This window comes from Chryseobacterium gambrini (genome assembly GCF_900156825.1).
Lineage (GTDB): Bacteria > Bacteroidota > Bacteroidia > Flavobacteriales > Weeksellaceae > Chryseobacterium > Chryseobacterium gambrini.
This window is the reverse complement of the sequence record NZ_FTOV01000017.1, coordinates 1-56414: the sequence shown is the minus strand read 5'-3', so window position 1 is coordinate 56414 and position 56414 is coordinate 1. Positions and strand designations below refer to the sequence as shown.

60 protein-coding genes, 2 tRNA genes and 1 other RNA gene (1 of these 63 running past the window's edge) are annotated in these 56414 nt (G+C 35.6%); 26 read left to right on the top strand and 37 right to left on the bottom strand.

Features of this window, described 5'->3' with window-relative positions; all coding sequences use genetic code 11:
- A protein-coding gene (locus BW951_RS20045; protein WP_076396073.1) for a TerD family protein crosses the window boundary here: on the top strand, positions 1–304 show its 3' portion. The gene continues 371 nt to the left of window position 1, outside the view; only the last 304 of its 675 coding nucleotides appear in the window; its start codon lies beyond the left edge, outside the window; the stop codon is at positions 302–304.
- A 30-nt stretch (positions 305–334) separates the two neighbouring features.
- Here BW951_RS20045 and BW951_RS20040 read toward each other — a convergent pair whose 3' ends face one another.
- The 4 genes from BW951_RS20040 to BW951_RS20025 all read right to left on the bottom strand — a co-directional run bounded on the left by BW951_RS20040 (position 335) and on the right by BW951_RS20025 (position 3496).
- Complete coding sequence (locus BW951_RS20040) at positions 335–997, bottom strand: hypothetical protein (RefSeq protein ID WP_076396071.1); 663 nt, start codon at positions 995–997, stop codon at positions 335–337.
- A 7-nt stretch (positions 998–1004) separates the two neighbouring features.
- The gene (locus BW951_RS20035) at positions 1005–1526 is read right to left on the bottom strand and encodes a 3'-5' exonuclease (RefSeq protein ID WP_076396069.1); all 522 of its coding nucleotides are present in this window, start codon (positions 1524–1526) and stop codon (positions 1005–1007) included.
- A gap of 63 nt (positions 1527–1589) precedes the next feature.
- Positions 1590–2789 (bottom strand): tyrosine--tRNA ligase, encoded by a 1200-nt coding sequence (gene tyrS / locus BW951_RS20030; protein ID WP_076396067.1) that lies wholly within the window; start codon positions 2787–2789, stop codon positions 1590–1592.
- 191 nt (positions 2790–2980) lie between these two features.
- Positions 2981–3496, bottom strand: coding sequence for a hypothetical protein (locus tag BW951_RS20025; RefSeq protein ID WP_076396065.1), 516 nt, complete (start codon positions 3494–3496; stop codon positions 2981–2983).
- A gap of 90 nt (positions 3497–3586) precedes the next feature.
- Between BW951_RS20025 and BW951_RS20020 the strand changes: the two genes are divergently transcribed.
- Positions 3587–4162 (top strand): Crp/Fnr family transcriptional regulator, encoded by a 576-nt coding sequence (locus BW951_RS20020; protein ID WP_076396063.1) that lies wholly within the window; start codon positions 3587–3589, stop codon positions 4160–4162.
- Between the two features lie 62 nt (positions 4163–4224).
- A complete protein-coding gene (locus tag BW951_RS20015) occupies positions 4225–5247 on the top strand; it encodes an NAD-dependent epimerase/dehydratase family protein (protein WP_076396061.1) in 1023 nt (340 codons plus the stop codon).
- Between the two features lie 17 nt (positions 5248–5264).
- On the opposite strand, the gene BW951_RS20010 is transcribed toward BW951_RS20015, so the two are convergent.
- The 10 genes from BW951_RS20010 to BW951_RS19965 all read right to left on the bottom strand — a co-directional run bounded on the left by BW951_RS20010 (position 5265) and on the right by BW951_RS19965 (position 12504).
- The gene (locus tag BW951_RS20010; RefSeq protein WP_076396059.1) at positions 5265–5870 is read right to left on the bottom strand and encodes a hypothetical protein; all 606 of its coding nucleotides are present in this window, start codon (positions 5868–5870) and stop codon (positions 5265–5267) included.
- 109 nt (positions 5871–5979) lie between these two features.
- Complete coding sequence (locus BW951_RS20005; protein ID WP_076396057.1) at positions 5980–6645, bottom strand: hypothetical protein; 666 nt, start codon at positions 6643–6645, stop codon at positions 5980–5982.
- 19 nt (positions 6646–6664) lie between these two features.
- A complete protein-coding gene (locus tag BW951_RS20000) occupies positions 6665–7219 on the bottom strand; it encodes a hypothetical protein (RefSeq protein ID WP_076396055.1) in 555 nt (184 codons plus the stop codon).
- 96 nt (positions 7220–7315) lie between these two features.
- Positions 7316–7699, bottom strand: a complete 384-nt coding sequence (locus BW951_RS19995) for a tetratricopeptide repeat protein (protein WP_139326221.1) — start codon at positions 7697–7699, stop codon at positions 7316–7318.
- Positions 7700–7704: 5 nt separating this feature from the next.
- Positions 7705–8019, bottom strand: a complete 315-nt coding sequence (locus BW951_RS19990; RefSeq protein ID WP_139326220.1) for a hypothetical protein — start codon at positions 8017–8019, stop codon at positions 7705–7707.
- A gap of 192 nt (positions 8020–8211) precedes the next feature.
- A tRNA-Lys gene (locus BW951_RS19985) sits at positions 8212–8284 on the bottom strand.
- A gap of 5 nt (positions 8285–8289) precedes the next feature.
- Positions 8290–8362, bottom strand: a tRNA-OTHER gene (locus BW951_RS19980).
- A gap of 1 nt (position 8363) precedes the next feature.
- Positions 8364–9680: a hypothetical protein gene (locus BW951_RS19975; RefSeq protein WP_076396049.1), complete on the bottom strand. Its 1317-nt coding sequence runs from the start codon at positions 9678–9680 to the stop codon at positions 8364–8366.
- A 40-nt stretch (positions 9681–9720) separates the two neighbouring features.
- Entirely contained in the window at positions 9721–10152 is a 432-nt protein-coding gene (locus BW951_RS19970; protein WP_076396047.1) for a hypothetical protein, read from the bottom strand.
- 294 nt (positions 10153–10446) lie between these two features.
- Positions 10447–12504: a M3 family metallopeptidase gene (locus BW951_RS19965; protein ID WP_076396045.1), complete on the bottom strand. Its 2058-nt coding sequence runs from the start codon at positions 12502–12504 to the stop codon at positions 10447–10449.
- A 211-nt stretch (positions 12505–12715) separates the two neighbouring features.
- Here BW951_RS19965 and BW951_RS19960 point away from each other — a divergent pair, with 211 nt between their 5' ends.
- Positions 12716–13249, top strand: a complete 534-nt coding sequence (locus tag BW951_RS19960; RefSeq protein WP_076396044.1) for an SRPBCC family protein — start codon at positions 12716–12718, stop codon at positions 13247–13249.
- A gap of 39 nt (positions 13250–13288) precedes the next feature.
- Here the strand turns inward: BW951_RS19960 and BW951_RS19955 are convergent, their stop codons facing one another.
- Positions 13289–13657, bottom strand: coding sequence for a DUF805 domain-containing protein (locus BW951_RS19955; RefSeq protein WP_175608854.1), 369 nt, complete (start codon positions 13655–13657; stop codon positions 13289–13291).
- Positions 13658–13797: 140 nt separating this feature from the next.
- Here BW951_RS19955 and BW951_RS19950 point away from each other — a divergent pair, with 140 nt between their 5' ends.
- A complete protein-coding gene (locus BW951_RS19950) occupies positions 13798–14247 on the top strand; it encodes a GreA/GreB family elongation factor (protein WP_076396041.1) in 450 nt (149 codons plus the stop codon).
- Positions 14248–14497: 250 nt separating this feature from the next.
- Positions 14498–15007, top strand: a complete 510-nt coding sequence (locus BW951_RS19945) for a nitroreductase family protein (RefSeq protein WP_076396039.1) — start codon at positions 14498–14500, stop codon at positions 15005–15007.
- A 2-nt stretch (positions 15008–15009) separates the two neighbouring features.
- On the opposite strand, the gene BW951_RS19940 is transcribed toward BW951_RS19945, so the two are convergent.
- Complete coding sequence (locus tag BW951_RS19940; protein ID WP_228427576.1) at positions 15010–16512, bottom strand: glycosyltransferase family protein; 1503 nt, start codon at positions 16510–16512, stop codon at positions 15010–15012.
- A 116-nt stretch (positions 16513–16628) separates the two neighbouring features.
- On the opposite strand from BW951_RS19940, the gene BW951_RS19935 reads away from it, so the two are divergent.
- Entirely contained in the window at positions 16629–17183 is a 555-nt protein-coding gene (locus BW951_RS19935; RefSeq protein WP_076396035.1) for a 30S ribosomal protein S16, read from the top strand.
- 12 nt (positions 17184–17195) lie between these two features.
- Positions 17196–17738 carry a ribosome maturation factor RimM gene (gene rimM, locus BW951_RS19930; protein WP_076396033.1) on the top strand — a complete coding sequence of 181 codons (543 nt, stop codon included), beginning with the start codon at positions 17196–17198 and terminating at the stop codon, positions 17736–17738.
- Between the two features lie 82 nt (positions 17739–17820).
- Here the strand turns inward: rimM and BW951_RS19925 are convergent, their stop codons facing one another.
- From BW951_RS19925 to BW951_RS19915, 3 genes are all read right to left on the bottom strand, one after another.
- Positions 17821–19458, bottom strand: a complete 1638-nt coding sequence (locus BW951_RS19925) for a serine hydrolase domain-containing protein (protein WP_076396031.1) — start codon at positions 19456–19458, stop codon at positions 17821–17823.
- A gap of 182 nt (positions 19459–19640) precedes the next feature.
- A complete protein-coding gene (locus BW951_RS19920) occupies positions 19641–20441 on the bottom strand; it encodes a helix-turn-helix domain-containing protein (protein ID WP_076396029.1) in 801 nt (266 codons plus the stop codon).
- 1 nt (position 20442) lies between these two features.
- Positions 20443–21369: a helix-turn-helix domain-containing protein gene (locus BW951_RS19915; RefSeq protein ID WP_076396027.1), complete on the bottom strand. Its 927-nt coding sequence runs from the start codon at positions 21367–21369 to the stop codon at positions 20443–20445.
- Between the two features lie 107 nt (positions 21370–21476).
- Between BW951_RS19915 and BW951_RS19910 the strand changes: the two genes are divergently transcribed.
- The 3 genes from BW951_RS19910 to BW951_RS19900 are packed head-to-tail and all read left to right on the top strand — an operon-like array spanning position 21477 to position 23094.
- Positions 21477–22025 carry a hypothetical protein gene (locus tag BW951_RS19910; RefSeq protein WP_076396025.1) on the top strand — a complete coding sequence of 183 codons (549 nt, stop codon included), beginning with the start codon at positions 21477–21479 and terminating at the stop codon, positions 22023–22025.
- 3 nt (positions 22026–22028) lie between these two features.
- Positions 22029–22481, top strand: coding sequence for a hypothetical protein (locus tag BW951_RS19905; RefSeq protein WP_139326219.1), 453 nt, complete (start codon positions 22029–22031; stop codon positions 22479–22481).
- Positions 22482–22494: 13 nt separating this feature from the next.
- Positions 22495–23094: a CDP-alcohol phosphatidyltransferase family protein gene (locus BW951_RS19900; protein WP_076396021.1), complete on the top strand. Its 600-nt coding sequence runs from the start codon at positions 22495–22497 to the stop codon at positions 23092–23094.
- Positions 23095–23289: 195 nt separating this feature from the next.
- Here BW951_RS19900 and BW951_RS19895 read toward each other — a convergent pair whose 3' ends face one another.
- The 3 genes from BW951_RS19895 to BW951_RS19885 all read right to left on the bottom strand — a co-directional run bounded on the left by BW951_RS19895 (position 23290) and on the right by BW951_RS19885 (position 25207).
- Positions 23290–23910 (bottom strand): DUF2306 domain-containing protein, encoded by a 621-nt coding sequence (locus BW951_RS19895; protein WP_076396019.1) that lies wholly within the window; start codon positions 23908–23910, stop codon positions 23290–23292.
- 128 nt (positions 23911–24038) lie between these two features.
- Complete coding sequence (locus BW951_RS19890; RefSeq protein ID WP_076396017.1) at positions 24039–24506, bottom strand: hypothetical protein; 468 nt, start codon at positions 24504–24506, stop codon at positions 24039–24041.
- A gap of 197 nt (positions 24507–24703) precedes the next feature.
- Positions 24704–25207, bottom strand: coding sequence for a Crp/Fnr family transcriptional regulator (locus BW951_RS19885; RefSeq protein ID WP_228427577.1), 504 nt, complete (start codon positions 25205–25207; stop codon positions 24704–24706).
- A gap of 270 nt (positions 25208–25477) precedes the next feature.
- Between BW951_RS19885 and asnS the strand changes: the two genes are divergently transcribed.
- The 4 genes from asnS (at position 25478) to rpoN (ending at position 29127) form a co-directional block, all read left to right on the top strand.
- The gene (asnS, locus tag BW951_RS19880; protein WP_076396013.1) at positions 25478–26926 is read left to right on the top strand and encodes an asparagine--tRNA ligase; all 1449 of its coding nucleotides are present in this window, start codon (positions 25478–25480) and stop codon (positions 26924–26926) included.
- 80 nt (positions 26927–27006) lie between these two features.
- A complete protein-coding gene (locus BW951_RS19875; RefSeq protein ID WP_139326218.1) occupies positions 27007–27222 on the top strand; it encodes a DUF2683 family protein in 216 nt (71 codons plus the stop codon).
- On the top strand, positions 27210–27503 hold the full coding sequence (locus BW951_RS19870; RefSeq protein ID WP_076396009.1) for a type II toxin-antitoxin system RelE/ParE family toxin: 294 nt from the start codon (positions 27210–27212) through the stop codon (positions 27501–27503). The genes BW951_RS19875 and BW951_RS19870 overlap by 13 nt, the downstream gene beginning before the upstream one ends.
- Before the next feature lie 160 nt (positions 27504–27663).
- On the top strand, positions 27664–29127 hold the full coding sequence (gene rpoN, locus BW951_RS19865) for an RNA polymerase factor sigma-54 (RefSeq protein WP_076396007.1): 1464 nt from the start codon (positions 27664–27666) through the stop codon (positions 29125–29127).
- A gap of 48 nt (positions 29128–29175) precedes the next feature.
- Here the strand turns inward: rpoN and BW951_RS23300 are convergent, their stop codons facing one another.
- The 4 genes from BW951_RS23300 to BW951_RS19850 all read right to left on the bottom strand — a co-directional run bounded on the left by BW951_RS23300 (position 29176) and on the right by BW951_RS19850 (position 32249).
- A complete protein-coding gene (locus BW951_RS23300; protein ID WP_420866240.1) occupies positions 29176–29349 on the bottom strand; it encodes a bacteriocin-like protein in 174 nt (57 codons plus the stop codon).
- A gap of 56 nt (positions 29350–29405) precedes the next feature.
- Entirely contained in the window at positions 29406–31028 is a 1623-nt protein-coding gene (locus BW951_RS19860) for an AMP-binding protein (RefSeq protein WP_076396005.1), read from the bottom strand.
- A 62-nt stretch (positions 31029–31090) separates the two neighbouring features.
- Complete coding sequence (locus tag BW951_RS19855) at positions 31091–31765, bottom strand: beta-carotene 15,15'-monooxygenase (RefSeq protein ID WP_076396003.1); 675 nt, start codon at positions 31763–31765, stop codon at positions 31091–31093.
- Complete coding sequence (locus BW951_RS19850) at positions 31758–32249, bottom strand: RNA polymerase sigma factor (protein WP_076396001.1); 492 nt, start codon at positions 32247–32249, stop codon at positions 31758–31760. The genes BW951_RS19855 and BW951_RS19850 overlap by 8 nt, the downstream gene beginning before the upstream one ends.
- A gap of 172 nt (positions 32250–32421) precedes the next feature.
- On the opposite strand from BW951_RS19850, the gene rnpB reads away from it, so the two are divergent.
- Positions 32422–32746: RNase P RNA component class A (gene rnpB / locus BW951_RS19845), an RNA gene on the top strand.
- 91 nt (positions 32747–32837) lie between these two features.
- On the opposite strand, the gene BW951_RS19840 is transcribed toward rnpB, so the two are convergent.
- Together BW951_RS19840 and BW951_RS19835 are read right to left on the bottom strand one after the other, a co-directional pair.
- Complete coding sequence (locus BW951_RS19840) at positions 32838–33707, bottom strand: polyphosphate kinase 2 family protein (protein WP_076395999.1); 870 nt, start codon at positions 33705–33707, stop codon at positions 32838–32840.
- Positions 33708–33857: 150 nt separating this feature from the next.
- Positions 33858–34352 carry a DUF1573 domain-containing protein gene (locus BW951_RS19835; protein WP_076395997.1) on the bottom strand — a complete coding sequence of 165 codons (495 nt, stop codon included), beginning with the start codon at positions 34350–34352 and terminating at the stop codon, positions 33858–33860.
- 127 nt (positions 34353–34479) lie between these two features.
- On the opposite strand from BW951_RS19835, the gene BW951_RS19830 reads away from it, so the two are divergent.
- The 6 genes from BW951_RS19830 to BW951_RS19805 all read left to right on the top strand — a co-directional run bounded on the left by BW951_RS19830 (position 34480) and on the right by BW951_RS19805 (position 41051).
- On the top strand, positions 34480–37110 hold the full coding sequence (locus BW951_RS19830) for a valine--tRNA ligase (protein WP_076395996.1): 2631 nt from the start codon (positions 34480–34482) through the stop codon (positions 37108–37110).
- Positions 37111–37176: 66 nt separating this feature from the next.
- Positions 37177–37812: a DUF4241 domain-containing protein gene (locus BW951_RS19825; protein WP_076395994.1), complete on the top strand. Its 636-nt coding sequence runs from the start codon at positions 37177–37179 to the stop codon at positions 37810–37812.
- 84 nt (positions 37813–37896) lie between these two features.
- Entirely contained in the window at positions 37897–38787 is an 891-nt protein-coding gene (locus BW951_RS19820) for a PfkB family carbohydrate kinase (protein ID WP_076395992.1), read from the top strand.
- Between the two features lie 89 nt (positions 38788–38876).
- The gene (locus BW951_RS19815) at positions 38877–39716 is read left to right on the top strand and encodes an alpha/beta hydrolase family protein (RefSeq protein ID WP_076395990.1); all 840 of its coding nucleotides are present in this window, start codon (positions 38877–38879) and stop codon (positions 39714–39716) included.
- A gap of 58 nt (positions 39717–39774) precedes the next feature.
- Positions 39775–40419, top strand: a complete 645-nt coding sequence (locus tag BW951_RS19810; protein WP_076395988.1) for an HD domain-containing protein — start codon at positions 39775–39777, stop codon at positions 40417–40419.
- 38 nt (positions 40420–40457) lie between these two features.
- Positions 40458–41051, top strand: coding sequence for a hypothetical protein (locus BW951_RS19805; protein WP_084196497.1), 594 nt, complete (start codon positions 40458–40460; stop codon positions 41049–41051).
- A 50-nt stretch (positions 41052–41101) separates the two neighbouring features.
- Here the strand turns inward: BW951_RS19805 and BW951_RS19800 are convergent, their stop codons facing one another.
- The 9 genes from BW951_RS19800 to BW951_RS19760 all read right to left on the bottom strand — a co-directional run bounded on the left by BW951_RS19800 (position 41102) and on the right by BW951_RS19760 (position 50838).
- Positions 41102–41332, bottom strand: a complete 231-nt coding sequence (locus tag BW951_RS19800; RefSeq protein WP_076395986.1) for a hypothetical protein — start codon at positions 41330–41332, stop codon at positions 41102–41104.
- Between the two features lie 194 nt (positions 41333–41526).
- The gene (locus BW951_RS19795) at positions 41527–42417 is read right to left on the bottom strand and encodes a DUF72 domain-containing protein (protein WP_076395984.1); all 891 of its coding nucleotides are present in this window, start codon (positions 42415–42417) and stop codon (positions 41527–41529) included.
- Positions 42418–42512: 95 nt separating this feature from the next.
- Positions 42513–44081 carry a hypothetical protein gene (locus BW951_RS19790; RefSeq protein WP_076395982.1) on the bottom strand — a complete coding sequence of 523 codons (1569 nt, stop codon included), beginning with the start codon at positions 44079–44081 and terminating at the stop codon, positions 42513–42515.
- A 9-nt stretch (positions 44082–44090) separates the two neighbouring features.
- Complete coding sequence (locus BW951_RS19785; RefSeq protein ID WP_076395980.1) at positions 44091–44663, bottom strand: hypothetical protein; 573 nt, start codon at positions 44661–44663, stop codon at positions 44091–44093.
- Between the two features lie 532 nt (positions 44664–45195).
- Positions 45196–46017 (bottom strand): hypothetical protein, encoded by an 822-nt coding sequence (locus BW951_RS19780; RefSeq protein ID WP_076395978.1) that lies wholly within the window; start codon positions 46015–46017, stop codon positions 45196–45198.
- Positions 46018–46035: 18 nt separating this feature from the next.
- On the bottom strand, positions 46036–46839 hold the full coding sequence (locus BW951_RS19775; RefSeq protein ID WP_076395976.1) for a hypothetical protein: 804 nt from the start codon (positions 46837–46839) through the stop codon (positions 46036–46038).
- A gap of 1 nt (position 46840) precedes the next feature.
- The gene (locus BW951_RS19770; RefSeq protein ID WP_076395974.1) at positions 46841–47662 is read right to left on the bottom strand and encodes an OmpH/Skp family outer membrane protein; all 822 of its coding nucleotides are present in this window, start codon (positions 47660–47662) and stop codon (positions 46841–46843) included.
- A gap of 267 nt (positions 47663–47929) precedes the next feature.
- Entirely contained in the window at positions 47930–49609 is a 1680-nt protein-coding gene (locus BW951_RS19765; protein WP_256038072.1) for a ribonucleoside-diphosphate reductase subunit alpha, read from the bottom strand.
- 254 nt (positions 49610–49863) lie between these two features.
- Positions 49864–50838 carry a ribonucleotide-diphosphate reductase subunit beta gene (locus BW951_RS19760; RefSeq protein ID WP_076395970.1) on the bottom strand — a complete coding sequence of 325 codons (975 nt, stop codon included), beginning with the start codon at positions 50836–50838 and terminating at the stop codon, positions 49864–49866.
- Between the two features lie 429 nt (positions 50839–51267).
- On the opposite strand from BW951_RS19760, the gene BW951_RS19755 reads away from it, so the two are divergent.
- The 4 genes from BW951_RS19755 to BW951_RS19740 all read left to right on the top strand — a co-directional run bounded on the left by BW951_RS19755 (position 51268) and on the right by BW951_RS19740 (position 55868).
- Entirely contained in the window at positions 51268–51957 is a 690-nt protein-coding gene (locus BW951_RS19755) for an ABC transporter ATP-binding protein (protein ID WP_076395968.1), read from the top strand.
- 98 nt (positions 51958–52055) lie between these two features.
- Positions 52056–53285: an ABC transporter permease gene (locus BW951_RS19750; RefSeq protein ID WP_076395966.1), complete on the top strand. Its 1230-nt coding sequence runs from the start codon at positions 52056–52058 to the stop codon at positions 53283–53285.
- A gap of 86 nt (positions 53286–53371) precedes the next feature.
- Positions 53372–54643, top strand: a complete 1272-nt coding sequence (locus tag BW951_RS19745) for an ABC transporter permease (RefSeq protein WP_076395964.1) — start codon at positions 53372–53374, stop codon at positions 54641–54643.
- Between the two features lie 28 nt (positions 54644–54671).
- Positions 54672–55868 carry an efflux RND transporter periplasmic adaptor subunit gene (locus BW951_RS19740; protein WP_076395962.1) on the top strand — a complete coding sequence of 399 codons (1197 nt, stop codon included), beginning with the start codon at positions 54672–54674 and terminating at the stop codon, positions 55866–55868.
- Positions 55869–56414: the final 546 nt, after the last annotated feature.

Here is a 56414-nt window from a genome sequence, read left to right as displayed (position 1 = left end):
TGTGTTGCTGGATCAGTTGGATGAACGTTATCAGAAAATCGTTTTCGTGGTTTCAATTTATCAGGGATTGTTTAACAGGCAGCATTTCGGAATGATAGAAAATGCATTTATCCGCGCGGTAGATGCAAGAGGAAGAGAAATTACAAAATTCAGTCTTTCCGGCGATGCAGGTATGAACGGAATGTGTTCTATGGTTTTTGCAGAAGTTTACCGACACAACGGCGACTGGAAATTCCGCGCTATCGGAGAACCGCACCGGACGGATAATTTTATTGAGGTTCTTGTTCCTTACACCTATAAGTAAAAAAGTATGCTGAAAATGCATACTTTTTTCTTAAAGAATTTTATTTAAACTCTCATTTAATAAATTTCTTATTTTCTTGCCAATGTGAGATTCCTGATACTTAATTCCACTTTTTTCATACGGAATTAAACTATTTTTGTAAGCTCTTTCTAGAGCATCATAATATTTTTGAGTTATCAATCCTGTAAAAATATAATTTTCATAAAGATTTTCTAAAATATGTTTTAAGGATCTTTCATTAATAAAATGATTTAAATCTATAATGTTAGTTTTATTAATACAATTTACAGCTCTTATAAAATCATCATAATATAGATTCTTATTTATAAATTCTTTATACAATTTTCCAATATATTCTGCTTTTTCAGAATCATCAGCTTCATTAATTATAAACAGTAACTTCTCACCGACTTTTGTTCTGTAATTTGGATCGTTATCAATTTTCTCTGTTTCTCTTTTTCTGTCTTCAGCTGATGTTTGTTCTAACTGCTTTAGAAATGTAAAAAGTTTCTTTATGAAAAATTTGTCTTGAATAGTAGAGATTAAATTTTTACCCTTAAAAAGTAAACCGAAAATTGGAATATCTTTAAGTAGACTATCATCAAGAATTGAGTCTAAAATTGTTTCATTTACATCTGATATTAAATCGTTAAAGTCTTTACTTTTAATTATTTGTGTTAATTCCGATTTCATAAACTTTCTATTTCAATCCGATTTTCAGTCCCATTTCCTTTTTCATATACAGCAAAACTTCTGCATTTCCTCGTGCATCATCAACCGGATGATGGGTGTGTTCTGTTTTTCGTAAATGTTTCCACTGGGCAAAAGTGTCTTTTTCTAGTCCACAATACAGATCCGCAAGTCTTCTGGAGGAAAAACCGAATGGATTTCTCCCGATGAAATGATGAAAATACCAACAGATAAACATCCAGTCGAAGCCGTTGTTATCACTAATGAAAACAGGTCTTCCTTTAGAATTTTCTTTAATCCATTCTTCAAATTTCAGCATCACTTCTTCGGGATCATCAAAATTCGTTGTTTCTTCCCGCGTGAAACCGGAAACTGCCAATGCATCCGGATTGAATTTCTCTGAAACAGGTTTCAGTTTTCCGTAAAAGATGGTTTCCAGATTTTCATCCACTAAAACGGCTCCGAAACAGATCATTGAAAAATCTCCGGGAATCGGTCCGTCTGATTCTATATCGACCATAATATAACTCATGCAATTGTATTTTAAATTTTAAAGAAACGAATATATAGAAAATTGCCTTCGGAAATTAAATATTTACAAAAGTTCAAAAAAACTTCTTTTGCCGATCTTAATTTTTATTCCTTTCTCTAATTTAATTTCTGCATTCGGATCTGTTATTTTTATATTGTTGATCTGAATTCCGCCATTTTCAATCATTCTTCGGATGAAAGATTTACTTTCGTTACTTTTCAGTTGATGGCATAATTCTGTTAAAGTCATTTTATGCTGAACATGATGGAGCGAATCCATCAAAACCGGTTCAAAAACTTTTTCTTCAAAATTTTTACTCTGGAACTGATTCATAAAAAACAACTCTGCACTTTCAGCCGATTCTGCATCATGATATTGTGTGATGATATTTTTAGCGATCAGCTTTTTAATATTCATTGGATTTTCACCGTTTAAGATATTTTGCATTAAACTTTTCTTCTCTTCGGGAGAAAAATCAGTGGTAAGCTCAATAAATTCATCAATTAAAGAATCCGGAATCGACATCGTTTTCCCGAACATTTCATTCGGCTCGTCGGTTAATCCGATGATGTTATTCAGGGATTTGCTCATTTTTTCTTTTCCATCCAAACCTTTTAGCAAAGGCATACACATCACAATCTGCGGAGATTTTCCGTGACTTTCCTGTAATTGTCGTCCCATCGTACAGTTAAAAAGCTGGTCGGTTCCGCCCATTTCAATGTCACAATTAATCTGTACAGAATCAAATCCCTGCAAAACAGGATACATTAGTTCATGTATTGCAATCGGAGTATTTTCTGAAAATCTTTTACTGAAATCATTTCTGTGCATCAGTTGCGCAACCGTCACTTTCGACATCAGTTGGATCACTTTCGAAAAATTCAGCGCATCCAGCCATTCCGAATTAAAGACAATTTTTGTTTTTTCCACATCAATCACTTTGGAGAGCTGACTGATGTACGTTTCCGCATTATGATGAACTTCTTCAGCAGTTAAAGGTTTTCTCGCCTTGTTTTTTCCTGTAGGATCGCCAATTCTTGCGGTAAAACTTCCGACAATGATTACAATCTGGTGTCCCAGATCCTGAAACTGTCTCAGTTTTTTCAAAACAACTGCATGTCCCAGATGCAGATCCGGAGCAGTGGGATCAAACCCAAGTTTGATGATTAACTTTCTGTTTTCTTTTTCGGCTTGCTGAATTTTCTCTTCCAGTCCGTTTTCCGGCAGAATGATTTCTACATTTTCTTTTAATTTTCTGATCATATTTTTAATTTTTAAGCATGAAAAAACCCGAACAAAAACTGTCCGGGTTCTATGATATTTTTAGATTAAATTTCTACTGAATATGGTTATAGAAGTCTTCCCGAACGGTTATCCGGGTAATAATAATTACTGAAAAAAGGAAGACGCAATAGGTTATTTAAGTGCTTCATGAATGCAAATATAGAATTTTATTAAAAGATCATTTGTTTTTTCTTCAGAAAATCTTCAACTTTTCTTTCAAAGTCATGGAAATTCTGTACAAGAAAGGAACCGCTTCTTTTCTCTGAAAACTCTTTATCATTAAGCAGTAAATAAGTCTTTTTCAGTTGAAGGTAACAAAGCAAAACAAATTGTTTTATTTTAACTTCGAACTGAGTTTCCAGTTTAAAATTCAACTGTCCTCCGTAAGATTCTTCAAAATAATATATAGAAATAATGGCTTTATGCTGTTTATCCTTTATTCGTTTTATTTCAAATTTACATCCTCCCGGTTCGTTGTACCAGATAAATTCAGTTTCCTGTTTGTCTTGTATCAAATCCAGAACAGCATACATGATTTCAGAAAAGGGATTATTAAAAGCATGGGTGATTAAATAATTAAATTTTCTTCCATCAATATAAAGCAGAAATTCACTCCATCCGGCAGGAAGAAGGATTAAAAGCATATCCAATTCATCCGATTGGATTATTTTTTGGTTATTTCTCATGGTACTTTGCAATTTGTAAATTTAGAGAATAGTTTGAAACAAAATATCTTTTGATTTTCATTAAATTTGTGTTTCTCATTCATTTTTATCATGCACGGCAAACTTATACAGCATCTTCAGTCTTTTCATCATTTCAACACTGACGAAATCGCGCTGATTAAAGACTGTTTCGAGCCTGTAGAATATCCGAAAAATGCGATTATTGAAGAAAAGGGTAGTGTTCCGGAGCATCTGTATTATATTGTTTCCGGATATCTGAGATTGTTTCATACTGATGAAAAAGGAAACGAAATAACCACCCATATCAATTGTCCTCCCGGATTTTTTACCTCATACTTTCACTTTATCAATCAGACAAAATCGGATGAAAATGTAGAATGTATTACAGATTGTAAATTATTAAGAATTACAAAGGAAAATCTGGAAAGGCTTACGCTGAAAAGTTCTGCAATGAAAGATTTCAGTATTTCTGTTTTCCATCAGTCGATTACTTACAACGAAAACCGTTCAAAAGAACTTTCAACATTAAATGCAGAACAGCGGTATCTTCAATTGCTGAAAAATTATCCGGAAATAATTCAGTTTGTTCCTGTTCAGTATATTGCTTCTTTTCTCGGAATGAAGCCCGAAAGTCTCAGCAGAATCCGCAGAAAACTGATTAACTAACAAAAGTCAAGTGCTTTTGGAATCAGGACAGGGAACTTTGTATCATCAAAATATAATGAAAAATGATACAAGAAAAACGAAGTCTGGTTTCCGGAGCCAATGGACATTTGGGGAATAATCTGGTTAGATTGTTACTGCAAAAAGAAATTCCTGTACGGGCGACGGTAAGAAATACATCTCAAAAAAAGTGCTTTGAAGGATTAAACTGCGAAGTTGTTCAGGCAGATATTACAGATAAAGCATCTTTCGTAAAGGCTTTACAGGGAGTGGAAACTTTTTATGCCGTTGGAGCCGCATTTAAACTTTGGGCAAAAGATCCGAAAAAAGAAATTTATGACGTCAATCTGAAGGGTACAAGAAATACGATTGAAGCAGCGGCTGAAGCGGGAGTGAAAAAAATTGTCTACGTAAGTTCAATTGCTGCTCTGAATTATACCAGACTTCCGACAAAAGAAAGCTATGGTTATAATCCGGATCGTCGGGATATGTATTATAATTCTAAAAATGACGGTGAAAAGCTGGCTTTTGAACTGGCTGCAAAGTTTGGAATAGAACTGGTTTCCGTAATGCCTTCCGCGATGATCGGAGGGGAAGCTTTTCTCCCGCTGAATGTTTCTTACGGTATCTTAAAATTAATCCTGAATAAAGAAATTCCTGTTGATACAAAAATTACGCTTAATTGGATTGATGTGAAAGATGTGGCGGAAGGATGTTATCTTGCTGCACATAAAGGACGTTCAGGTGAAAGATATATTCTGGCAAATGAAGAATGTATGACGATCACAGATACAACAGCTCTGGCAAAAAGACTGTATCCGGAACTGAGCCTGAAAATTCCTCAGTCGGTCCCGAAATTTGTCCTTAAGCTGATTGCGGGAATCATGGAATTTTCGGCAATACTGAAAGGAAAAGCTCCGGTTCTGACGCGAAAGGATATTTCTATGTTTTCCGGATTACAGCAGAATTTTGATATTTCAAAGGCAAGAAATGAATTGGGCTTTGTACCGAAAAATCCTGAGACAGCAGTAAAAGAAGCACTGGATTATCTAATGAAAAACATGGAGTTCATAATAAGAGAGGCCTGAAAAAGCCTCTTTCTATTTTAAAGTCTGAAAATTAAACCTTTATAAAACTTGGTGCAGTCATATAGCTTTTCAAAGTCAGGAAAGCTGTTTTCGTGGGAAAAATCTTTATTTTTTATCTGAAATTTCTGTTCAGCAAAAGAATACAGATCTTTATGATTTAATTGTAAATAATCCGACAGGTAATTTTCATTTTTCTGATGTACTAATCCTGTAAAAAATATTCCATAGATCAGAAAACGGTTGAAATCTTCCGCTTTGCATTTATACCCTAAATGTTGCATTGAATATTTTTCATAATCTGAAAGAATTTGGTTAAACTTTTCAACATGTAAAGAATCTGTTATTTCATAAAAAATATCTAAGCCATGAACGAAAAGCTGAGTCTTCATCTCTTCCGGATCGGAGCTGTATTTTGATGCAAACCAATTGAAAATATCTTCCACTTCTTCTTTACCGAGACTTTCTGCATTCTCCTGAACTTTCTTTTTAATAAGCTCAAAACTTGTTTTCTGATCTTTTTTTAAAAACTGAAGCGCAGTTTCTTCTTCGCGGCAGAGTTTGTTGTACAGATTGATCTTTGCGGCAACAGGATTTGTTTTGATGAAATAAAGTTTTTCTGCCATAATCTGATGTATTGCTTTATTTTTCAGCAAATTTCATAACTAAGGTAGTGAAAAATTTTACATAAAAAAAGCAGAGTGGTATTATTTCATACACTCTGCCGATGATTTATTATTTACTGAAAGCAGTCAGCCGTTTTAGTTCATCCTTTAAAATCACTTCTTCGATGGCTTTTTTAATCATGCTGCGAACTATGGAAAGCGGATGATGGGGAAAATCATTGTCATACTCCTCTGTTTCGGATTTATTCATAAGAGCGCCCTCTTTAAAGAAAGGATCGTAGGGATCTTCAAACCAGTTTTTCAGTCCATTATCATCGAATGTAACTTCGCCGTTTTGGAGAAATCTATTTAGTACCAGATTATCTCTCATCCCTGTTGTTCCGACTTCAACAGCTTGGGTTTTAATTACAAAACTGCAGTTTTCAAAAGGAATAGTAACGGATGCAAGATAGCTCATCCCTTGTTCAGGTTGAGGGATTTTAAAAATAGTCTTTACACTCGGAATATTATGAAGGTTAAATGTTGATACCTCAACAATGCCTCCACCGGAAGCAGAAACTGAGTGCCTGTGAAAATTTCTTAATTCATCAATATTCTTAACAGTCGGTAAATCTGGCGGAATGTTGAAAAAGTACAGAGAAATCAAGGCGCTTTGTTCAGGATTTACCCAGACGATCTGAGCGTCATTTTGTTCAACGATTTCCCAGCCGAAAGTTGGGATAGAAATAGAATTGATGGTAACTTCAGGCTTTTTTCTTTTAAGGAAAGTAAACATAGTTATCTTGTTTTTGTTTTTAAAGTTTCTGATGTGCCGTTTTAAGGAATTTTATCAGTTCGGCAAGTCCGTTTTGGGAAAACTGTATTTCATTCTGGCTGTAGAATGTAGCAGGCAATTTCAGATAATATTCCCATGTTTTTACATCTGCATGGTAGTTGCTTCCTGTTTCGATATTGCTTTTGGTGGTGTATTTGTATTTGGTGTCGTTTTCAGGTTTGGAAGATGAGTTCTGCTGAATTTTTTCAAGCGCATTAATGAGTTTTTCGACTTCATCTTTTTCCAGAGTAATAGTCTTTCTGGAAATGTTGTCGAAAGTTTCGGAAAGTGTCATGATGCCCAAAACGCTCAGAGAAGAATCATCCGACAAATCTTTAAGAACAATTTTCTGAAAATGAAGGTCTTTAAAATCACCCAGCTTTATAATTTCTTTTTGAACAACCGTTTCTTTTTTTGAGCTGAAGTTTTGATAATTTTTCTCCAGACCTACAGTCGAAGGTTTTACAGTAGGAATCTGTGCTTTAAGGGCTGAAAAAATGATAATAAAGAATGCTGAAATAATTGTTTTCTTCATAGGAGATGGTTATTATTTATGTTTTTTAAAAATGCTGAAATTACAGAAAAATTGGGAATTGATTAGTAAACCGAATCATTATTTTAGATAAAATTATCAACGGGACTGAGGATCAAAATGAGCTTTAAAAGTAAGCGGATCTTCTGTTTTGTCTTCCGCAATTTCCAAAAATTCATGATATTCTTCAGGATGCTTTCCCATATAAGTCATCACAATTGCAAGATTGACGAACAGATTTTTATCCGCCGAACCCAAATTCAACGCTTTATGAAGATATTTTAAAGCCTGCTCGTCTTCTCCCATATCAGAATAGATCGCACCGGTATTAATTAAAGCGGAAGTATTTTCCGGTTCAAGTGCTAAAATTTCATCCAGCTCTTTGATTAAAAGATCGTTAATTGCATCCCAATGATCTTCATTTTCCCATCTTTTTGCCTGGAGTTTTTTTACGTTTTGGAGTCTGTGGGTTGTGTTATTCATGATTTTTATTTTTTTTCTAAAATTTCCGAACAAATGTTTTTGCCTTCATTGCACCGATAATCATAAATAATATAGTTTTTTCCTGTTTCTACCACTTCATATTCCGTTTTCTTACCAACATAAAATAAGCTGTCCGGCATTTTATATTTTGTTTTTATATTTTTTATTTCCGCTTGAAGTTTACATTTACTCAGCATTTTTATATTACTTTCTATCGTAACGGTATTTTTCCCATAGATTTCTGTCATTTTATTGTCAGAAAATTTCACTTTAAACCGATTATCTTGGCTATATCTGGAAAAAGTTCCATTTTTAATCATGTCACAATTCGGGATTTTATCAGAATACGGAAAATCATTTCTTCTTTGGGATTGTAAAGCGAAAGAAAATAACAGGGCGACGAAAAGTGTAAATTTTATTTTCATTAAGAATACACTAAGGCGATTAAAATGTGTTCTTTAAAAAAATAGACCCTTTAAACAAAGTAAAGGATTCATTGAATATAATTTTTGTTCTGATAACAGGGCTCGAACCTGTGTCCTCCCGGGTGAAGAGCCGGGTACTCTGCCGCTGAGCTATATCAGATACCAAGACAGATGTAGGGCTCGAACCTACGTCAATCCGGAAGAAGAGCCGGATATTCTACCACTGAATTAACCTGTCTTTATTTATTTTTTCCTGAGAAAAATTTGTTCTTTCTTAGAATCGTTGCCATAAATGGATTTGAAACCGTTACACCGTGTACAAGTTCGGGTGTCGGTTTAAATTTCGCAACAGAATGTTCTCTTGGTGCGATCCATCCTGATTTTTCCGGATCTATTCCTGCTTCTCTGCAAATATCTGTAATTAATTTTTTATTGCAAAATGCTTTTTCCTGAAAAACTTCCCAAGGTAGAGGGATCTTAATCCAAACCTCTGTATTAGGATCAATCTTACTGCCTGTTGCATAATGCCACGCAACAACATCTGCAGCCATTAATCTCATGACTTTTCCAAAGCAAATGTCTTCAAGGATAAAATCCATTCCCATTGCATAAATAATATTCATCCAATTGTCTCTCGCTTTATTCCATGCTCCGGCGGTATTGTTCCAGGTTGTAGAATCATTGCCGCATTTTACAGCCATTGTCTGGCGATTGATATCGTTATTATTCCATAGAACTTCTAAAAAACCGGAGATTTCCTGAATAATAGATGTCCATTTTCCAAAAAGTTTTCCCTTTTGTTCGTCATTTAAATAATTTAAAGTTATATCGCCTGTGTAAATATGAGAAATTGCCCACCAATTTGTATTTTCAGGATTTTCTTTACATCTCCCGAATAAAACTTCGCAAATTTCATCAAATGGTCTTTCCTGACTTTGATTGGTAAATACACTTCTCATATTGCAGCGTGCATTATAATAGGCGATAAAACAGGCAGTATTTAGATCAGATTGAAAATCCTCAAAATTTATCGTGTGACCTAGTCCGTGTTTTGAAATTTTTTGAAATTCAAGCTTTTTAGTTTCCTGAATTAATGTTTTTAATTTCTTTTCGATTCTTTTTAGGAGACGCCATTTTTTATTGTAATTTCGTTTAGAAATATCCAGACCTATTTCTTTTCTTTGAATCTTGTTCAGTCTGTCTGTCTTAAAATTATTCTGACCAACAGATTTAAAAATGAGCGGAGAAGTCTTATTTAAAAAATCTTCAATATCTTCTGTCTTACTACCAAATTTGTCAGTTTCTTGAGTTTCAATCTTAAAGACTTCTATGGCTTTATTAATTTGGACTTCTGCACCAACTGTAGTTCCAAAACTTTCCAACATTGAAGTATAGCCATACAGATTTCTATTCAGAGATCCTTTTGCTGCTTTTTCCAGAATTTGATTTTCATGAGTTGAAAGTTGATCTTTCATAAGTTCAACAATCATTTCCGCAACATCTTCCGGACGTCGTCGTTCTTCTAAGGTTTTGTAAAGATCTTTGATATTATACATTGTCACTTTTTATTTCAAATCTAATAATAAACTGTGAAAATTATTCATACTTCATTTTAAAATCAAGCCCATTCTCATACTCTGCAGGATTAAAAAAAGTAATAACTCCGATATCAGAATTCAGCCTTTGTTTTAAATCATTTAAATAAATTTCAGCTAATTTAATGGTTCCGTCAATAGTTAAACTGAAGACAGTTTTATTATCATCAGTTATATTAACGCCAAACAAAATTCTATCAGGATTGTCAATGTATTGATTCCAGTAAAATGTTTGGGCAACATGATCTGTATTTACAAAATAATCAATCATTTCTTTATTGCTGCTGAAGCCTTCTTCGCTATCCATTCTGGAAGTATAATCTAAATTCAACGGTTCGTATTTAGGTAGATAAAGATTTAACAGTTCAAAAATTTTTTCGGTTGATTTTCCGTCAAAATAAACCTGACAGACAATGTCTTTAATTAATTCCATGGTTTTAATTTCGAATTGGTTTAAAGCGGATTCTCAAATATAAATTTTAATTCTATGCAAAGTAAAAACAATTTTTAAGATGAAAGATAACAAGCATATTTTCGTTATGTGCAGATGATGAAACGTGTGCTTCATAGCAGATGAAATCTGCCTCACTTTGCTTTACTTAAATATTTAGCTCTGAATATAAAGCTTTGCGTTTCAGATTATAATTAAAGAATAGCTGAAAATTTCATCACGGATTTTTAAAATAAAACCATTAAGCTCAATAACTTAATGGTTTTATAAATGTTTTTATCCAAACGCCCTCTTCAGCAAACTTTCCACTTTCGGTTCGCTTCCTCTGAAATTCTTGTACAGTTCCATTGGATCTTTTGTACCGCCGGAAGAAAGAAGAACTTTATATTTTGCAGCAATTTCAGCATTGAAAATTTCGTTTTCCTTGAAATATTGAAACGCATCTGCATCCAGAACTTCCGCCCATTTATAAGAATAATATCCCGCAGAATATCCACCCTGAAAAATATGTGAAAAACTCGGACTCATCGCCGTTTCAGGATTCGCAGGATATAACTGTGTTGCTTTTGTATATTCATCCTCAAATTCCTTCACACTCTTATTCTCCAACTCTCCGACTTTAGTATGGTAATTCATATCCAATAATCCGAAACCAAGCTGTCTCAAAGTCTGGTAACCCTCCATAAAGTTTTTTGACTGTGCTATTTTCTCAATTTTTTCATCCGGCAAAACTTCTCCTGTTTTGTAATGTTTTGCGAACGTTTTTAAGAATTCCGGTTCGTAGCAGAAATTTTCAAGGAATTGAGAAGGCAGCTCCACGAAATCCCATTTTACGGAAGTTCCCGAAAGAGTAGGGTATTGCGTATCGGCAAGCATTCCGTGAAGGGCGTGACCAAATTCATGGAACAAAGTTGTTACTTCCTGAAACGTGAGTAAACTTGGAGTATCCTTCGTCGGTTTGCTGAAATTGCAAACGATAGAAATATGCGGACGGGAATTTTCGCCGTCTTTTTTGTATTGATTTTTATAGCTCGTCATCCAGGCTCCCGCTCTTTTGCCTTTTCGAGGGAAATAATCTACATAAAGCAGCGCTTTGAAAGTTTTTTCAGAATGGTTGCTTCCATCTTCCATCTTCCCGCTCCCTGTTTCAAATACCTCATAAACCTTTACCTCTTCATGATATTTCGGGATGTCGTTTCTTTCCTCAAAAGTTAATCCGAAAAGTTGTTCTGCCAATCCGAAAACCGCATCCTGAACCTGATTTAAAGGGAAATAAGGCTTTAATTCTTCATCATTAAGATCATATTTTGCTTTACGGAGTTTTTCAGCATAAAAAGCGTGGTCATAACCTTGCATTTCTTCAATTCCGTCTGCTTTTGCCAAAGATTTCAACTCTTCAATTTCTTTATCGGCATAAGGTTTTGCTTTGGTTAAAAGTTCGTTCAGAAAATCGATAACTTTTGTCGGAGATTTTGCCATTCTTTCCTCCAGAACATAATCTGCGTAGTTTTTATAGCCTAATAATTCAGCTTTTTGCTGTTTTAAAGAAAGGAGTTCTTTAATTAAATTCTGATTATCAAATTCTCCGCCGTCGAAAGACTTTTTACCATTTGCCAAAGCAATTTCCTTTCTCAATTCGCGGTTTTCAGCATATGTCATAAACGGAATATAACTTGGATGTTGCAGCGTAACCACCCATCCTTCCAGATTTCTTTCTTTGGCTTCTTCTGCATATTGCTCCAGAATAGCTTCCGGAATTCCCGCAAGATCTTCTTTATTGGTGATATGTTTAAAATAATTATTCGTCGAAGCCAACACATTCTGCCCGAACTGAAGTGATTTTAAAGACAAATCCATGCTGATTTTCTTTAATTTCTCTTTGTCTTCTTCATTTAATAAAGCACCGCTTCTCACAAAACCTTTGTACGTTTCATTCAGAAGCATTTCCTGCTCTTCGTTGAGGTTATATTTCTCTTTTTCATCGTACACTTTTTTAATTTTACTGAAAAGGGCTTCGTTTTGAGAAATTTTTGAAGAATATTCTGTTAAAATCGGAGAAACTTCCTGTGCGATCTTTTGGATTTCATCGCTGGTTTCTGCCGAATTTAAATTGAAAAATATATTGGAAACCACATCTAGCTGTTCGCCGGAATAAGCCAATGCTTCAATTACATTTTCGAAAGTCGGGGCATCCTGATTATCAACGATAGCGTTAATTTCTTCTTCAGATTTCTGAATTAAATCTTTAAAAGCTGGAAGGTAATCTTCGTTTCTGATCTTATTAAATGGAGCTGAATGATATGGTGTGGTAAATTTTTCTGTTAAAATATTCATATTCTGATTTTTAATTGTTGTAAATTTAATGATTCTCCGGAACCGACAGCGAAAAAGCTCAAAAATGATGCCTGAAAGGAAGTTGTGACAAAATTGATATTATTGTATAATCTTGTCATATGGAAAGTTAAGATGAAGCCGGATTGATTAATTTTGACAGCAAATTGAAGTGTCCTTATCATAAAAATTATAACCCTAAATTTTAATAACGATGAAAAAATTTTTAAAAATTCTTGGTATCATTTTACTATTAATTGTTGTTTATGCTTTAATCGCAATGGTGGCATTCGGCAAAAACTATCATTACGAAAAATCGATGGTGATGAATGCTCCGAAAGAGAAAGTCTGGAAACAGATCAGTTCCATGAAAGCCTTTAATCAGTGGAATCCGTGGATGAAGCTGGATCCGAATATGAAAATTGTGTATTCCGGAAACGAAGGTCAGGTTGGAGATAAGTATTGCTGGGACAGCAAAAATGATGATGCAGGAGCAGGATGTCAGGAAATAAAAGAGTTGGTTACAGACCAAAAGCAGAAAACAGAAATGATTTTTGAAAGACCGTTTGCAGGACAGGCAACCTCAGAAATCACGTTGTCTCCAGAAGGAAATGGAACAAAAGTAACCTGGACGATGGATACAGAGCAGGATCCGATGATGAAAATAATGCGGCCGATGATGGATTACCAAATGGGAAAATCCTACGAAGAAGGACTGAATAATCTGAAGAGATTAGTAGAAAAATAAAAAGAAAGCCTTGTGAAATTACTCGCAAGGCTTATTTATTTAATATTCTTTTTGACCTATTTCATTAATTGAATTGTAATTTCCTTCACCTTTCGGGTTGGGACCGTATTCATTCGGACCATGGTCGCTATCTGCAAATAACATCCAAAGGGAATAAAAGGGAATGATTTGGAACCATCCTGAATTTCCTCTGTCGTGACATCTTTTTGCTCCTTGTGCTAACATAAACCACACTAGAGGAATAAGCAATAGTAAAAAGATAATAAGAACAACTCCTGAAGGTTCTTCATTATTATTAATATTAAAATAAAGGTTGAAGGGAACAGAAAATACTAAATAGATAAGATAGGATAGTCCATACTCTGTTCTTCTGATTCTTCCCTCGAAAGAAAATGGTGCTTTAAACATGGTATTTTTAGTTTTTATTCGTTTAAAAGCAAATGTAGAAATTATTTTAAAATTTCAGCACCATATTTGGAATTGTTATTTTATGTTAAGCCGAATAAGAATTATTGAAAAAATATTATCTTTATATAAAGATTTGATGTATGGAGAAGACCGTATTTGAGAAAAACAACATAAGAAATTATGTAAAAAACGTGATTGCCGAAAAGATCGAAAAATTAAAAAACTTCATAGAATTTACATTAGAAGCAAGTCGCGACATCAAAAAGACTCCGAAATATGACAGCATGAGAGAAGAGATGCAGGAAGAAATCTACCAGATGCAGCGTCAGTTGGGAGCGTTAAACGATTTAAAAAGAAATATGGCTAAAGTCCTGAATAATTCCACCGAAAAAGTTCAGTTGGGATCTTTGGTCATTACGAATAAAGCAAGGTTTTATATTTCGGTTTCCTTGGGAGAATTCTTTTTTGAAGGCGACCGGTTCTATGCCATTTCTTCCGAAAGTCCGATGGCAAAGAAAATGATGGGCATGAAACCCGGCGATGAATTTACACTGAATAAAATTCATCAGAAAATTATTGAGGTCATTTAATAATTATGAATTATGAATGATGAATGATGAATGATGAATTATGAATGATGAATGATGAATGATGAATGATGAATGATGAATGATGAATGATGAATTTTTCAGTTAAACTACGTTTTCTTTCTTAATGGAGCCAAGTGTGAAGAATTTTAGCAAAATAGTAAAACTGAGTTCAGGAAATCTATTGATGTAAAGAGGGAAAAACTATCAGCCATCAATAATCAGCCATCAACTTTTTCGTAATTTTGCCCTCATGAATAAAGCAGAAGTTTTAAAAGAAATCATAGAGCAAAGAAGAAGTATATTTCCAAAAGATTATTCGGATACAGAAATTTCACAGGAAATTCTTGACGAAATTTTACATTCGGCAACTTTGGCTCCCAATCATAAACGTACAAAACCTTGGCGGTTCAAAATATTCAGAGGGGAAGAAAAAGCAAAACTGGCTTTAGAAATGCAGTCGATTTACAAATCTACCCAACCCGAAACACTTTTTTTAGAAAAAAAATACAACGATATCGGTTTTAAAATCAATAAAGCAGATACCGTAGTCTCCATTGTTGTCAATTTCAGCGGAATGGTTCCGGAATGGGAAGAAATCGCAGCGGTTTCCATGGCGGTTCAGAATATGTATCTTACCTGTACTGCAAATAATATCGGATGTTACTGGAGTTCTCCGAAAATTGTAGACCATCTGAAAGAATCTTTAACCATTGAAGAAAACCAGAAGTGTTTAGGGTTTCTGTATATGGGAGTGATCTAATTTTATTTGATAATGAAAATCTTATAATGAGATTTATGATAAGGATATGAGCGGTAATTTTCCCCGATATAACGGTCTATAATATTAAGTCCCATATCTTTACTGCTTTTGTTTGGCTCCGTAGATTTTTCGTCACTTGTAATGATGAACTTAGGTTTATTCTTAGTAAATTCGTCAACTATTGTCTGCTGCCCTGTTTTAGTATTGGCAATTCCGGGGTGCAGCTCACTGTATTTTGTTGCAATTTTTCCTGGAGAAAAATAGTATAAAATCAGTTGATTAATCAAAAACTGATCATGATTGTCAACACCAATATAAAGGTAATCTTGCTTTTTTACATTGTTCTGAATAAAAAAGATAGCATCCGTTAAATCTTTATCACTTTTTAAATAAGGCATTGTAAAAAGATTTACGGTATTATAATCCCTTGTATTATGCCGATATATTTTTTTAACAGAAACAAAAAGAAGGATTACAGCTGTTGTATATTTTATCCATTCTGGTAGAGTAAAACGTAAATTTTTAAAGAATGAACGGATATAGTAAATTCCTATGATGCATGCAAAAAATAATACAGGCAAAGAATGTATCGTATCGGCTCTGTTAAACAGCTGATTTAAAAATAAAAATCCACTAAAAATTACGACAAGCAGTTTGTAATTGGGCTTTTGCTTCTCGGATCCCGTTATCTTTCTATATTCAGTAAATAAAGCAAATACGAATAATAAAGGATATAAGTAATATGTTGATTTTATTGGGATTACCCTGTATTGTTTAATCAGAGAGCCGGGCTCAGCAATGAGAGTCTGAAAATATAAACTGATTTCCTGGGAAGTAAATATTGCATAATATGTACAAGCCGCTAATAATAAGCTAACTCCGGCGAATAATAAAATTTTCCGGAATAATTCTTTATCAAAAAATATGGATACAGCAAGAATTAGAATATAAGAAATAAAGGAATATACGAAAAAATCTATTCTGAATAGTGCCGTAACCTGAAGAGCTAAAAAAGACAAAAACAGGATGTACGATTTTCTTTTGTCTAAGTAGCTGAAAAATAGCAAGTATGATATACTGATACAGATTAATGCGGTATAAATAGGAGGGAAAAAAAGGAAATCAGATTTGGAATTAAGATAATAGCAAAATATCAGAGAAGAAAAAGCTGCTGTTTTCGAAGATTTAATAAGGTTTCTGACAATAAAATAGAAGAAACTTCCAAATGATATTCCGATTAAAAATTCCAGACACCTTACCGAAAGCAGATTTCCGCCAAAAATTTTCATCCAGGATTCGAAAATCCAGAATTGACCTTTCGGATAAATAGTCCAGAAATCTTTTAGATACGTTTCTCCCTGAAGTAATCTTTTGGCATTAACCAAAACAATTCCTTCATCATAAACGTTTAATGGGGAACAAAAAACCTGGAAAAAGAAAAGAAAGGCGATGAAAAAATAAATATAAATGTTTTTACAGACATTCATTTCGAAGACTTTAATCACAAATATATAAACAGTTTTAAGAATTGAAAATTATTAGGTGGAATATTTGAAAAAAAATATTATCTTTGCACTCTTAAATATTTAACTGGGACGAGTTCCCGTAAAATTCAAACATTATGTCAGTAAAAATCAGATTACAAAGACACGGATCTAAAGGAAGACCTTTTTTCCACATCGTGGTTGCAGATTCTAGAGCAAGAAGAGATGGTAAATTCATCGAAAAACTAGGAACATACAACCCAATTACAAACCCTGCAACTATCGATTTGAACGTTGATTCTGCTGTGAAGTGGTTAAACAACGGTGCTCAGCCAACTGATACTGCAAGAGCTATTCTTTCTTACAAAGGGGCACTTTACAAAAAACACTTACAAGGTGGTGTTGCTAAAGGAGCTTTTGATGAAGCTGAAGCTGAAAAAAGATTCAATGCTTGGGTAGATGCTAAAGAAGCAAAAGTACAAGGTAAAGTAGACGGTTTAACTCAATCTAAAGTGGATGCTAAAAAAGCTGCTTTAGAAGCTGAAGCTAAAGTAAACGAAGCTAGAATCGCTGCTGCTGCACAGGCTGAAGCGGATGCTAAAGCTGCTGAAGAAGCTGCAAACGCACCTGCTGAAGAAACTACAGAAGGAGAAGCTGCTGCTGAATCTACAGAAGAAAATACTGAAGCTTAAGAAAAATCCGGTATGCGTAAAGAAGATTGCTATTTACTAGGAAAAATCACACGCAGACACGGACTTGCGGGAAACGTTATCCTTAAACTGGATACCGATCAGCCCGAGCTTTACAATAAACTGGAATCAATATTCGTTGAAATCAACGGATTATTGGTTCCTTTTTTTATTGCAAAGTCAGCATGGAGCAAAAATGATGCTCTTAACATTGCTTTTAAAAACTCTTCGGAAGCCTTGGTAGACCAGTCTTTGGGAAAAGATGTGTATTTACCGTTGTCTACATTGCCGAAACTTACCGGAAAACAATTTTATTATCACGAAATCATCGGATACAATATCCATGATGAAAATGATAATGACTGTGGTGTGATCCGCTCTGTAAACGATCAGACAGCGCAGGTTTACTTTATTACCAATCTCGACGGAAAAGAAGTGGTAATCCCTATTATTAAAGACTGGATCATAGAAGTAAACAGAGATGAAAGATTCATCAAAATGCAGCTTCCCGAAGGTCTTATCGATGTTTTTCTGGTTCCTTCCAAGAAAGACGAATAACTGTTATTGCAAAAAGGCAAATAAGCTGATGAAGCAAATTCGCCTGTTATTTTCAAAATTTTCTCCAGATTTTTATTGCTCATTACTCACAAACTGCGGGTAATAAATATTCCTGTACCATTCTGTCAGCCTGTAAATGAGCATAAGGCTTATTGTAAGCTTTAGCCGTAATGACTATAACAACAGGAAGCGCTGTGAAAATGATAATTTTGTTTCCCCCATTTCCGTTGGACTGGTAGGTCTCAAAATTTTTACCTCCTACTTTATATACTTTTTTCCAGAACAGATATCCATATCCTTCAAAATCTTTATTATCAGTAAAGTAATTGGTAAAGGATTTTTTAATCCAGTTTTTATCTACAATCGATTTGCCATTCCAAATTCCGTTATTTTTGTAAAGCTGTCCGAATTTTGCAAAATCCAGCGCATTCATTTTCAGTCCGCCGGCTAAAGAAGGTTTTTGCTGCGGCGTAAATTGCCATTTGTATTTTGTAATTCCCAAAGGTTGAAAAAGCTTTTTCTGGGCATAATGTTCCAATCCTTTCGGAACAGATCTGTCTAAAATATCACCCGTAAGAACAACTCCGGCTGTAAAATAATTCCATGTTTTTCCGATTTCATTTTCACGCATAGGTAAATTGAGCACGAATTTCACCCAATTATCTGTCGGATACATATTTTCTTCATTTCCGGGAGATTCTTCATCCTGATCATTTCCGTCAAAACCCGAACTCATCGTCAGTAAGCTTTTAATCGTAATGCTGTCTTTCTTGGGAGAATAATTGTTGAATTCTTTCAAATCATAAAATTCTTTCAGACTCTGATTTTCATTTTTTATGTAGCCGTCTTTTATTGCAATTCCCATCAATGCAGATGAAAATGATTTTCCTACAGAACGCGTGTCATTCAGGCTGTCTCTTTTGTAGCCGTTAAAATATTCTTCCAACAACAGTTTCTCATTTTTAATCACAACAATTCCTGTAATATCTCGGAATCTGTTTTCTGCGATTTTTTGATTTAAAGCTCTTATTTTTTCATGATTAAATTTCTCCTCAGAAACTTTCCAGCCACTTTTCGGCATTATTTTTTGGATGGCAATCTGATCTTCAGAAACATTTTTTAGAGGAACAGTTAATTGAATTTCTCCTGCTGCAATCACATTTCCTACTTTGAGAGTTGAGGTTTTCAGATAAGTTTTAATTTCAATTTTCAATACATGATTTCCTTTCTCCAGTGCATCAATTCCGCCATTGGCAAGATAAAATCTCATCCACAAATACCTTCCCCACGAATCTTCATTTGTTGTACTGAAAAATGGAATTCTGAAACTTGTTTTTGTCTTTTTGCTTTCCGCAGTTCCGGCTCCGGTATTCAGATTTTCGGTATAGATTAATTTTCCGTCAACAGTGAAACTGAATTGATAATTTCCTTTTTTAAGCAATTCATCAACGGTTAAAGAAGAATCTAGCTGATGTAAATAATTAACCAAAGAATTATCTAAAAAAATCCTGATGTCGAAATTTTTGTCTTCCTGAAATATCATCGTTTTCAAGAAATCACTTTCCTTTATATTTTCCAGAGGAATGACTTTATCCAAAAAGACAATTTTATTTAAATGATTTTTCTGAACAGAATTTTCGATTTTTTCGGGTTCAACAATATTTTGGGCGAAGAAAAAGCTGTTAATTAATATAAGAACGAATAAAAGGCTTGTTTTCATTTTAAATTTTATCTACACAAAAGTAGACATCGTTTCTCTGAAAAAATAGAACGGAATTAACGTTTTCCCGCTTTCCTGAAGATTATATCATTATCCTTATCAAGTTTTTAAACCTTGACCAGGATAAACAGAAGAATTACACACAATCATCTGTGAGAATCCGTACGATCTGTGAGGAAATTTCATTTCAAAATCTTCCGGTATTTCAAAGGTGTAATGCCGATATTCTCTTTAAAACAGCGAATAAAATGACTCTGATCTGAAAATCCGCATTCCAGTGCAACTTCCGATAACGATTCAAAATCATTCAAAATTTTTAAGGATTTCTCAACCTTTAATTTTCTTACATATTCTCCCAAATTGCATTGAAAATATTTCTGAAAATCCCGGCTTAAATGCATCGGGTGAATATTTAAAACTTTTGAAAGCTCGGTTAAACTCAGTTTTTCGGTAAAACGTTCATGCAGAATTTCATCAATATGTTTTACCCAGATCGGCTTCTTCTGAGAATGATCTTTTTGATGAGACAACTGGCTGAAAATATTTAATAACAATTGGTTGATGGTGAGTTCCACAGAAATATCATTCAGTTTGGTTTCTTTGAAAATCTGGTAAGTCAGTAACTTCAAATCCGGAATTCTGATATTAAAACTTCCTTCAACATTATCCTTCGAAAGCTGAAATTTTTCAAACCACTTTTCTGTAATTTCTATATGAAATCCTCTGGTGAAAATATCCGGTTTTATGTTGTAATGCGCATCTTCCCAATGATGATACAGCAGTGTTCCGGCAGAACAATCGTAAATTTCTTTCTTATTTCCCTCCGTCATATTTCCCTGAAGCAGAAAGGTGAAATAGGGATTCTCATGATAATGCCAATCGACAAAAGGATGCGTATATTCCGTATCTGTAATCGTTAACCCATCAAAATGTAAGGTTTTATGGGTTTGTCCGAAAAATTCACCATGACGAAGGTTTTTCATATTATAGTTTTTGGGTTAAATTTTCAATCTGTTGATACATTTTATTGAAAAATATTTTTCTGTCACGGTTTCCCGAAGTGTTCAGCGATTTTGAATTTTTAATCTGATGGTCAAAATAATTCAGTGTTTCGTTACACGTTTTTTCATCATTAATCAGAATATAACCAAACATATTGGTAGGAATGGCAAAAAGTGACTGTTTCGGATGATGAAAAAAGATGTCATTGGAAAGATGCATCAGTTCATTTTCGTAAAGCTGGAATTTCGGATTGTTTTCTATTTTTTCTTCTATGTACCGGATAAGTTCCGTTAACTCCTGAAGAATGATCTGTGCTTCCTTCTGTTTCAGATGTCCCGTTTCAAAATAAAACAAAATTTGCTGTAAGATACTCGAAATGGTACTGTTATTCCATAATTCAATAACATTCTGTTCCTCATATTTCTTTCTGAGTTCTTTTGTGTCGAGCTTGAAATCAGGAGGAGAAAACTCCAGAAAAGGAATGAAAACCTGTTTGGAATTAAGCAGATTCATCCACACATATACTTTAAAACGGGAAAGCATCGAATCCGAAAGCGTATAGAAGAACGGAATATCTTTCGCCGAATAATAAATAGTCATTCCTTTTGAAAGCGGAAGACTTTCAAACACATTGAGGTTGTTCTGAAAAAATGATTTTAAATCTTCAGTTTCCGTAACGGCACTTGTTTTTCTTACTAAAATCTGGCGGTCAGAAGTCTGGAACTGATCCAGGGAAATCTGAAAATACTTTGCGAGTTCCAAAGCTTCCTCAAAACTGAATTTTGCTTTCAGGGAAGTTCTTCGGTGAGCCGCATCGTAGCTGATGTTAAGAATATTGGCAATTTCGTCATTTAACGATCTGTCACCAATTTTCTTTCGGATTTCTTTAAGCAAACGTTCCTGATACATTGTTTTGCGATTTTCACAAATTTAGATTTTTATTTTAATTTTTTTTCACATTCATGAAAATGAATTTCAAAATTAGCTTTGAGGTATAATTTTTAAAATAAAGAATAATGAAAAAAATAATCTCTTATTTATGCCTATTGCTTTTCACATTAAATTGTGAGGGTTTCAAAAACATAGAATTGCCGGAATCTGTTATCGAAAAGAATAATATTGAAAATATTAATGGCACCTACGAAAATTTTGCTTCTTCAGGGAATGGTTTTTATGTTAGAATGCTTACAGATGTTTTTGACCGGAATACGAATATGTTTAACTGGAAAGATAAATACGATCCAAAACACACAAAAGTTAAACTACAAATGATTGAAAAAAATAAGTTAAATGTTATTTTTTTAAAGAATGAAAAGATTGTTTTCAATAAAAATTTGCGTGTAGAATTGAAGGAAGACGGGTATTTATACTTAAAGAAAAAAAGATTTATGCTTGACGGAATTCCTTTGTTATTGGGAGGATGGAATATCCAAAAATCCAGACTGGGAGTTGATGAAAACAATAATTTGAGGATTCAAAGCAATTACTTTTATTGTAACGGGTTTGCCGTTTTGATGAGCGATTGGAAAACACTTCATTATAATTTAACATTTGAAAAACAATAAATCATGAAAAATATTACACTGTGTATAGTATTGTTCTTTTGTAGTTTTTGCAATGCACAAAAATGGCAGCCGATTTATTATATAGACTATTCTTATGCAGACAGGCATCTTTTGCGTGGAGGTTTTGAATTTATTGTGATGAATGACAACCATCAAAACAAACTTTTTTTAGGAACAGGTTATGGAATCGTGAATTATAATGGAAAGTTGCATGGAATTCCAGATCTGCATTTAAGTTATAATTTGGGAACGGTTTTGTTTATTAAAGCAGGATCTTCTCTTTATCATGCCTATTCTTTAGCAGGAATTTCAATGCTTAATACCTGCGATATCGGAATAGGATATTCTAAGTCTTTTAATAACAGCAATGTGCAAATACAAGGATTCACAGCGGGAATTACCTTTAGATTGACTAACAAAGAGAATGTCTACGGAAGGCTAAAAATAGGATTTTAAAAACAGTGCCGTCATGAAAACAATACCATATCTATTAATCGCCACAAGATTTTGTTTGGCTCCGATCATTCTTTTATCAGCTTATTTTAAAGGAGAAGAATCCCGGTTTTTAATTTTAAGCTTAATGTATTTCGGTTTATTAACCGATATTTTCGACGGAATTATTGCCCGGAAAGCAGGAGTTTCCTCAGAAAAACTGAGGAGATTAGACAGTCAGACCGATTTGATATTCTGGCTTTCCTTAGGATTTGCAGCTTATTTTCTGAATCCAGAATTAATAAAAAACGAATGGAAAGGAGTTGCTTTAATTTTCGTAATGGAAGCACTTTGCTATGTAATAAGCTGGCTAAAATTCGGGAAAGAAACCTGTACTCACGCTTTTTTATCAAAAATGTGGGGCTTAAGTCTGCTGATTGCTTTTACGTATCTTATTGGTTTTCAACAGGCAGGATGGACTTTTTATCTAACCGTTGTATTGGGATTTATTGCTCATATTGATGTTATTTTAATCATTTTAATTCTTCCGAAATGGCAGTATGATGTTCCGAGTTCTTATCATGCATGGAAAATAAGAAAAGGAAAGCAGAGGAAAAAAACGATATTTTTCAATTAATTATCTTAAAGTTTTCGTTATATAATTGATAAATGATTTTGTAAAAAGACAGCGGAATCACCAAGTTCCGCTGTCTTTTTAGTTTCTCGGAAATAAATTTTCACAAGATGTATTATCAGTAAATGAAGGGACAGTCGAGTAGAATTCTTCGTAAAAGAGACCTGAGATAGACTGCCAGATTTATAAAGTGGGATTTTACCTTTGCAGGAGCTTTGCCTTGTTCAGATAGAACCACTCAATAAAAACCAGATTTGGAACCCAGCAAAGAAAACCTAATGTCTGATATACTTCAGAAAAATGAGAAAGCTCAAAACCATATATGTTCCAGATAAATACAAGCCATAAACGCAACGTTACCGAAGCAAATGTCAACGCATAATTGCGGACTATCCATATCCTAAAGGCAGACATATCATCTTTCTTATCAGCAATAAACGACTGAATTATGGATAAAATCCAGATAACATCAAGGGTGAAAAAACCTATTTTATTTACCAAGCCACCTTGAGCATAAGTTGCTACATAGAGACCAGTTACGGCGCTCATTAATACTGAAAAATAATATACTTTTCGTAAAATGATATTTGAAGCCGGAAATTTCTCCCGAACCCTTTTCATTAGTTGGAACATACCTGCGAATAACGCTACAGCTCCAAATCCTGCATGAACAGCAATCGAAAAACTATGTTGGGCATACTCAATCTTTTGTTGCGGCGAAACAGTTGTACCGGGAGACAAATAAATATACGAGTAAAATGTATATAAAGTCATTGCAATAACTGTTATAATGATAAACAGGTTAACTATCTTTTTCATTTTTTTATAATTACAATATCAATCGTATAATTACTCCTCTTTTACAGATTCTTTTTTTCCTCCAAATGTATAGCCTACACTTACATTCATCAGAAATTGCGAACCTGCTATTCCAATATTTGAGGCTTTTAATGTTTCCTCTTTGTTTGTGAACTTATTGTAATAGGTGAATTTATTATCTGTAAGGCTACTCGCAATATTAGGCCACCAACGCAGACTGTAATGCCTTGCAGCCAGTTATCCTTTTTATGAAACGGCATATAGCGGTAATAGGCACCAAGCCCCAAAGAATACGTTTTATAGGCTTTTATCAAATTAGACTTGTTTTGGGTTTCTCCATCATAATATACTTCCCAGCTATGGATTTTTGATTCAATTCTTACATCGAAATATGAACTGAAACGATATCCGATTCCAAAACCTGTTGAATACGGCAAATGATAAGCTAAATGTTGAGTTTTAGCATCGCCTGTAATGGTTCCTCCCGACATATTTAATAAAAACCCGTGGGAATAATCAAAACTCATTCTTTTTGAAAAGTAGGTTATTTCAATATTGCCGCCTTTCAGCAAGATGGGCTGAATCAGACCTGCCAAAATACTAACCCGGTTTGAGTATAAAAGGTCTTTTTTTTATTGCGCAAAGGAAATCTGAGTGAGCAGGAAAATTGCTGCTCCTGCGAAAATTTTTTTTATTGAAATCTGCATTGTACTGTTGTTTAGGTTGTTAGACAGTACAAAGCTCGTTCATGCTATTTGTATTCTACTGAACATTTGCTAAGAAATGAGGTACATTAAACACCTCTTCGCAGTCTGCTCAAATGTTGTGGAGACATCCCGAGATAAGAAGCAAGGTATTGCAAAGGAACAGTCTGAATTAAAATAGAATTATTTTTCAGTAAAAACTGGTACCGTTCATCCGCAGAATTATTCAGGAAAAGAGAAATTCGCTTTTCCATAATTATAGCCAGATTTTCTGCAGCCAATCTTCCAAATTCCTGAGCAGCCGGAATTTTTTGATAGAGTGTTTCCAAGTCCTGCTTCCTGATCGTAAACAACTCAGTAGGCAGAATAGCCTGTATGTTTTCTGTAGACAAATTTTGTGTTGTAAAACTTGAAAAAGAGGTTACAAATTCATCAGGTAAAGAAAAATAGCAGGTTGTTTCTTCACCTTTGGCGTTAGGGTAAAATATTCGTAGCATTCCTGTTTTTATGAAAGCCACTTGGTCACAACGTTTACCAATTTCCAGAAAATAGTCGCCCTTTTTCAATGATAAAGGATTGAAAAGAGAAACCATAAAATCAAGATCACTGTCCGAAATTGAAATCGTTTTTTTTATTATTTGCCGAAGGGAAGTATCCATATTTATTTCAAATATAAATATTATTATCTTAAATATTGATGCGTTTGAATGAAGGGGGATCTTCAAAATGAAAAAATAGAATGTCAGCTCAAAAAAGCGCTCTGAAATAAGTTCATTTTTAAAAAAACAGCGTAATCTTCAAATTGTGCTGTTTTTTTGTAACTTTGCAGACATTAATTTTTACAGAAAAATTTTAATCAACAAATGAAAAAGCAGACAATTAAGGAAATCCTACAGGATTACAAGAAAGTATTACATCATGACATTACGGTTTACGGTTGGGTAAGAACGTTCCGTGCAAATCGCTTCATTGCGCTTAATGATGGTTCTACGATTAATAATTTGCAGATTGTTGTTGATTTTGAAAATTTCGACGAAGAGATTATCAGCAAGATCAGTACAGCTTCTTCCCTTAAGATTGTAGGAGAAGTAGTAGAAAGTCAGGGAGCAGGACAGGCTGTTGAGATTTTAGCGAAAAAAATTACTATTTTAGGAGACAATTTTACTGAAGAAAGAGACAAAACCATTCTTCAGCCTAAAAAACACTCATTGGAAACTTTGAGAGATCAGGCACATTTGAGATTCAGAACCAATTTATTCGGAGCCGTTTTCAGAGTGCGTCATGCGGTAAGTTTTGCGGTACATTCTTTCTTTAACCAAAACCAGTTTTTCTACATCAACACACCGGTTATTACAGGAGCTGATGCAGAAGGAGCCGGAGAAATGTTCGGAGTAACGAATTTTGATCTGAACAATATTCCGAGAGACGAGCAGGGAGACATCGATTTTGCTCAGGATTTCTTCGGAAGAAAAACGAATTTAACGGTTTCCGGACAGCTTGAAGGAGAAACTGCAGCAATGGGATTAGGAAGGATTTATACTTTCGGACCTACTTTCCGTGCAGAAAATTCTAACACAACCCGTCACTTGGCTGAGTTCTGGATGATTGAGCCGGAAGTAGCTTTCAATAATCTGGAAGACAACATTGATCTGGCGGAAGATTTCTTAAAATATGTAATTAAATATGTATTGGATCACTGCAAAGACGATCTGGAATTCTTAGATAAACGTTTTGAGGAAGAACAAAAATCGAAACCTGAAAAAGACAGAGCCAAAGAAGGTCTTATCGAAAAGCTTGAGAATGTGATTGCTAAACGTTTCAAGAGAGTTTCTTATACGGAAGCTATTGAGATCTTAATGAACTCAAAAGAAAATAAAAAAGGTAAATTCCAGTATCCTGTGGAAAACTGGGGAACCGATCTTCAGTCTGAACACGAGAGATATCTGGTAGAAAAACATTTCGAAAGTCCGGTAGTTCTGTTTGATTATCCAAAAGAGATCAAAGCGTTCTACATGAAACTGAATGAAGACGGTAAAACCGTTGCTGCAATGGATGTACTTTTCCCTGGAATCGGAGAAATTATCGGAGGTTCTGAAAGAGAAGCAAGATTGGATGTTTTAAAACAGAAAATGGCAGAAATGCATGTGGATGAGCACGAACTGTGGTGGTATTTAGATACCAGAAAATTCGGTTCTGTACCGCATGCAGGATTTGGTTTGGGATTGGAAAGATTAGTTCTTTTCGTTACAGGAATGACGAACATCAGAGATGTAATTCCTTTCCCGAGAACGCCGAAAAACGCTGAGTTTTAATTTTTAATAAAAACATATAGAAAAATCCTTCTGATCTTATCGGAAGGATTTTTTTATTAACTTTACCTAAAATAATGATGATGAGTACAATTACCATACATACAGAAAACGAAAATCAGATCAATCTTCTGAAAGCTCTTTTGAAAGAGCTGAAAATTAATTTTGAGATTAATAAAGAAGAAAATCTTACGGATTGGCAGAAAGAGAAAATTTTAAAAGGAATTTCAGATATTTCTGAAGGAAAATTCTCATCAAGCAAATCTGTAGCTGAAAAAGCAAGAAAATGTTTAGGGTAATCTGGTCTCATCAGGCAGAATCAGATTATCTGGATACGCTTCAATATTGGATCAGACATAATAAATCGATAAAATATTCTTCAAAATTAATGGCAGAAGTTGAAAAAAAGGAAAAACTTATTGCAGAAAATCCGAATATAGGTTCTCCTTCTGAAATTGATCGTGTGAAATATGTTTTAATTGATAAAAATTTTTCACTGTATTATAGAATCAATAAAGAGGTTATTGAAATTCTTGCGTTTTGGGATAACAGAAGAGATCCGGAAAATCTGGATATATAAAAATAAAAAAGCCCTGAAAATCATGCTTCAGGGCTTTTGTTGTTTATTTTAAATAGCTTATTATACACTGTTGAATACAAAAATCGTGCTAAAATTTAGTTTTGTCAAAAAAAAGTACTAAATTCGTAGAATATGTTATGTTAAAACACCAACTAGTAATATGCTAAAACAACACTTACAACTCAAATTAGGACAAAAGCTGGCTCCCCAGCAAATCCAATTGATGAAGTTGATCCAGCTTCACACATTGGAGTTTGAAGAGGAACTTGAGAGGGAGTTAGAAGAAAACCCGGCATTAGAGATCGCAAAAGAAGAATCTAAAGAGGACGATTATTCTTCTCTGGAAGATTCATATGAAACAGAAGGTACAGAAAGCATTGAAACAGATTTTGATGTAGACCAGTATCTTTACGATGATGAACCGAGCTATAAAACGTCTTCCAGTAACTATTCTTCCGATGATGAAGAATTTGATAATGAAAGTCTTTTAACGGAAGGACAGTCATTATACGATTATCTTTTGGAGCAGATTCATCTTGCCAACATCAATAAAGAAGATTTGAAGATTGCGGAATATCTTATCGGGAATCTCGATACAGACGGATATTTAAGAAGAGAGATCAAATCTATTGTGGATGATCTTGCCTTTTCTCAGGGAATTTATACCACCAAAGAAAATGTAGAAGATATCCTTGAAAATTATGTGCAGAAACTGGATCCTCCCGGAGTAGGAGCGAGAGGTCTTCAGGAATGCCTGTTGCTGCAGATTGAGAAAAAAGTAAGTTCAGATAAAGCCGTTTCTCTGGCTGCCAATATTCTGAGACATCAGTTTGATGCTTTAACGAACAAGCATTACAACAAAATCATTCAGAAATACGATATTGAAGAAGAAGATCTGAAGGATGCGTTGGACGAAATTTCAAAATTATCTCCAAAAGTTGGCGGAAATTTCGATACTCAGACGATTACAATCAATCAGGAAATTATTCCGGATTTTGTGATTCAGGTGAAAGACGGACAGGTTATCCCGATGCTGAACAGCAAAAATGCACCTACTTTAAGAGTTTCAGAAGAATACAAAGATATTTTATCCACTTATTCGCATGATAAGAATTCTGCAGAACACAAACAGGCTGCATTGTTCATCAAGCAGAAATTAGATGCTGCAAAATGGTATATTGATGCAATTAATCAGCGTCAGAATACATTATTGCAAACCATTACTGCGATTGTGAAATTTCAGAAAGACTATTTCCTTACCGGAGATGAAAAATCTTTGAGACCCATGATTCTTAAAGATATTGCCGATATTACAGGCTTCGATATTTCAACGATTTCAAGAGTGGTAAAAAGCAAATATGCCGATACTCCGAACGGAATTATTTATCTGAAGGATCTGTTCTCGGATAGCTTAACAAATGATGATGGGGAAGAGGTTTCTACAAAAGAGATCAAGATGCACCTTCAGGAAGTTATCAGCAAAGAAAATAAGAGAAAACCATTAACGGATGATGCTTTGGTGGTGATCTTAAAAGAACAGGGATACAATATTGCCAGAAGAACGATTGCAAAGTATCGTGAACAGCTTAATATTCCGGTAGCAAGATTAAGAAAAGAACTTTAAAAATAACAGAAAAGCATTTCAAACTGAAATGCTTTTCTTTTTATCTGATTAAAAAGGGGGCTGTTGTACACATGTTGAAGTGCAGCAGTTGAAAACATAAGGAACTCCCTGGTTATTCACATTTAAATCATAACAAGGATCCGGACTTACAAGACAAAAGCATCTTCCGCTGCCTTTCACACTTTTCAACTCTTTTCTGTTTAATTTTTTTAAATTTTTCATAGTAATTTAATTTATTTGATTTTCCTACTCTATAAGCTTTTCGGATTACGCTGTATTTAATTGTTTATTTTTTCCAGTCCCAATTCTTTTACAGAAACTTCACGCATTTCCACTTTTCGGATCTTTCCGGAAATCGTCATCGGGAATTCATCCACAAACTTCCAGTATTTCGGAACTTTATAATGGGCGATTCTGCCTTTACAATACTCTAAAAGTTCTTCTTCCGTTACCTGAAAACCTTTTCTTACTTTCACCCACGCCATCACTTCTTCGCCAAATTTTTCGCTTGGAACTCCGATAATCTGAACATCAAGAATGTTGGGATAAGTGTATAAAAAGTCTTCAATTTCTTTAGGCGAAATATTTTCACCGCCACGGATAATCAGGTCTTTAATCCTGCCCGAAATCGTAATGTAGCCTTCATCATCCATTACTGCCATATCTCCGGTATGCATCCATCTTCCTTCATCCAGAACTTTTCTGGTGTTTTCAGGATCGTTCCAGTATTTCAGCATTACGGAATAACCTCTTGTACACAGTTCCCCATGTTCGCCACGCGCGACAACTTTTCCGTTTTCGCCAATGATTTTTATTTCCAGATGATCCTGAACAGTTCCTACCGTATTCACCTGCTTTTCAAATGGAGTTCCGATTAAAGTCTGGGTAGAGACAGGAGAGGTTTCCGTCATTCCGTAGCAGATGCTCATTTCCTTGATATTCATGAGGCTTTCTACTTTTTTCATAATTTCTGGCGGACAAACGGAACCAGCCATGACCCCCGTTCTTAAACTTGAAAAATCAAAAGTTTCGAAATTTTTTACCGCTAATTCGGCAATAAACATGGTGGGAACTCCGTAAAGCGAAGTACATTTTTCATCGGAAACAACTTTTAAAGTAATTTCAGGATCAAAACTGTCATTCGGAATCACCATACAGGCTCCGTGAGCGGTACAGCAAATATTTCCGATCACCATTCCGAAACAGTGATAAAAGGGAACAGGAATACAGACTCTGTCTTTTTCGGTATACTTTAATCGAATTCCGATAAAATATCCGTTGTTTAAAATATTATGATGAGAAAGAGTAACGCCTTTAGGAAAACCGGTCGTTCCTGAAGTGTACTGAATGTTGACCGGATCGTCAAACTGTACATGTTCTTCAAAACTATGCAATGTATCATCCGAAATTTCCTGTCCGTTATTTAAAAACTCTTCCCAATTGTCATCAAAGAAAATTTCAGATTTTAAAGTCGAGCAGAACTCTCTTGCATCGGCAATCATCTGTTTATAATCACTGGATTTAAAAGCCAGAGACGAAAAAATGTGGGACATTTCAGACTGGTTAATCACAAAGATCAGCTCACTGGTTCTGTATGCGGGATTTATGTTCACCAAAATAACCCCGATTCTTGCGGTTGCATATTGTAAAAGAACCCATTCGTAACGGTTAGTAGACCATATTCCGATGCGGTCTCCGGATTTTGCTCCCAGAAAGATCAGTGCTTTTGCAACGGCTGTTGTCTGATTATAAAATTCCTGATAAGTGGCGCGGTAATTTTGATGTACGCAGATTAAAGCTTCCTGATTGGGAAATTTTTCAACGGTATGTTTAAGATTGCTTCCGATGGTTTCTCCTAATAATGGAATGTCGGAAGCACCGTGAATATAAGATATTGGCATAGAATGAAAGATTTGGTTAAATAAAATTAACAATAATATCTTAAATTCCTGCTTTTTTCAGTTTAAATTTCCTGTGAATCGATTTCTTTCAGCTGAGTTAAATTCTTATCAAGCTTTTTGATGATAATCCCATAAACAACTCTGTAATACAGCCATACCATTATTACTGTAAAAGCAGTGCTTATAATGATACCTGCTATAAATCCTATAAGCGTAGAATTGGTAATTTCTACGTTCTGAGTATTTAGGATATAAAAAACAAAGATTGTAAAAATAGATGTAAAAGTAATCAGTAACGCAATATTAATTAAAATAAAAGCATTCACTGTCTTCTTAAATTTAATGATCTTAAGGATAAATCTTTTAAGATCTTCCTCAATTTTTATAACCTTATAATTTTGATAAAATTTAAATACAAAATAAGCAGTAATGGCTAAACTTAGAACTTTTAAGACCAGATAAATATTGTCGAATGTATTTTCTAATTCCGAAGTTCTCTGTACACCGAGTTTTGTAAGAATGTTAATGAAAGAGTTGGATTCCTTTCCCTGAATGATGTAGAATAATCCTATTAATGTAAAGAATAAAAATTCGATAACACTGATCCAGAAAATATACTTTACGTAATTGCGCGATTTTTTGTTGAGCATCTGAAGGATCTCATTGTAATCATATTTTTCCTGAACAGGCTGTTCCTGCCATGTTTTCTTAAAACTGTCCAAATCAAATTCAGGCATATTTTTCCATCTGTTCTTTAAGGGTTTTCTTTAATCTGTTCATTTTCACACGCGCATTTACTTCGGTGATTCCTAGGTTTTCTGCAATATCCTTATAAGGCAAATCATCCAGATACATCATCACGATTGCTCTTTCCACATTGGGAAGCGTCTTGATTACTGTATACAAAAGTGATACCTGTTGCTGTTTTTCATCATCATCTTCCACAAAATCTGCATGATTGATGTCTAATTCATTCGTCTGCAGGCTTTTGCTTTTTTTTCTGAAAAGAGTAATGGCTGTATTTAAGGCAACACGGTACATCCACGTAGAAATCTTGGAATTTCCTTTAAATGAGTCATAACTTCTCCACAATTGTAACACAATTTCCTGAAAAAGATCTTCCTCATCCTCCAAAGAATTGGTATAAAGACGCGAAACCTTGATAATCAATCCCTGATTATCCTTAATAAGCTGCGCAAATTCCTTTTCCTTTGAAGCCAATTGGGATGTTTAATTTTGTAGCACGAAGATATGATATAATTTGAGAATTTGAAAATTAAGTAATTTGAAAATGAATGGATAGGGCAAACCCAATATAATAATTCTGCTTTTAAATTGAAAATTTTCAAATTATCACATTGTCAAATTTTCAAATTATCTATCTTTGCAGCCACGAGAAAATCGGCTTGTTGATTTCCCGTTTCACGGGAGGTAGGAAAGTCCGGACACCGTAGAGCAGCAAAGCGGATAACATCCGTCACCCGAGAGGGTAGGACAAGTGCAACAGAAAGGATGTACAGTTCGGCTGTAGTGAAACCAGGTAAACTCTTTGTGGTGCAATGATAAGTATATCGGTTCTTTTCAGCAGTGAAAATAGGAGTTGCTCGCTCTGAAAGCCGAGGGGTAATCAGCTAAAGTTTTGCAGCAATGTAAGACGCAGATAAATAACAGGCACTTCTTCGGAAGAACAAAATCCGGCTTATAGATTTTCTCGTGGTTTTTTTATGCTGGAAGTTAGAGGCTGAAAGAAGGAAGTCTTCAACGCAATCATTTAAACCTCCCTCTTCAAGCTTCCTTCCCCATTTCAAATTATTCGCTTTCCAGTTGTTTTTTTGCTTTCGCTAAATCTTCGCGATCCTCTTCCGATAATTTAGGGTACTGCAGATTCATTTTTTCTAAAGCATCAATAATAATCTGTATCGCGGCAACTCTTGCAAACCATTTGTTATCAGCCGGAAGAACATACCAAGGCGCGTAATCTTTTGAAGTCTCATTGATTGCCGTTTCGTAGCATTCCATATATTTTTCGAATAAAGCTCTCTCCGGAAGATCGGCGGCGGAAAATTTCCAGTTTTTCTCCTGTTCGTTAATTCTGTCGAGAAGTCTTTTCTTTTGTTCGTCTTTAGAAACATTCAGGAATATTTTTACAACGGTCGTTCCGTTTTGGGCAAGATGCTTTTCAAAATTTCTGATGCTTTCATAGCGGTTTTCCCAGAATTTATCGTCAAAATCTTTAACGGATTTCCATGTTTTTTCGCTTAAATTATATTCAGGATGAACTTTGCAGACCAGTACACTTTCGTAATGAGATCGGTTAAAAATTCCGATCATTCCTTTTTGGGGTAGTGCCAAATAATGTCTCCATAAAAAATCATGGGTGTATTCTTTCGAAGTGGGAGTTTTGAAGCTCGTTACATTACAGCCTTGCGGATTTACTCCCCCGAAAACGTGCTCGATCATGCTGTCTTTTCCCGCGGCATCCATCGCCTGAAGTACCACCAAGAGAGACTGGCTTCCATCCGAATACAATTTCTCCTGAAGCTCACGAAGCTTTTCTTTTTCGTTTAATAATAATTGTTCCCCTTCTTCTTTAGTAAGTTTTCCTTTGTATTCTGTTGAAGCTTTTTTAATGGAAAATTTACCTTTTACCAAAAAATCGTCTGAAAAGTTAGTGTCCATGTTTATTTTAAATTATTAAAAAGATTAAAGATTAATTTTGGTCACAATCTATCAGCTAAAAACCGTTAACCATCAACTAACCTAATATAAATGTAATAAAAAAACCGCCTCCATGAGACGGTTTCGTTTATTTTAGTAGAGATTTTACCATTATGCAGCAGTTTTAGCAGCCGCTTTAGCCGCTTTTTTTGCTTCCTTTTTCGCAGCTTTCGCAGCCGCTTTCTCTTCTTTAGCTTTAGCCTTCAATTCCTCTGGAGTCAATGGCTTTGGATCCGGAGCATTAGGATCTACGTTTCCTTTGATGTAGATTACGCTTCTGCTGTTTACAGGGTCGTTAGAAAATACTTCGATCATTTTGTTAAAACCACCGTTGATTGCAGTATTGTATCCTACCTTGATTTTAGCTGATTTTCCGGGTAGAATAGGATCCTGGCTGAATTCCGGAGTTGTACATCCGCAAGATGCTTTTACATTCGATAAAATAAGAGGCTTATCTCCTGTATTGGTTACCGTAAAGAATCTGATACCGTCTGAACTTGGCTTTACATTTCCGTAATCGAAAGTAGTTTTGTCAAACGTAATCGTTTGTGCAGATGCAAGAGCGAAGGTTCCGAATAATGCAATTCCTGCGATTAATTTTTTCATATTCTTGAATATTAAATATGTTGTTAGATAAATTTTGAAAAACAAAGTTAAAAATTATTTTAATTCATACTTAAAATATTTTTCTTTAGACTATTTTTGCAAATTGTAAATTAAAGTAAAAGAATTTATGCAGATTTCAGAAAAGTACAATCCACAGGAAACAGAACAAAAGTGGTACAATTACTGGTTGGAAAATAAATACTTCCATTCAGAACCCAATGACAAGCCGCCTTACACTGTTGTAATTCCTCCGCCAAACGTTACGGGGATTTTGCATATGGGGCATATGCTTAACAATACCATTCAGGATGTGCTGGTCCGTCGTGCAAGAATGCAGGGCTTTAATGCTTGCTGGGTTCCGGGAACAGATCACGCTTCCATTGCTACAGAAGCGAAAGTGGTTGCTAAACTGAAGTCTGAAGGAGTCAATAAATCTGATATTACAAGAGAAGAGTTTTTAAAGCACGCGTGGGAATGGACTGATAAATACGGAGGAACAATTCTTGAGCAGCTTAAAAAATTAGGATGTTCATGCGATTGGGACAGAACCCGTTTCACCATGGAGCCAAAACTTTCTCAGCAGGTGATTAAATCTTTTGTTGATCTTTACAACAAAGGACTCATTTACCGTGGGTACAGAATGGTAAACTGGGATCCCGAAGCAAAAACCAATATTTCCGATGAAGAAGTAATCTTTAAGGAACAGAATGGGAAATTATATTTCCTGAAATATGCTATTGAATCTTCGACAGGCTCAGATACCGATGAATATTTGTCAGTGGCGACAACGCGTCCGGAAACTATTTTCGGGGATACTGCAGTGTGTATCAATCCTAATGATGAGAGATACGCACATTTAAAAGGTAAAAAAGTAATCGTACCAATCGTTAATAGGGTAATTCCTATTATCGAGGACGAATATGTGGATATCGAATTCGGAACAGGGGCTTTGAAAATTACGCCTGCTCACGACATCAATGATTACGAAATCGGACAAAAACACAATCTTCAGATGATTGATGCTTTGGATGATGACGGAAATCTGAACGATCAAGGGTTGCATTACGCCGGAAAAAATAGATTCGAGGTAAGAAAGCAGATTGCGAAAGAACTGGAAGAAAAAGATCTTTTGCTGAAAGCAGAAGATTACGTAAATAAAGTAGGAACTTCAGAAAGAACAGGCGCAGTTATTGAACCTAAAGTTTCTGTACAGTGGTTCCTGAAAATGTCTGAAATTGCAAAACCAGCTTTGGATGTTGTAATGGATGATGAGGTTAAATTTTATCCTGAAAAGTTTAAAAATACCTACAAGCACTGGATGGAAAACATCCGCGACTGGAATATTTCCCGACAGCTTTGGTGGGGACAGCAAATTCCTGCCTTCTATTATGGTGACGGAGAAAATGATTTCGTTGTAGCCGAAAATATCGAAGAAGCATTAGAACTTGCAAAGCAAAAAACCAACAACGATCAACTGACAACTGACAACTTAAAACAGGACGAAGATGCTTTAGATACATGGTTCTCTTCATGGTTGTGGCCAATGTCGGTTTTCGATGGGTTGCTTGATCCTGAAAATAAAGACATCAATTATTATTACCCGACTTCAGATTTGGTTACAGGTCCGGATATTATTTTCTTCTGGGTAGCAAGAATGATTATGGCAGGACTGGAATACAGAAAAGAAGTTCCGTTTAAAAATGTTTATTTCACAGGAATTGTAAGAGATAAGCAGAGAAGAAAGATGTCAAAATCTTTAGGAAATTCACCGGATCCATTGGAATTAATGGATAAGTATGGAGCAGATGGAGTTCGTGTAGGAATTTTATTAAGTTCTGCAGCCGGAAACGATCTTCTTTTTGATGAAGATTTGATGCTTCAGGGAAGAAACTTCATGTCAAAGATCTGGAGTGCTTTCCGATTGATCAATTTGTGGAATCATGAAGATAAGCCTGCCAATTCAACAGAACTTCAGGCAATTGAATGGTTTGAAAATAAATTAAATAAAACAATTGCTGAGATCAACAATCAGTTTGAGAAATTCAGAATTTCTGATGCTTTGCATTTGATTTATAAATTGATTTGGGATGATTTCTGTGGTTATTATCTTGAATCAATCAAACCAAATTACGGTGAAGGTATTTCAAAAGAAGTTTATAACAAGACTGTTGAACTTTTTGAAGAACTAATGAAGCAGGTACATCCGTTTTTACCTTTCCAGTCAGAAGAAATCTGGCAATTAATTTCTGTAAGAACAGCAGAGGAAGCGTTGGTTATCGCGCAGCAGAAAAAAGCAGGTGAATTTGATGAAGAAATAATTCGAAATTTTGAATTTGCTGCAGAAATTATTTCCGGCGTTAGAAATTACCGTCAGACAAAAGGAATTTCTCCAAGAGAAGGTGCTGAAATTTATACCAATGCCTCAGAATTTCCTAACGAATCCGTGATTAAGAAATTAGGCAATGTTTCAGAAATTCATTTCGGAACAAAAACAGATAAGCCGAGCTTTACATTTTTGGTAGGCGCAACAGAAATTTCAATTCCTCTAAGTGAAAATTTGGATTTGGGAGAAGAGAAAACGAAAACAGAAGAAGAATTAAAATACCTGAAAGGATTTTTGATCTCTGTAGATAAAAAGCTTTCCAACGAAAAATTTGTTGCCAACGCAAAACCGGAAATTGTTGAGGTTGAAAGGAAAAAACAAAAAGATGCGCTAGATAAAATAGCCATTCTTGAAGAGAAATTAAAAAGTTTATAATAAAAGGTTTAGGTTAAGGTTGAGCCTGGAGCTTAGCCTGAACCTTCATCTTAGTCTAAATATAACATGACACACATAGAAAACATCAAAAAACTGTTCTCCAAAAACTTCGTAGAAAGTCCTTTACTGGAAAGCTTTGAAGTTGGGAAAATTTATCTTTCCAGCGGAAAACTTGTTGCCTGTGATCCTCTGATTACAAATGATATGAAGCCTTTCTCAATACCATTTCCGAAAGGAGATTTTGCAGTTCTTCTGCACAAGGAAAGAGAAAGCAATTGTGTGGCGTATGCTGAAATTATTTTCAGCCAGTCTGAAATTACAGACTGGAAACTGGCGACAACAGAAGGGCAGAACATAAAAGATCTTGCAGAAGGAGAAGTTTTCGGATATCCTGTGGAAAGCGGGATGGGCTGCTTTATGGATGTGGATACGCAGAATAGTCTTAACGATTTGGAACAGAGATTGTATCGTAATAAAGGTGTTGATTTTATGGGGATCTATGAAGAATTTTTTCATGAATATTTCTTTGATGAAAAAGGAGCAATCGATCAGTTTGCATTCCTAAAACCTTCAGAAAATCATCCGGGAACTATTTTTGCATTTGAAACAGGATATGGTGAAGGTTTTTATGCAAGCTATATTGGATTTGATAAAAATAATAATCCTGTAAAAATCGTAACAGAATTTATTGAAATTAGTTGATTTTTCGTTAATTATTTTTGAAATTCAAATTTCAAGTCATAAATTTGTTAGAATCACGAAATATTAATTCTATAAGAAACACTAATGAATTTTTCCTCAGAACAGCCAAGAATTATCGTTGTAGGAAGCTCTTCGATAGATCTTGTTTTAGAAACCGAAAAAGTTCCCTGTGAGAACGAGACGGTTATTGCCCGAAAATCCGAAAGTTACTTTGGTGGAAAAGGAGCCAATCAGGCAGTTGGTGCAGCACGTTTGGGAGCCAGTGTCTACTTTGTAGGCTGTGTTGGAATGGATCCGCTTGGTCAGCAGATTATGAGGAACATGGTGAATGAGAACGTGAACGTAGGCTTCGTTTTTGAGACGGATCGTGAAGCCACCGGAACAGCTTATGTAACCACTTCAGGCGGAAATACCGCAATTGTGGTAGTTCCTGCAGCCAATAATTATCTTAGGGTAGAACACGTTGAGGCGGCAGATAAATACTTTCATACAGCAGATCTCGTACTTCTTCAGCTTGAAGTCTCCATGAAGGTAATTGAGTATACCATAAAAAAAGCCAAGAAATATGGTAAAAAAGTAGGATTGTATGCTTCACCTGCACAGCGTCTGAGCGATGAAATTTTAAATCATGTAGATTTCATTGTGGTAAAAAGCAATGAACTTCATATTGTTTTCGGAGAAGATCAGAGAGAAGACATTCTTAAAAAATACTTTAACAAAGTTTTTGTAAGAGATGACATTAATTCTACCATCTATTTTGATGGTACAGAAATGAAATACTGCAGGAACGATAAGGATAAAACTGCGTATAAAATGGGAATGGGCGATGCTTTTACGGTAGGATTTTCTATTGCTCTTTGTCACAGAAATTCTATAGAAGAGTGTGTGAAATTCGGGAATGAAGTTTCGGCAAGAGTTTCTGAATCAAAAGGTTCCCAATGTTGCCTTCCCAGACTTTCAGATTTTATTTCATAAGCTATTTGTTACATATCGAAAGTTTTAAACTTAACATAAAATATAAAGTAAAATTTCCACTTTTATAGTGGATTTTTTCTTTTTTACCCATGAAAGAGCTAAAGCTTACAGCATCTGATGACGTTTCAATAGTTGCCCATTTATTTTCTCCTGAAAAAAGCAATCATAAACTATTGCTTATCAATTCTGCAACCGGAGTAAAACAGCAGATTTACTTTTCATTTGCAAAGTTTTTTTCCGAAAAAGGATTTACCGTCATTACCTACGATTATCGGGGAATCGGGCTTTCGAAACCTGAAAATATGAGAGGATTTTATGCTTCGATGAGAATCTGGGGTTCCGAAGATTTTAAAGCTGTTACAGATTACATTCAGAAAAATTTTACAGATTATCGAAAGTACTGTTTAGGACATTCCGTGGGAGCTTTAATTTTAGGAATGAATAAAGATGCTGAAATGTTTGAAGAATTTTTCTTTGTAGGAACGCAGAATGCTTTTGTAGGACATTTGAAATTCAAAACAAAAATAGAAGCGTATTTAGGTTTTGGAATTGCCCAGCCTTTAACCACCGCATTACTGGGCTATTTTCCGGGAAATTGGTTCGGACTCGGAGAAAGTCTTCCGAAAAATTGCGCATATGACTGGAGAACCTTAATTTTAAACAGAAAATCGACCAACAGATTGCTGGAGAAAATTGAGGATTATTCTAAAAATTTAGCACAGAAAGTATTTGTAATATATGCTGAAGATGATGCATGGCTCACTGAAAAAGGGGTAAAAAGTCTGATGAACGATACCTATCCGAATCTTAAGCCAACTTACAGAGTGGTGAAAATTTCAGAATCGGAAAAAGGAAAGATCGGACACATTAATTTTTTCAGAAGTTACAATAAGAAACTGTGGAATATTATTTTAAACGAAATTCCCTGATAAATCATTTTTTCTTTTTGACAAGTTGGTCGCCAAACATTTAAATGAATTGATAGTAATGAAGAATCTGATCCAAAACACGGTAGAATTTGTAAAAGAAAAACTGGAAGGTGCAGAAGCGGGACACGACTGGTTTCACATCGAAAGAGTATGGAAATTATCCAAAAAAATAGCAGAAACAGAAAATTGTAATCAGGAAGTTGTAGAACTGGCGGCTTTGCTTCACGATATTGCCGATCCCAAATTTCATAACGGAGATGAAACTCTTGCTTTGAAAGTTTCCCGTGAGTTTCTCGAAAGCCAGAATGCCGCGGAAGAATTAATTGAGCAGGTTTTGTTCATTATTAAAAATATTTCCTTTAAAAACAGGGGAGAAGTTCCTCAAAATCTTCCTGTTGAACTGAAAATTGTTCAGGATGCAGACCGGATTGATGCCATCGGAGCCATCGGAATCGGAAGAACGTTCAACTTCGGAGGCTTTAAAAATAATCCGATGTATGATCCCAATGTAGAGCCTAAACTCAATATGTCTAAGGAAGAATATAAAAAATCCAACGGAACCACCATCAACCATTTCTACGAAAAACTTTTGCTGCTGAAAGATCTGATGAATACGGAAAAAGGAAAGGAAATTGCTGGGGAAAGACACGATTTTATGCTGAAATTCCTCGATGAGTTCTACAAAGAATGGAATGTTGAATAGTACTCTTTTGAAACCCTTTAAATAAGTATCTTTGCAGTATGGTATTTATTGTTCTGGTCATCTTCTGGGCTTCTGTTTTTTCTCTCCTGCTTTCCAAGCTGAAGAAAGGAAAGGGCGCAGAATGGGCAAAATTATTCCGCATTGTTACGATTATTTTTTCATTTTCTATCTTCACGTATTGGTTTATCAAGAAAAGTACGATAGGCATTGTAGAAAATTCGGTTGCGCTTCAGGTTATCAATAAACTTCCGCAGCCTCTGGATTTTTATGTACTTACGCTGAATGATGCTGAAACTGGTAAAGTAGTGGATACGAAACATCTTGGAACCATCCGTCCGGAATATTACAGAATAGAATATCTGAAAATGGATAAGTCTGATGAATATTGGGTGGTAGGATATTTAGGCAAAAAAAATCTTGTATACTTCTCTCAGAATTCGGTCCCGAATAAAAATATAGATCAGATTATTGAAGTTCAGAATTATATTATTCAGAGTTCAAAACTCTCGGATCTGGCGAAAAAACAGATTGATGCTTATAATCATGAGAACGTAAAACTGGGAATCTGGATTACTTTAGATTTTCTGCTTCTGTTTCTCAACATTATGTTGCTTCTGAGAAAAAGAAAATAAAGAAATCCCAATCTTTGCTGAAGGTTGGGATTTTTTATTGGGGTAAAAGATTAAGGATAATCAAGAATAATCATGATTCGTTCTTTATGCTCTTCCGGACAGTTCTTAATCAGCTTATCTTTATTGTGTTTACTGATTTGTTTCGGTTCCAGCCATTCCGTAACATCAGAACTTAAGCTGTTGTTGTCGTATGTTCTTTTTATTTTTTCGTTCTCATAAAAAGTATACTCGTCACCGAGCCAGTTGCTGGTAATACTTATTGTACAAATTTCCTTTTCCATACTGTTATTGGTTTTTATTGTGCTTTGATTAATATAAAATCTCTTCTTTCTAATTTACTAATTATAACAATATGAATAAAGGTTTTACAGTAATTTTTTTTACAGACAAAAAAGTGAATTATTTATATTAAAAATGCACTTTTTGTTATTAATTATCCCACTTATTGGTGAATAAAATTAAAATCTGTTAAATCTTAAAATAAACTTCCTGTACTTTCTTTTGCCATTTCGGGGATGTGAATGTCTTTTTTCCACTCTTCATTCACTTTTTTGATGAAATAAGAGGAAAGCAGGGGAGAAGCCTTTTCAATATTCTGATGCACAAAAAAATACAGATTCTGCAATCCTTCGTTTTTCCATTGGGTAAGATGTTTCATCCAGTCATCCAGTCTGTCATAATCACTTTCTGCGTTGGCTCCAACATAGCGGATAAATGCATTCGGTGTGGTAAGACGCATATGAAGCATATCTCTTCTTCCTGCAGTATCTACAATAATGTTGGTGATGTTGTTTTCTTCAAACAGATCGCAGGTCTTATTAAGAATCTCTTCATCGGTAAACCAGTCTGTATTTCTCAGCTCTATCGCAAGAGGAACTTCTTTTGGCCAGTTTTTTACGAATTTTTCCAGTCTTTCATAATCTTTCGGCTTGAAATTATCATGAAGCTGAAGGAACACCATTCCCAGTTTTTCATCAAAATTTAAAACCGCAGTTGCGAACTGGGTTACCACATCGTCTATATTTAGCAGTCTTCTGAAATGGGAAACTGTATTTGTTATTTTTGGGAAAAATTTAAAATCAGCGGGAGTTTTTTCTTTCCACGTCTGTACCTGTTCCGGAGTCGGCATACCGTAAAAGGTTGCATTCAGCTCAATAGAATTAAACTGCGTTGCATAATACGTGAGCTCATCTTTTGTACCTTTTGGATAAAAGCCTTTCAGGTCTGTCTTGTTCCATTTTGCGCATCCGATGGAGATATTTTCCAGTCCTTTTTTATTCTGGTTTAATATTTCCTTGGTTCTGGGATGATCTTTGGGTAATGTAAAATCTATCTTTGAAGGATCTTCAACTTGTCCGAATTTCATATCTGAATATTTTTAGAATTAAAATGTATAACAAATATAAAACAAAACCACAGAAATTTTCTGTGGTTTGTCCGGTTATATAATTTAGTTAAGGTTTACTTTATGCCCTGTGTTACCATTTTATTAGAAACTACCGAATAAACACAGCCGGTTGACTTTAATGTAACCGTAATGGTTGCAGGAACCGATCTATATGCCGTGTCACCATACGGCTCAACAATATTACCGTTAGAATCTTTTAAAGTTCTGCCTTTTACGGTATACGTCATTGTTGCCGTTCCGGTAAATCCGCTTGAAGGATAGAATGTTACAATTCCTGTATTCTTATTATAGCTCCATGTTCCCTGTGGGGTTACTTTTCTGCGGTATAAAGTAAGATCGGTATCTCCCGTTTTCGTAAAACTGAATGTAGTTTTATCGATATTGTTTTTATTCCCTGTAGGCGGAGTTATAATACTGATGGGACCTTTGTAGGCAATATCGTTATCTAAAACCGGGATCGAAACCGGCTGAAGCTTACAGGTTGTTGCCACATCATCATTCGTAACAGCAGAATAAGGCAATGTTAACTTCACATTTCGGATAATATGCTGTTGATACGCTGCTCCGGTGGATGCCGCAAAGCCAAGTTTTAAAACCGCAGGTACTGCAGCATTTAAAGTCTGGTTTGTAGCCGCGCCTTCAGCATCCGAGCTGTTAAAATCTGTTACGGAAGGATTTGCATTTTCGCTGTACGGAACAGAGGTTTTGTAATGATAATAATCAATAATATTAATCGGGGTTCCGTTTTGTATGGTCTGAATATCCACTTTTATATCAAATCCGTCTGTGGTAGTTGCCGTTACAAAGTGAGGAATCAGATCCAGGTACACTTTTCTGAATTCTCCGCTTCCGTTTCTCAGATCAAAAGTAGAAGCCAATGTATTGGTAGTGGAAGCATACGATCTGTCCGCCTGTAATATTCTTCCTACGGTTCCTGTATTGCTTAATGTAGATCGGCTTACCAGAACCGGATATCCTGTGTAGCCATCTCCTAAGCCATTGGTATTGATGGCGGCTCCTTTGGCTCCTCTCAATGTTACGTGGCTTGATCCCTGGCTCCATGTTACTCCTGTAATACCGTTAACTCTGGATTCGCCCTGAAAACGTTTTGATTTAAAATTTCCGAACTCATCCAGCGCAATCCCAAGATACGCTCCTGATAAACCTGGTTTTCTGAATGATGCAAAATCATTTTTTGCTCTGTTATAAGCATATCCCAAACCTGCACCGGAAGATCCGATTGTAGGATTGGTTACAGAACCGTCGTACAGGAAAAAAGATAAACCGTCACCATACGAACCACTGAATGGGGCGCCGGATTTCATATCGTATTCAAATTCGACGTGTAAACCGTTTACCGAAGTAAAAGTTCTGCCGTTGATAAATAATCCTCCGAACTGACCTGAGCTTGCAGGGGTAAGCTGTACTCCTGTTGCAGTATGGGAAGCATTTCCCTGTATGGTAAGCTCGGATGCCGAAGAAGCATTCATTAAAGAGCTTGAATAGGAATAAAATCCGTAAATACTGGCAACTTCAGTACTGTCTGTCTGTGCGTACAGGAAAGTTGTAAGCAAAGTAAATATAAGGCTCATCACCGATAGCCCTCTGAAATTCTTTTTCATGATGTTTACTTATTTTACGACAAAAACAATGTTAATAAAAGAAGCAGGTGTGGCGTTTGCCAGTACATCATAGTTTAAAACCCCTGTATTGCTGATGCTGTTAATCCTGAACACAGTAGAATCGTATCCTGTTACATAATAGTGAAGATCTGTTGCGTTAGGAAAGAAAGGAATCGTTGCCGGAGCGGAAGCACTTCTCGCATTGGAAGGAATATTCGAAAACTGATTTTTATACAATGTGTATAAATCTTTCGTTTGTCCTGCTGCAATGGTAGTCGTATCAAAAACAACACTTGGCATGTAGAAAAATCTTGCCGAATACGGAGAAAGGCACACCCAGTCGGGAGCTGCCGGAGTTCCGACATTCTGGCTGATACATTTTTTATTGGTATCAAAAATAACCAATCCTGTTGCAGGATTAGTAACCAATGAAAGATTACTGATTCTCGGAAGTAAAAGTCCTTTTGAATTACTCGAAATGTCTAAAGAAGAACTTGGATCCGGTAAAGATGTATTGATGCCAACTTGTGCGGTAATACTGTAAGAAAGAATTACCAAAATTAGAGTGATAATTTTGTGCATTTTAGAAATAATTTTTTTGTGTTCATACCATTGATAAGCTTTTTACCAATAGCTATTATTTGATTAAGGTTTCTGTGTGTTTTTTTATTTTGTAAACAAATTCATTTGTACTTATTTACAGTTATAATTTTTCATTTTGGTGTTAAAATTATGAATAGAGTGTTGTGTTTTTTATTTATAAAATAATATTTATCTTATGATTTAAAATAGAAGTTTACTCTCCCATATTATATTTTTTAATGATAGAAACTTTATGACGGATCATTAAAAATATTCGCAAAGATACTAAAATTTTATTTTAAAAAATAATCAAAGTATAGAGATACAGTAATTTGATTCACTAATCGGGGATTGAAAGTGAATGATTTTCAATATTTACAGATGATTACGATGGGATACATATTTTTACACTCGAATGTTAAAATTATATTAAAATTTTTACAGGTTTAAAAAGTTCATTTTACAGCTTATGCAAAAATGGATTTATTTCTTCTTTAGCCTTATTATTTTCTAAGCTAAAATGTTGCGTAATCTACTGTCCTAAATAAACAAAAATATAGGCAGATAAATATTTTGGCTGAAGATTAAGCGGTGTGCCGGATCCTCCTGTAAAAACCGAGAATGTATGGGTATGTGCTCCTGCCGATGAGGTGGTAGAAGTAGTAGAATCATTATCCACAACCGTTTTGGTACTTCCTGCCTCAACACTGTTTACCGTTCCGCTGGCTCTGTCGTTATAAGTGTGGTTATGAGCTCCGGTGCTTGAAGTTGTTGCATTATAAGTAACATTCGGAAGGTTTGCCTGTGTAAGTACAACTGAAGTGTTTCCACCCGCGGCTCCTAAGGTCTCAGAAGCTGATTTTGCTTTCAGATATCTGTCTGCACTGTTGGGAAGTGATGATGAAAAACCTAATGAGGATGCAGCAGATTGCGCAGAAACAGATAAAGTAGAAATTGCTCTTCCGTCCAGAAGATACCATCCGTCATGATCGGTTGCCACACTGCTGTATTTTATATCTCCTACAGTAGGAGTCTGTACTTCCATTTTATTCCATGACGTTCCGTCATTGTAATAAATTCCCGGGGTTACACTTGTAAGAGTGGTTGCTGTGGAAGTATTGGTGTTATAAATAGTCATTCCTGCAATATGACCCGGTAACGGACTCGGATTGTCTGTTGTTACCAGTGAGACTTTCGGCATCAAAAGACCTTTATTGTTATTTTGAGAATAAAGTTCAAGCTGTGCATTGGGATTCGGGATTGGATTGCTGGAGGTTCCGTTGGTGATTAAAACCTGGGCATCAGAAGAAGAAGCGACAGAAGTCAGTATGACAGCGAAAATTAATTTTTTCATTATTTAAAATTATTTGTGTTATTTTCCGAGATAAATAAAATACTGTACAACCAAATGTTTTGGATATTGCGTGATCGCCGTATTCGTTCCACCACTCGCAACAGAAATAGTATGACTGTGATCTCCTGCGGCTGCGGTAGTCCTTGTTTCCGTATCAATTGTTCTTGTAGTATTGATGCTTCCCGCATTGTAATTCCAGTAGTTGACTCCTCGATTGGTATAGCTGTGAGTATGTGCTCCTGAAGATGCCGTAGTTCCTGTAATATTTACATTGGGAAGATTAGCCTGTGCAATGGAATAAGAATTGCTTCCTCCCGTTGCAGCGATGGCTTCGGATGCATTTTTGCCCTTTAAAATTCGGTCATTTGAACTCGGAAGGGTAGTGCTGAAGCCTAAAGCGACCGCATTGGTCTGGCTTACTGCCGGTAAAGTAGAAACAGTACGTCCGTTCAGCAGATACCATCCGTCATGATCTGCAGTTGCCATGCTGGATTTTATATCTCCTACTTTAGGAAGATCATTGTTGATAGACATCAGTACCCACTTTGTTCCGTCGTTGTAATATAATCCGGGAATTACATTATTGGGAGCTGTTCCGGCAGTTGCTGTATTGTAAACCCACATTCCTTCTACATTGCTTCCAAAAGGAGTAGCAGAGGTTGTTGATGTTAAGGCTACGCTATTCATAAGAAGACCTTTATTGGTACTGCTCAGCTCTAAAACAGCAGAGCTGGAAGGATTATTTATTCCTATTCCAACTTGTGCTTTATGAGCGGTGAAAAAAAATAATGCGATATAAGGGGATAAAAATTTAGCTTTCATATTAACTTCCTAGATAAATAAATACATTAGTAACGATGTTGTTTGGCTGTAAAGCTACAGGCTGGCTGCTTCCCAGTGTAAAACTTAATGTGTGGGTATGATTGCCATCTGTGGTCGTGGTATCATTTACACTGGAATTATCAGAAATCGGATTGTTGGTTCCTGATACGACACCGTTTGTTGTAGAATTTAAAGGATTGTCTGTATACGTATGCGTATGATTTCCTGTAGTATTGGTTACTCCTGTGAAATTCACATTGGGTAAATTAGCCTGCGTTAAAGTAAAAGTATCGCTTCCCGATGCCGCTGCAAGATTGTCTGTTCCGCTTGTGTTTTTAAGAAAACGGTCCGTAGCATCAGGCAGATTGACAGTAAAGCCTAAAGCAGTTGCTCTTGCTCTGGGATTGGCAGATAAAGTACTTATCGCTCTGCCGTTAAGAAGATACCATCCCTTATGATCAGCGGTTTGAAATCCGTTTTTAATGTCTCCTACTTTGGGTGTTTTTGTGGATAATTTTACCCAGCCTGTTCCTGTATTGTAATATAATCCGGGAGTAACGTTGTTAGGAGAAGTTCCTGCCGTCGCGGTGTTGTACACAATCATTCCCGAAACATGAGCACTCATCGGAGCCGCTAATGTGGTGGACTGAAGAGCAATTCTGGTAAGCAGGAAACCTTTGTTGTTGGATGAATTTTCAAGTTGTAAAATACTTTCAGAATTAACTGTTCCGGAGGAATTTGAAATTTTTACCTGAGCATTAGACTGAAAAGAAGTGAATAGAATTAATGCAATAATCCCATTCGCTTTAAAATATTTCCTCATAGCATTCGTTTGAAATAATTTTTGTGTTATTTTTTTGCAAATGTATGAAAAAAATATATTTTACTGTCAATTGAAAATCAACGCTGTAATCAGGAATATTTATCTAATAAAGAATAGTCTTTACATATTTCCTTTATTCATGGCAGATTATACAGCATATTTTATAACAGATTATGAAATTAATACAATATTAATTTTTTCTTAACATAAAAAAGCACGCTTAAAAAAGCGTGCGGGTGAATATGTAATGTTTATTATTTGAGAATCTTATGCTTCACAAGCCGTGCAGGTAACAAAGTTTACCATCATTTCTTTAGAAACAGAAGAACTTCTTTGATAATAAAGGGTTTTTACGCCTTTTTTCCATGCTTCGATATAAAGATAGTTCACATCTTTTACCGGCATTGTAGAAGGGATCTGCAGATTCAGAGACTGCGCCTGATCAATGTATTGTTGTCTTTGGGCTGCCTGAGAAATAATCTCCATCGGAGAGATTTCCTTGAATGTTTTAAACACTGCTTTCTCTTCATCCGTTAACTCCTTCAAATGTTGTACCGAACCGTGATTCAACATGATCGTTCTCCACGTTTCTTCGTTATCAAGCCCTTTTTCCTCCAGTAATTTTGCAAGATATTTATTCTTACGCATGAAGTTTCCTTTCGCAAGACCTGCTTTATAATAATTCGAAGCAAACGGTTCGATTCCCGGAGAAGTCTGTCCTAAAATCGCTGAACTTGACGTTGTAGGAGCAATAGCCATGGTTGTCGTATTTCTCAATCCGTAACCTTTCAGCAATTCCGGTTCTCCATAGATATTGGCAAGCTCTCTTGAAGCCTGTTCCGCCTGTTCTTTGATTCTTCTGAACGCTCTTGCATTGAATTGTGTAGCCTCAAAACTTTCAAAAGGAATCATGTTTTTCTGAAGGTAAGAATGATATCCTAAAACTCCTAAACCAAGCGCTCTGTGACGCATTGCGAAGTTTCTTGCTCCCTGAAGATAATAGTTTCCTTCCGTTTTGTCGATAAATTCAGATAAAACAGCATCCAGGAAGTAGATTGCTAATTTCACAGCATCTGTATCTTTCCATTCATCATACAATTCTAAGTTCATGGAAGATAAACAGCAGATGAAAGACTCTTCTCTTGTTGAAGGAAGCATGATTTCAGAACAAAGGTTACTTGCATTTACAGTAAGTCCTAAGTCTTTGTAAACCTGTGGTTTATTTCTGTTAACGTTATCCGTAAAGAAAATGTAAGGAAGCCCTTTTTGTTGGCGGCTTTCCAATACTCTTGCCCAGACTTTACGCTTTTCCATATCGCCATCGATCATATCCTGCATCCAGTAATCCGGAACACAAACTCCCGTGAATAAATTCTGGATCGGACTTCCGATGTCTTTGATGGATAAAAATTCTTCAATATCTCCGTGGTCGATGTCTAAGTAAGCTGCAAAAGCCCCTCTTCTTACGCCACCCTGAGAAACAACGTCCATTGCCGTATCAAACAGTTTCATGAAAGAAACCGCTCCCGAAGATTTTCCGTTGTCGGTAACCGCAGTTCCTCTGTTACGAAGTTCACCAAAGTATCCCGAAGTTCCGCCTCCGATTTTGGTCTGCATGATGACTTCGCCCATTTTATGGGTAATTCCTTCAATGCTGTCCGGAATGTGAACATTGAAACACGAAATAGGAAGACCTCTCTGTGTTCCCATGTTTGCCCAAACCGGCGATGAGAAACTGATCCATCCTTTCGTGATCATTTCCTTGAAAGCAGGCTGAAGTTCCGGCTTATATAATCTTTTGGCAGCAGCAGTGGTGATCCTGTCGATGGCTCCGTCTACAGTTTCACCCTTCAGCAAATAGCCTCTGTTCAGCATTTGCTCAGACTCTTCATTGAGCCACCATATGTTGTTGTTTTGTTCTTCCATTGTTGTTGTATATTTTCGAATTCCCGAGCGGTTTGAAGGCTCAGGAATTTTGTTTTATTTAATTATTTGTCATTGCGAGGAACGAAGCAATCTCTTCATGAATTTTCGTCTTCTATTCTTAATTATTTTAAATTTTAACCATTAAGATTTTGGTTTAGAATTTAAGACTATTAAGTGAATCATTATTTTTAGATGCTTCGACAGGCTCAGCATGACACCGCTAATACTATCTGTTTCGACGCTCGCTTCGCTCGCGCTTTTAATCAACTTAAAATTTAAAACAAATCGTTCGCAGTAATACTCTTATCATGCTTTGTATAATCTACCGGTCTTTTCGCAAAGAAATCATCCATAGAATTGGCGAAAACTTCCTCTTCGAACCAAACCATCGGTCTGTACTGTTCCGGAGTTACGTTGTATCTTGTTTTCATGTTGATCTTCTTTAAACTGTCGTCTACGCGGTATTTCATGAAGTTTAAAAGATCTTCTTTAGAAACGTTGTCGATTTCACCCAGTTCAAAGATCCAGCTTAAAATATCTCCTTCTCTTTCGATAGATTCATCAACCAAAGTATAAATATCTTCGATATCGCTGTCTGTTAAAAGATCTGGCTGTTCTTCTCTGATTTTGTTGATTAGGAAAATTCCTGCGTTGGCGTGAATCTGCTCATCTACGGAAGTCCATGCGATGATGTTGGAAACATTTTTCATAAACCCTTTAAATCTTGTGAAAGAAAGAATAATGGCAAATTGTGAGAAAAGAGAAACGTTTTCTACCAGAATACTGAAAAGTAATAATGCAGAAACATATTCTTTCGGTGTTGCAGAATTCGCGTGTCTTAAGGCATTTCCTAAAAATTCAATTCTGCTCTTTACGGCAGGAATTTCAACTACGTTAAGGAACTCATCGTTATATCCCAAAACTTCCAATAATCGGGAATATGCTTCCGAGTGACGGAATTCGCATTCTGCAAAAGTCGCTCCCAAACCATTCAGCTCAGGCTTTGGAAGATGAGTGTACAGATTTCCCCAGAATGTCTTTACAGACACCTCAATCTGTGCAATGGCTAAAAGTGCATTTTTTACAGCGTGTTTTTCGTGCGGCTCCAACTGCGAATGAAAATCCTGAACATCTGCAGTAAAGTCCACTTCGGAATGTACCCAGAACGATTTGTTGATTGCCTCTACAAATTGAAGAACCTCAGGGTATTCAAATGGCTTGTAACTTACTCTTTTATCAAAAATTCCCATATTAAAAATGTCTTAAAAAATTAAAATAAATAGATCAATGTGGATAACGTTCAAAAAATAATCAATATTCTGATTTGGTGTAACTTATGTGTGAAAGTTATTAACCATGGAAGCGATTTATTTTTTGATCTGTGCAAGTACAAAGTTCGAAAAAAAGAACTGTAATAAAAAGGGCGAAACACTAATTCGTTGAGTTTTAGCCTTAAAAGTTTTCCACATTTACATGAAAGCCCCTTAAATATTGACTTACAAAGTATTATGTTAACAAAAACGTGATTATAGGCAGAATTTAATTAAACAAAAAAATAAAAAGTGCTTTGAATAAAGAGTTTATCTGTTAAACAATTAATTAAATAAAGATTTTTTCAATATTCGTAACAAATTAAAAATTCTGTCTACTTATTGGGTATAAAAAACATACACCGCTTAATGTTAGTAATTCAGGATTTACATAAATCATACGATACCGGAAAAAGTAAGCTGCACGTTCTCAAGGGAATTAATCTTACGATTTCCGAAGGCGAATTTGTATCCATCATGGGAAGTTCGGGTTCAGGGAAATCCACACTTCTTAATATTATTGGTATTCTCGATGAAAAAGATTCCGGAACGTATGAGCTGGACGGAGTTCCTATTGAACATCTGTCTGAAGTAAAAGCTGCCGAGTACAGAAGTAAGTTTCTGGGATTTATTTTTCAGTCTTTCAATCTTATCGGCTACAAAACCGCTTTGGATAATGTCGCGCTTCCGTTGTATTATCAGAATGTTCCGCGAAAAGAGCGAAATCAGAAAGCCATGGAATATCTGGAAAAAGTAGGACTTGCTCAGTGGGCAAATCATTTACCGAACGAGCTTTCCGGAGGACAGAAACAGAGAGTTGCCATCGCAAGAGCTTTAATTACCGATCCGAAAGTGGTTCTTGCCGATGAACCGACCGGAGCACTGGATTCCAAAACTACGCATGACATCATGAAGCTGCTTCAGGATATCAACAGCGAAGGAAAAACCATCATTGTTGTTACCCACGAACCCGATGTAGCGGCACAGACAAAAAGAAATGTTGTTCTCCGGGACGGAATTATTGAAAGTGATGAGTTTATTAAACAGTTGGTGCTGTGAGGCAGGAGGCTGGAAGAAAGAAGTTTAATTAATAGAATAAATCAGCGGAAAAGCAGGAGAATCTCAATCATCCCGCTTCCCGCTTCAAACCTAAGAATATGTTCGATCTAGATCGTTGGCAGGAAATATTCAGTTCTATTCGCAGTAATGTATTGCGAACGGTACTTTCCGGTTTTACTGTGGCTTTGGGATTATTTATTTTCATTGTCCTTTTCGGAATCGGAACAGGGCTTCAAAATGCTTTTACGCAGGGTTTTGCAAGAGACGCCCAAAACCTTATTTCTATTGTAACAGGAAAAACGACGATTGCTTACAACGGTCTGCAATCCGACCGTACCGTTACGATGAATAATGATGATTATGATTTTCTGGTGAATATTGATAAAGAAAAGGTAGGAAGCTCTACGCCGAGATACACCTCAAATTTACTGGTGAAATATGGCAAGGAAAGCGGAAATTATCAGATTAACGGGGCAAAACCCGAAGAGCAGATCATCGAGAACAGAAAAATGCTGGAAGGTCGCTATCTCACTCCGACAGATCTCGAAAGAAAACAGAATGTTGCCGTAATCGGAAGAATGGTTCAGCGCGACCTTATAAAAAACGGAAATCCGGTAGGAAAAGAATTGGACATCAACGGAACCATATTTAAAGTAGTCGGAGTATTCTCGGACGACGGCGGAGACTGGGACGAAAGACATATTACCGTACCGATCACCACTTTGCAGCAAATGAAGAAAGGTTCGGATACTGTAAGCATCAATTATATTGCATATAACGACAAATTAACACCGGAACAGGCAATTAAATATGGTGATGAATTAAAATCACGATTAAAAGCTCGAAAAAATGTAGCTCCCGATGACGAAAACGGAATCAGAGTCTGGAACAACGCTCAGAATATGAACGACACTTTCGCTTTCATGGCTGTACTTACAGGAATTGTCGGTTTCATCGGATTGGGAACTTTGGCGGCAGGAATTATCGGGATTAGTAACATCATGGTGTACATCGTAAAAGAAAGAACCAAAGAGATCGGAGTCCGTAAAGCAATTGGTGCGAAACCAAAAAGTATTGTTGCGCTTATCGTTCAGGAAAGTGTGGTGATTACCGTAATTTCAGGATTGATAGGAGTGGGACTCGGCGTTCTGGCTTTATATTTAATAGGAGATAATCTGGAAGCGTACTTCATCAAAAATCCAAGTGTAGGGTGGGGACACATCATAGCCGCATTCATTGCACTGGTGTTTTCAGGACTGATTGCAGGATTTGTTCCCGCGTACAGAGCCTCAAAAATTAAGCCTATTGAAGCATTGAGAACGGAATGATGAAAAAAAGTGAATGGTGAATGGTGAATTTTGTTTAGCAAGTGAATTTAGCTATTGACATTATTAAAAGAAATTGACATTAAGAAATGAACATTATATTTAAAAAAGATACTTGGCAGGAAATTTATTATTCCTTGAGAAATAATAAGCTTCGTACCTTCCTTACCATGATTGGAGTAGGTTGGGGTATGTTTTTGTATGTAAGTTTGCTGGGTGCTGCAAAAGGGATGGAAAATGGTTTCGATAAGCTGTTTTCAGGTTTTGCCACCAATTCTATTTTCCTTTGGGCGCAGAATACCTCCATTCCTTATGACGGTTTCCCGAAAGGAAGACAGATGCATCTTAAACTTTCGGATATCGATATTTTAAAAAGAAAAATCACTGATATTGATTATATATCGCCCCAGAACTCAAGAGGAAGCTTTACCGGAACACCCGGAGAATTAATGTCCAGAAACGGAAAAAGCGGAACCTATTCTTTAACGGGAGATTATCCGGTAGGAAATAAAATTTCAGAAAAGAAACTGATTTTCGGAAGGTATCTCAACGACGCCGATGTTTCCGGAAATAAAAATGTGGCCGTTATCGGAGAAGAAATTTACAAGAACTTTTTCGATTCCAAAAAGAACGAAAATCCTTTAGGAAAATCCATTAATATAAAAGGTATTTTCTTCAATGTGATCGGAGTATTCAGAATCAAGAAAAACGGAGGTTTTGAAAATGACCGTTCGGTTTTCATACCGTTATCCACCTACACAAAAATGTACAATGCAGCAGATAACATCGATATGTTCGCGATTGTAAGCAAACCGAATGTAGATGTAAACTCTGTAGAAGAAAAAGTAAAATTAGAGCTGAAAGCCAAAAATAAAGTTTCGCCGGACGACACCAATGCCTTCGGAAGTTTTAATTTAGGCAAAGAATTTAAAAAACTGACAGGTTTCTTATCCGGAATGCAGTTGTTAACCATTATTGTGGGAACTTTAACCATTCTTGCCGGAGTTATTGCAATTTCCAACATTCTTTTAATTACGGTAAAAGAAAGAACCAAAGAAATCGGGATCCGAAGAGCTTTAGGAGCAAAACCTTCAGAAGTAAGAAACCAGATTCTTCTGGAAAGCGTGGTCATTACACTCTCTTCCGGATTGCTCGGCTTTATTTTCGGGATTTTTGTTCTGATGATTCTCGATATTGCCACAAAAGGACAGGATTCCTTCCCGTTCTACAATCCTACAGTTAACTACGGAAACGTATTTGCTGCGATGGCAGTGATGGTGGTTTTAGGATTAATTATCGGAATGATTCCCGCGCAGAGAGCCGTTAAAATCAGACCAATTGAAGCTTTAAGAACTGAATAAAATAATTTAAATAAAAAATAAACTATATATGAAAAAGAAATTCACTTGGAAAAAAGCCATTTATATCATTTTGGGGCTTTTGTTTGCAGTGGCGCTGTTCTCGGGGATCGGGTATCTTGTAAAGTCCAATTCTAAAGAGAGTGAGGCTTTCCTTACCAGAAAACCGTCTGTTCAGAATATGGAGGATAAAGTGATGGCAACAGGAAAAATCGTTCCCAAAGAAGAAATCGAAATCAAGCCGAATATTGCCGGAATTATAGATAAAATTTTGGTAGACGAAGGAGATAAAGTGGAAGTGGGGCAGTTAATTGCAACCGTAAGAATCGTTCCGAATCTTTCTGAGGTAAATAATGCGCAGCAAAATGTTAATAATCAGCAGCTTCAGATCAGCAATGCAAAACTGAATGTAGATAATATGCGCAAACAGTTCGAAATGCAGGAAAGACTTTACAAGCAGGGAGTTGCTTCCAAACAGGAATTTCTGAATGCACAGCAGCAGTTGTATTCTACACAACAGGCTTTGAGAAACGCACAACAGCAATTAGTGACCGCTCAGAAAGCTTTGCAGATCGCAAAAACAGGATCTACCCCAGAATTACAAGGTTTGGCAACAACCCAGATCCGTTCAAAAGCTTCAGGAACCGTTCTTGAAGTACCCGTGAAAATGGGAAGCCAGGTTATCGAAGCCAACTCATTCAACGCCGGAACAACCATCTGTTCCATTGCAGATCTGAACTCTTTGATCTTTCAGGGAGAAATCGATGAAGCTCAGGCTGGAAAATTAAAGCAGGGGATGGATATGAATATCGTGATCGGTGCACTTCAGAACAAAACATTTCCGGGAAGATTAACCATGATTGCACCTAAAGGAAAAGATAACAGTGGTACAATTAAATTTCCTGTTGAAGGAGATGTTTTTAATCCCAATAACGAATACATCCGAGCTGGGTTTTCTGCCAACGGAGAAATTGTTCTGAACTCTCAGAAAAACGCTTTGCTTTTGGATGAATCTTTAGTACAGTACGAAAAGAAAAATGGAAAAGATCTTCCTTTCGTGGAAGTGAAGCAGAAAGACGGTAAATTCAAGAAAGCGTATGTGAAGTTGGGAGCAAGTGATGGAATCAATGTTCAGATATTATCCGGAATTGATAAAAATGCAGACGTAAAAGTTTGGAATCCTTCCGATAAAGACAAAGAAGAACTAAAAGAAAAAGCAAAAAAATAGTAAACTGACACTATAAATTTTTTAAACTGTACATCCCGGGAAACTTTCTCGGGATTTTTTATTATTACTATTATATATAAAAGGATCGAGTCACTATCATCTATAAATTTTAAGCATAGCTAAACGCAGTCTGATGTAAGATGTATCTATATAATACGTATTTTTCTCTATTTTACACTTTATGAGAATGCCTTAGGTTAAAATTTTAAACATTAGTTTAAAAAGTATAAAATTATTCTCTCATCAGCTCAGCGTTTTATGTCCAAATATGAATGCAAGATGAAATTAAAGTTAACAAAACTTGTTTTGTAATGTTTAAAGTTTCTATCTTTGCGGCACTGAAAAACGAAAGAGACTCAGTAAGCGGAGACGAGCTTTTAGATAAGCGATATACTTTAATAAAACGCCTGGATAATACTTTTTAGGAGGTATTAAAAGGATACGGATCGGGGATATTTTATTTTAAATTAATTTAGAAAAAACTTAAAATAAAACTTGCTCAGAATAAAAAGATTTGTATCTTTGCAGTCCCTAAACGGGGAAGCG

Excerpts from the sequence above, each read along its gene's own strand:
- BW951_RS20040 (WP_076396071.1), bottom strand. The coding sequence starts at position 997 with ATGAAATCGGAATTAACACAAATAATTAAAAGTAAAGACTTTAACGAT.
- BW951_RS20035 (WP_076396069.1), bottom strand. The coding sequence starts at position 1,526 with ATGAGTTATATTATGGTCGATATAGAATCAGACGGACCGATTCCCGGA.
- tyrS (WP_076396067.1), bottom strand. The coding sequence starts at position 2,789 with ATGATCAGAAAATTAAAAGAAAATGTAGAAATCATTCTGCCGGAAAAC.
- BW951_RS20025 (WP_076396065.1), bottom strand. The coding sequence starts at position 3,496 with ATGAGAAATAACCAAAAAATAATCCAATCGGATGAATTGGATATGCTT.
- BW951_RS20020 (WP_076396063.1), top strand. The coding sequence starts at position 3,587 with ATGCACGGCAAACTTATACAGCATCTTCAGTCTTTTCATCATTTCAAC.
- BW951_RS20015 (WP_076396061.1), top strand. The coding sequence starts at position 4,225 with ATGATACAAGAAAAACGAAGTCTGGTTTCCGGAGCCAATGGACATTTG.
- BW951_RS20010 (WP_076396059.1), bottom strand. The coding sequence starts at position 5,870 with ATGGCAGAAAAACTTTATTTCATCAAAACAAATCCTGTTGCCGCAAAG.
- BW951_RS20005 (WP_076396057.1), bottom strand. The coding sequence starts at position 6,645 with ATGTTTACTTTCCTTAAAAGAAAAAAGCCTGAAGTTACCATCAATTCT.
- BW951_RS20000 (WP_076396055.1), bottom strand. The coding sequence starts at position 7,219 with ATGAAGAAAACAATTATTTCAGCATTCTTTATTATCATTTTTTCAGCC.
- BW951_RS19995 (WP_139326221.1), bottom strand. The coding sequence starts at position 7,699 with ATGAATAACACAACCCACAGACTCCAAAACGTAAAAAAACTCCAGGCA.
- BW951_RS19990 (WP_139326220.1), bottom strand. The coding sequence starts at position 8,019 with ATGATTAAAAATGGAACTTTTTCCAGATATAGCCAAGATAATCGGTTT.
- BW951_RS19975 (WP_076396049.1), bottom strand. The coding sequence starts at position 9,680 with ATGTATAATATCAAAGATCTTTACAAAACCTTAGAAGAACGACGACGT.
- BW951_RS19970 (WP_076396047.1), bottom strand. The coding sequence starts at position 10,152 with ATGGAATTAATTAAAGACATTGTCTGTCAGGTTTATTTTGACGGAAAA.
- BW951_RS19965 (WP_076396045.1), bottom strand. The coding sequence starts at position 12,504 with ATGAATATTTTAACAGAAAAATTTACCACACCATATCATTCAGCTCCA.
- BW951_RS19960 (WP_076396044.1), top strand. The coding sequence starts at position 12,716 with ATGAAAAAATTTTTAAAAATTCTTGGTATCATTTTACTATTAATTGTT.
- BW951_RS19955 (WP_175608854.1), bottom strand. The coding sequence starts at position 13,657 with ATGTTTAAAGCACCATTTTCTTTCGAGGGAAGAATCAGAAGAACAGAG.
- BW951_RS19950 (WP_076396041.1), top strand. The coding sequence starts at position 13,798 with ATGGAGAAGACCGTATTTGAGAAAAACAACATAAGAAATTATGTAAAA.
- BW951_RS19945 (WP_076396039.1), top strand. The coding sequence starts at position 14,498 with ATGAATAAAGCAGAAGTTTTAAAAGAAATCATAGAGCAAAGAAGAAGT.
- BW951_RS19935 (WP_076396035.1), top strand. The coding sequence starts at position 16,629 with ATGTCAGTAAAAATCAGATTACAAAGACACGGATCTAAAGGAAGACCT.
- rimM (WP_076396033.1), top strand. The coding sequence starts at position 17,196 with ATGCGTAAAGAAGATTGCTATTTACTAGGAAAAATCACACGCAGACAC.
- BW951_RS19925 (WP_076396031.1), bottom strand. The coding sequence starts at position 19,458 with ATGAAAACAAGCCTTTTATTCGTTCTTATATTAATTAACAGCTTTTTC.
- BW951_RS19920 (WP_076396029.1), bottom strand. The coding sequence starts at position 20,441 with ATGAAAAACCTTCGTCATGGTGAATTTTTCGGACAAACCCATAAAACC.
- BW951_RS19915 (WP_076396027.1), bottom strand. The coding sequence starts at position 21,369 with ATGTATCAGGAACGTTTGCTTAAAGAAATCCGAAAGAAAATTGGTGAC.
- BW951_RS19910 (WP_076396025.1), top strand. The coding sequence starts at position 21,477 with ATGAAAAAAATAATCTCTTATTTATGCCTATTGCTTTTCACATTAAAT.
- BW951_RS19905 (WP_139326219.1), top strand. The coding sequence starts at position 22,029 with ATGAAAAATATTACACTGTGTATAGTATTGTTCTTTTGTAGTTTTTGC.
- BW951_RS19900 (WP_076396021.1), top strand. The coding sequence starts at position 22,495 with ATGAAAACAATACCATATCTATTAATCGCCACAAGATTTTGTTTGGCT.
- BW951_RS19895 (WP_076396019.1), bottom strand. The coding sequence starts at position 23,910 with ATGAAAAAGATAGTTAACCTGTTTATCATTATAACAGTTATTGCAATG.
- BW951_RS19885 (WP_228427577.1), bottom strand. The coding sequence starts at position 25,207 with ATGGTTTCTCTTTTCAATCCTTTATCATTGAAAAAGGGCGACTATTTT.
- asnS (WP_076396013.1), top strand. The coding sequence starts at position 25,478 with ATGAAAAAGCAGACAATTAAGGAAATCCTACAGGATTACAAGAAAGTA.
- BW951_RS19875 (WP_139326218.1), top strand. The coding sequence starts at position 27,007 with ATGAGTACAATTACCATACATACAGAAAACGAAAATCAGATCAATCTT.
- BW951_RS19870 (WP_076396009.1), top strand. The coding sequence starts at position 27,210 with ATGTTTAGGGTAATCTGGTCTCATCAGGCAGAATCAGATTATCTGGAT.
- rpoN (WP_076396007.1), top strand. The coding sequence starts at position 27,664 with ATGCTAAAACAACACTTACAACTCAAATTAGGACAAAAGCTGGCTCCC.
- BW951_RS23300 (WP_420866240.1), bottom strand. The coding sequence starts at position 29,349 with ATGAAAAATTTAAAAAAATTAAACAGAAAAGAGTTGAAAAGTGTGAAA.
- BW951_RS19860 (WP_076396005.1), bottom strand. The coding sequence starts at position 31,028 with ATGCCAATATCTTATATTCACGGTGCTTCCGACATTCCATTATTAGGA.
- BW951_RS19855 (WP_076396003.1), bottom strand. The coding sequence starts at position 31,765 with ATGCCTGAATTTGATTTGGACAGTTTTAAGAAAACATGGCAGGAACAG.
- BW951_RS19840 (WP_076395999.1), bottom strand. The coding sequence starts at position 33,707 with ATGGACACTAACTTTTCAGACGATTTTTTGGTAAAAGGTAAATTTTCC.
- BW951_RS19835 (WP_076395997.1), bottom strand. The coding sequence starts at position 34,352 with ATGAAAAAATTAATCGCAGGAATTGCATTATTCGGAACCTTCGCTCTT.
- BW951_RS19830 (WP_076395996.1), top strand. The coding sequence starts at position 34,480 with ATGCAGATTTCAGAAAAGTACAATCCACAGGAAACAGAACAAAAGTGG.
- BW951_RS19825 (WP_076395994.1), top strand. The coding sequence starts at position 37,177 with ATGACACACATAGAAAACATCAAAAAACTGTTCTCCAAAAACTTCGTA.
- BW951_RS19820 (WP_076395992.1), top strand. The coding sequence starts at position 37,897 with ATGAATTTTTCCTCAGAACAGCCAAGAATTATCGTTGTAGGAAGCTCT.
- BW951_RS19815 (WP_076395990.1), top strand. The coding sequence starts at position 38,877 with ATGAAAGAGCTAAAGCTTACAGCATCTGATGACGTTTCAATAGTTGCC.
- BW951_RS19810 (WP_076395988.1), top strand. The coding sequence starts at position 39,775 with ATGAAGAATCTGATCCAAAACACGGTAGAATTTGTAAAAGAAAAACTG.
- BW951_RS19805 (WP_084196497.1), top strand. The coding sequence starts at position 40,458 with ATGGTATTTATTGTTCTGGTCATCTTCTGGGCTTCTGTTTTTTCTCTC.
- BW951_RS19800 (WP_076395986.1), bottom strand. The coding sequence starts at position 41,332 with ATGGAAAAGGAAATTTGTACAATAAGTATTACCAGCAACTGGCTCGGT.
- BW951_RS19795 (WP_076395984.1), bottom strand. The coding sequence starts at position 42,417 with ATGAAATTCGGACAAGTTGAAGATCCTTCAAAGATAGATTTTACATTA.
- BW951_RS19790 (WP_076395982.1), bottom strand. The coding sequence starts at position 44,081 with ATGAAAAAGAATTTCAGAGGGCTATCGGTGATGAGCCTTATATTTACT.
- BW951_RS19785 (WP_076395980.1), bottom strand. The coding sequence starts at position 44,663 with ATGCACAAAATTATCACTCTAATTTTGGTAATTCTTTCTTACAGTATT.
- BW951_RS19780 (WP_076395978.1), bottom strand. The coding sequence starts at position 46,017 with ATGAAAAAATTAATTTTCGCTGTCATACTGACTTCTGTCGCTTCTTCT.
- BW951_RS19775 (WP_076395976.1), bottom strand. The coding sequence starts at position 46,839 with ATGAAAGCTAAATTTTTATCCCCTTATATCGCATTATTTTTTTTCACC.
- BW951_RS19770 (WP_076395974.1), bottom strand. The coding sequence starts at position 47,662 with ATGAGGAAATATTTTAAAGCGAATGGGATTATTGCATTAATTCTATTC.
- BW951_RS19760 (WP_076395970.1), bottom strand. The coding sequence starts at position 50,838 with ATGGGAATTTTTGATAAAAGAGTAAGTTACAAGCCATTTGAATACCCT.
- BW951_RS19755 (WP_076395968.1), top strand. The coding sequence starts at position 51,268 with ATGTTAGTAATTCAGGATTTACATAAATCATACGATACCGGAAAAAGT.
- BW951_RS19750 (WP_076395966.1), top strand. The coding sequence starts at position 52,056 with ATGTTCGATCTAGATCGTTGGCAGGAAATATTCAGTTCTATTCGCAGT.
- BW951_RS19745 (WP_076395964.1), top strand. The coding sequence starts at position 53,372 with ATGAACATTATATTTAAAAAAGATACTTGGCAGGAAATTTATTATTCC.
- BW951_RS19740 (WP_076395962.1), top strand. The coding sequence starts at position 54,672 with ATGAAAAAGAAATTCACTTGGAAAAAAGCCATTTATATCATTTTGGGG.